Here is a 56555-nt window from a genome sequence, read left to right on the forward strand (position 1 = left end):
CATCTCCAAGGTGGCCCGCATGTTGTGGGAGGGAATGGGCTTCGGCTGGTGCGAGGTGTCCTATTCCGGGGTTGCCTATCCGCTGGTCGATGCCGGGTTGGCGCGGGCGGTGAGGCTCGGATACAAGCGCATCGTGGTGTTTCCCTACTTCCTGTTCACCGGGCGGTTGGTCAAGCGCATCCATGCCTGGGTTGACGCGGCGGCGGCGGCGCATCCTGAGATCGAGTTTCTCAAGGCCCCCTATTTGAACGACCACCCGTTGGTCATCCAGACCTTTCTGTCGCGGCTCCTCGAAATGGAAAGCGGCGACAATCTGATGAACTGCCAATTGTGCAAATACCGCGAACAGATCATCGGTCGCGAGGCGGAAGTGGGCATGCCACAGGCCGGGCATCATCACCATGTGCGCGGCATCGGCACCGACGACGAGGCCCATGATCATGCCCATGATCACGCCCATGGTCATGGTCACCATCATCATCATGACCATGAGCACTGAGTTCGATTATCTGCGCGATCCGGCAGCCATCTACGCCCGGTCCTTCGAGATGGCGCGGGCGGCCTGCGATCTGAGCGCCCTGCCCGACTCTTTGCATGGCTTGGTGCTGCGGCTGGTTCATGCCTGTGGGCGTCCGGAATTGATTGACGATCTGGCCTGGGGCGGCGATCCGGCGGCAGTTGGGCAAAGGGCATTGCACGACGGCGCGCCGATCCTGGTGGACGTGGAAATGGTCGCCCAGGGCATCACCCGGGCGCGATTGCCGCGCAACAATGCGGTGATTTGCCGGTTGAACGATCCACGGGTGCCCGGGTTGGCACAACAACGGAGCACGACACGGGCGGCGGCGGCGCTGGACCTGTGGGCGGAGGATTTGGGCGGTGCGGTGGTGGCCATCGGCAATGCGCCAACAGCCCTGTTCCGGTTGTTGGAGCAACTCAGCGAGGATGTGCACCGTCCGGCGGTGATTCTGGGTTTCCCGGTCGGCTTTGTCGGGGCCGCCGAATCCAAACAGGCTTTGATCGACCATGCGGGGGATATCCCGTTTGTCACCCTGCGCGGTCGCGCCGGAGGCTCCGCCCTGGCGGCGGCGGCGGTCAATGCCCTGGTCGGCGGGGCCGGGCAATGAACGCGCCCTGGCTGCATATCATCGGCATCGGCGACGACGGACTGGCCTCCCTGTCTCCGGCGGTCCGGGCGCTGGTGGACAATGCGGAACTGCTCGTCGGTGGGGCGCGGCATCTGTCTTTTGTTTCAGCGGCTTGTCCGATTCTCAACTGGGCTGACGGTTTTGATGAAACGCTGGAAAAAGTACTGGCGGCGCGCGGTCAACAGGTGGTGGTGCTGGCCTCTGGCGATCCCCAATGGTATGGCATCGGAGCCACCCTGAGCCGTCATTTGGACCCCGAGGAAATGGTCGTTCTGCCGCTGCCGGGGGCATTCAGTCTGGCCGCGGCCCGGCTGTGCTGGCCGCTGGCCGAGGTTGTCACCACAACCATTCACGGACGGCCCATCGAGGCTCTGCGCCGACATTTGGCCCCTGGGCGGCGGCTGCTGATCCTCAGTCAGGACGGGGAAAGTCCGGCCAAAGTGGCGAAACTGCTGACCGAGGACGGCTGGGGGCCGAGCGGCATGACGGTGCTTGAACATCTGGGCGGCGCGGCGGAAAACATCCGGCGGGGTACGGCCAAGACCTGGAAAGAGCGATGCTGTGCCAATCTCAATACCATTGCCGTGAGCTGCCATCCCGGCCCCCATGCCCGAATCCTGCCGCTCACGCCGGGGTTGCCGGACGACAGCTTCGAGCACGACGGCCAGTTGACCAAACGCGAGGTCCGCGCGGTGACGGTCGCTGCCCTGTCCCTGCAACCGGGGGAGAGCCTGTGGGACTTAGGCGCCGGGTCGGGATCGGTCGCCATCGAAGCCCTGCGCGCGGTGCCTGGCGCGCGGGCCTTGGCGGTGGAGCGCGATGCGGTTCGGGCGGCCCGCATTGCCCGCAACGCGCTGGCCCTGGGGGTGCCGGAAATATGCATCCTGCAAGGAAACATGCCTGAAATTCTGGCTGAAATCGAAACCTCCCCGGATGTGATCTTCGTCGGCGGCGGGGTTGGGCACGATGGGTTGTTGCAACAAGCCTGGGGCTATTTGAACAGGGGTGGGCGTCTGGTGGCCAACGGGGTGACCATCGCGGCAGAGCGGGCGTTGCTGGATTTTCAGGACGCAAATGGCGGGGACTTGGTGCGGCTGGCGGTCAGTCACCCCAAGGCTGTCGGCAGGCAGATGGTCTGGGAGTCCAAGGCCCCGGTTACCCAGCTGCGGGCGGTCAAGCCATGACCGGAACCCTTTATGGACTGGGCATCGGGCCGGGCGATCCGGATTTGATTACCCTCAAGGCGTTGAAGATCCTTCAGTCGGTGCCCGTGGTCGCGGTGGCGGCCCCGGAGCAGGGTGACTCATTGGCTCAGGCCATCGCTGCGCCGCACCTTCCGGCGGGTTGCACGCCGTTGACGTTGCGGGTTCCCCTGCGCCCGGGGGCGGATGCCGCGCCATACTATGACCGCCACGCGGACACCCTGGCCGGTCATTTGACGGCGGGACGGGACGTGGCCCTGCTATGTGTCGGCGATCCCTTTTTCTATGGCTCTTTTCTTTATATTTATCAGCGTCTTGTTGAGGGATTTCCGATCGAGGTCATTCCCGGGGTCACTTCGGTCACGGCTTGTGCCGCCGCCGCCGGAATGCCGCTGACATCTTATGATGAAACCCTGATCGTTGTTCCGGCAACCCTCGACGAGGAAATGCTGACGGCGCGGCTGGCCTCCTGCGACGCGGCGGCGGTGATGAAAGTGGGGCGGCATCTGGACAAGCTGCGCCGGGTACTCGATCATCTCAATCTGACCGACCAGGCCTGGTATGTGGAGCGGGCGGGGATGAACGACCAACGGGTTTGCCGCTTCGGGGAACTCACCACAGTCGAGGCTCCCTATTTTTCCATGGTGCTCATTCATCGCAAGGGAGGGGCGGGCCAATGACCGTGACCGCTGTCGTCGTTCTCGATCAAGGGGCCATGGGGTTGGCACGACAACTCTGTGCCGCCCTCCCCGGGGCGGTTTTGCATGGGCTGGAGGATCGGGTGCGCGGGGCCGATGTGCCGTTTTCCGGTGTGGCCGAGCATCTTCGGGGGCTGTTTGCCGAAGGGACACCGATTATCGCCTTTTGCGCGGCGGGCATTGTCATTCGTGCACTGGCCCCGCTGCTGAGTGACAAGCGTGATGAACCGCCGGTGCTGGCGGTGGCCCGCGACGGGGCCTCGGTGGTGCCGCTGCTTGGCGGCCATCACGGGGCCAACCGGCTGGCCGAACAGGTCGCGGCACTGTTGGATGGCCATGCGGCTTTGACCACGGCGGGGGATGCCGCCTTCGGGGTCGCCCTGGATGCGCCGCCCGCAGGTTGGAAGCTGGGCAATCCCGAGGCGGCCAAGCCGGTGATGGCGGCGCTGCTCAATGGACTGCCGGTGGGGTTGTTGCATGAAGCCGGAGAGGTGGGTTGGCTGGACCGCGTGCCGTTCGCCGAGACCGGCACCCATACGGTGCTTTGTACCGATAAGGCGGCGGCAGGCACGGCCACCGATTTGGTCCTGCATCCGCCCACATTGGCCCTGGGCGTCGGCTGTTCCCGCGATTGCCCGCCGGAAGAACTGGACGCCCTGGTCACCGAGACCCTGGCCCGCGCCGGATGGTCGGCAAAATCGGTGGCGCTGGTGGCGTCTCTGGATGTGAAAATGGATGAACCGGCGGTGCTGGCCCTGGCCCGACGGCTGGAGGTCCCGGCGCGCTTTTTTTCGGCGGCGGAACTGGAGGCCGAGACGGGGCGGCTGCTCAACCCGTCCGAGGTGGTCTTTGCCGAGGTGGGCTGTCACGGGGTGGCCGAAGGCGCGGCGCTGGCCGCCGTGGGAAGCCATGGCACATTAGTTGTTGAAAAAACCAAGACGGCAAACGCCACCTGCGCCCTGGCCCGGCTCGGCAGCGGCATTGCGGCGCATAATATTGGGCGGGCACGGGGGCGGTTGCGCATCGTCGGGATCGGGCCGGGGGCGGCATCCTGGCGTACCCCTGCCGCCACTCGGGCTATTATCGAGGCGACGGATCTGGTCGGCTATGGACTGTATCTGGATTTGTTGGGCGACCTGGTGGTCGGTCGGAACCGCCACGAATCGCCGCTGACCACCGAAGAACAGCGGGCGCGGCTGGCTTTGGATCTGGCCGCCGAGGGCCGCTCGGTGGCGCTGATCTGTTCCGGCGATGCAGGGATCTATGCCCTGGCGACGTTGGTCTATGAGCTGATGGCGCGCGAGGACCGGGACGCCTGGAACCGGCTCGATGTGGCCGTGGAACCGGGGATTTCCGCCCTACAGGCCGCCGCTGCCCGTATCGGCGCGCCGATCAATCACGATTTCTGCACCATCTCTTTGTCCGATCTGCTGACTCCCTGGCCGGATATCGAACGGCGGCTGCACGGGGCGGCTTCCGGCGACTTCGTGGTTGCCTTCTATAATCCGGTGTCGCAGCGCCGATGCACCCAACTGGCGGCGGCGCGGGATATCCTGCTGACTGGACGCCCCGCCACCACGCCGGTCGTGCTGGCCCGCAACCTGGGCCGCGAGGGGGAAGAGGTGCGGGTGATTACCCTGGGTGAATTGACGCCGGACCATGCGGACATGCTCACCTTGGTGCTGGTCGGGTCGTCCAATAGCCGTCATTGGCGCGGTCGGGTCTATACACCGCGCGGCTATGCCCGCAAAATGGATGCACAATAATTTTCAGGAGTCATAGATATGCGGGTTTTATATGTCCTTTTGGGTTTGCTGCTGACCTTCGCCGAGGCCCGGGCGCAGACTCCTACGGCGCAGGATATCCTGTTCGAGGAGGCGGAACGCCGCGCCATCGAGCATTTCTTCGGTGACAAGGCGCAGGCCGCCCGGGAGGTTCTGGAGACCACCCGCGCCGCCGTCCAGGGCACCCCGCCCGCCAAACGGTCCGACGACGATGATGATGATGACGAGGACGACCGCAAGGATGGAAAATGGGACAAGCACAAAGACAAGAAAGAGAAGAAAGATAAAAAAGAGAAGAAGCACGGCAAGAAGGATAGCCATGACAACGGCAAGGGAATGCCACCGGGTTTGGCCAAGCGCGACAATCTGCCGCCGGGATTGGCGAAACACATTGAAAAGCATGGCAAGCTTCCACCTGGCCTGGACAAGCGAGATTTGCCCGAGGCTCTGGAGGCTCAACTGCCGCCGCCACCGCCGGGCACCGAGCGTCAGGTTGTGGATAGCGACGTGGTGCTGATCGAGAAGGCCACCGGGGTCGTGCTCGACGTGCTCTATGACGTGGTGGTCCAGGGCGGAGTGAAGTAACGCCATGACCGTACATTTCATCGGCGCCGGGCCGGGGGCGCCGGACCTGATCACCGTGCGTGGCCTGCGGTTGATCCAGAGCTGCCCGGTCTGTCTCTATGCGGGATCTCTGGTTCCGGCAGAGGTTGTCGCGGCAACGCCGGACGGGGCGCGGGTGATTGACACGGCGGCCTTGACCCTGGACGAGATCATCGCAGAAATCCAGGCGGCGCATGCCGCAGGCCAGGATGTGGCGCGGGTGCATTCCGGCGATCCGTCGCTTTACGGAGCCATCGCCGAACAGATGCGGCGACTGGATGCTCTGGGCATTGCCTATGATATCTGCCCCGGGGTGTCGGCCTATGCGGCGGCGGCGGCAACCTTGAAAAAAGAACTGACCCTGCCCGGCATCGCCCAGACGATCATCCTCACCCGCACCGCGACCCGGTCGTCGGCCATGCCCGAGGGGGAGGACTTGGCTGAACTGGGCAAAAGCGGGGCCACCCTGGCCATTCATCTTTCGGTGACCAATCTGGCCAACGTGGTGCGCGACCTGATTCCCCATTACGGGGCCGATTGTCCGGCGGCAATGGTCTATCGCGCCTCCTGGCCCGACGAGCTGGTCATCGAGGCGACCCTGTCGACCCTGCGCCAGAAGGTCAAGGCGGCGGGCATCACCCGCACCGCCTTGATCCTGGTCGGTCCGGTGCTCGGCCCGCAGGCCTTCGAGGACAGCCGCCTCTATGCTGCCGATCATCACCATGTGCTGCGCCCGGCGCTGCCGGAATAACTACGCGGCGACCGGCAGGGTAAAGAAAAACGTGCTGCCGACCCCCGGTTCGCTGTCGACCCAAATGCGCCCCTCGTGGCGGTCGATGATGCGTTTGCAGACCGCCAGACCCAGGCCGGTACCCTGATATGCTTCGCGTTTATGCAGGCGTTGGAAGATGATGAAGATGCGCGTGAAGTATTGCGGTTCGATCCCGATGCCGTTGTCGCGCACCGAGAAAGTGGCCCATCCCTCGGCGACGGTGGCCTCGATTTGAATGTCCGGGGTGCGGTCGGGGGCGCGATATTTGATCGCGTTCTCGATCAGATTCTGCATCAGTTGAACGATTTGTTGTCGATCTCCGACGACTTCCGGCAACGTGCCAAAGGAAACACGGGCCTCCGTTTCCGTCAGAAAAACCTGAAGGTTATCGAGGGCTTCGCGCACCGCCTTTGTGGTGTCGAGGCGGGCAAAAACCTTGCCTTGGCTGTCCAGGCGGGAATATTGCAGCAGATCCTGGATCAGGGAATCCATCCGCTGGGCTCCGGCTACTGCAAAGCCGATGTACTCCTGAGCGGTCTGGTCGAGAGCATCTTGATATTTGAGGCTGAGAAGTTCCAGGAAGCTGCTGACGGAGCGCAGGGGTTCGCGCAAATCGTGGGAAGCCACATAGGCGAACTGTTGCAGGTCGGCGTTCGACAATTCCAGGGCCGTGGTCTTGTCGGCCAGAATCTGTTCCGCCCGCTTGCGTTCGGTGAGATCGAGCCCGAATGCCCAGTTCTGGTCGCCGAGGCTGACGAAGCCCCAGGAAATGGTTTTGAGGGAACCGTCCTTGCAGGTGACCCTGGTTTCGATAGGCTCGATGGCGCTCTGGGTCTCGATGGCATGGGCTGCTCGGCGTTGCCACTCGGTCATCAAATGGTTGCGATAGGCTTCGTCCGGATAGGCCAGCGGCCACCATTCGGCGACCGAGGGCACATCCTCCAGGGTATAGCCAAACAATTCGACGAACCGGTCGTTGATGTATTTGGCCCGTTGCTCGATGCCGACCGACATGTAGATGGCCAGGGGCGAGGTGTCGGTCATGGCGCGGAACAGGGACTCGCTGTCTTGCAGCGCCCGTTCTGCGTTTTTGCGGTCGGAAATATCAATGATGCTAACCGGAAGGCTGCGAAAACCCTCGGCGGTCTCGGGAATCTGGAATGAAATGATGGCCTCGATCGGGTGGCCATCCAGATGCCTCAATTGGACTTCGGCGCGGAAGCTTTTCTGATGCTCCCAAATGGCACAGAGTTCGTCGATGAACACAGCCAAAGCATTTTCACCAAACACCTGGTCGATGTGGGTGATGAAAAGCGCTCCCGATGTGGCGCCGAACAGTTTCAGGGTCGCCTCGTTGACGTGGGAGACCCGGACCAGGCAGACCAGGTGCCAGACCAGTTTTTCATCGTCGAGAAGGTGAGAGCGAAGGTCCCGAATGCCCTCCTGGCGCAATCTGTCCAGGGCCTCCAGCACCTCGGTGAGATCTTCGTTCCAGATGGAAATTTCAGAATTCTCGAACAGGCGCTTGAATCTTTCCTCGCTGGTTTTGACCACGTTGAAGGAATGCGCCAGCTGTCGGGTCATTTCCCCAAAAGAGCGGGACAGTTCTCCGATTTCATCCTGCCGTTTCAAATGCCAATGTTGGGTCAGATGCCCCCTGGCCACCGCATCGGCGGAGCGGGTCAGGGCCAAAATGGGACGGGTGATCCATTGGCCCAACAAGGCGGCGATGAGGGCCATGATTCCGATCGAGGCCGCAATCAGATAAAGGGTCTGGCGGTTGCCTTCTTCCACCGGCTTCATGAAGGCCTGTTCGGGTATGATCGTGGCGACCAGCCAGAACAACCCGTTTGGGTCCTCGAACGGCAGAATGTCGATGAAGTGCCGTTGCCCCTGGATCTCAAAATCCAGCGATTGGGGCTCCGATATGGCCCCCGGGTCCCCGAGTTGGGCGAAGATTTCACGCGCCCCGGCGGCGATTTCCGGCGTTGTGCTCTGGACTGCGGCCAATCGGGTCTTGTGCTTGCCATCGGTACTGACCCCGATGGGACTCTCTGTCGTCGAGGTCGCCACCAGCATCCCGGACTTTTCCATGATGAAGGTGTATCCGGGATGGTCGGTATGCAGGCTGGTCAGAAAGCGGCTGATGCCTGACAGAAAAATATCACCACCGACCACCCCCAGAAGCGTGCCATCCGACTGGCGCACGGCCAAGCTGGGAGAAATGGCCATATCCTGGCCGGTGAACAGGATATAGATGTCGCCCCAGGCTCCGGCGTTCTCTTTCGCCTTCAGGGCCGCCTTGTACCAGGGGCGGGTGCGGGCATCGAAATCGGGCAGCGACAGCAACAGCTTGCCCCGCTGTCCCTCGGTGTTGGCCTGGTATTTTTTGAACGGTCCGGCCGTAAAGTTGTCCGTGGCGATAACGTACAGGGACGGGGGGTCGCCTTCCATGCCGCCAACCGTCAGGCCGCCGTCCGTATTGCCGAAATAGATGCTGTTGAACGATCCATAGGTGATGTTCTGATGCAGGAAATGGCGTTCCAATTGATCCGGATTTTGCCGATCCAAAATGCCGTTCTTCAAGGCGCGGGCATTTTCTTGCAGTACGTCATGGGGCAGATTGAGGAAATGATGCAGATGACTGACCACATGGTCCAGCATTTCCCGGCGCAACTTGTCGGAAACCGTGTTGACGGCCGTTCTGGCATTGAAAAAGGAAAAATAGCCAACCAGAGACCCGGTCAATAGAATCACCAAAAGGGTTGGCAATATCAGGGCGGTTCGAATGGAGGGGGTGAAGATCCGGCGCATAATGTTTTGGTCTGTGGTCAAAAACCGATTCAGGGCAATCCGGCAGGGGTTTATGCCGCATGAGTGCCTCTTCAGTATACACCTCAACAAGAGAAAATGTCTCGCGGTCTGTCATGCAAATCCTGTAAGCTGTCCCATAAGATGGGAGACTACTTTTACGCGCCCTGCCCAATGGATAAAGGGAACGCCCTTAAATGAGCAAGACGATTACATATTACTGCGCGTTGATTTCGCCGTTCACCTACTTCGGACAGCCGCGAATCATGGCTCTGGGCCAACGCCCCGATGTGGAACTGGTCTACAGGCCCATTGATCTGCTCAAAATCTTTCCGGTCACCGGCACCCTGCCGCCAAGCAAGCGACATCCCTCCGTGCAGGCCTACCGCCTGACCGAGCTGAGGCGCTGGAGTGCTGAACTGAACCTGCCGTTGAATCTCAAGCCGAAGCATTTCCCGATCCCGACCGATCTGGCCGGGGCCATGGTCATCGCGGCGCGGGATCAGGGGGCCGACGTGGGGCCGCTGGTGATGGGGATGCTGCGCGGGGTCTGGGCCGAGGAGGCCGATCTGGCCGATGCCGCCACTCTGACCCGCATCGCCGAGGGTGCCGGATTGAATGGGGCGGCGCTGGCGGCGCAGGCGGCGACGCCCGAGGCCCAGGCCAAGTTCGCGGCCAGCACCGAAGAAGCGATGGCCGCCGGGGTATTCGGCTCGCCGACCCTGGTCATTGATGGGGAGATGTTCTGGGGCCAGGACCGCATCGCCCTGGCCGCCAAGAAATTGGGGTAATCAGCCCTGGTTGGTGAAACTGGGTTCGCAGTATTGACGGCGGGCTTTCAGCTTACGACAGAGATCTGATGAGGCGTTTTTGCTGGGCAGCGGTCCGGCTTTGAGCCGATAATAAATGCCCTTGCCTTGGCCCAGATTGACCTTGGTGATTTCCGGCTGCAAGCCTCCAAGCAGCGCGGAATTGGCCTTGCGGATTTGCTCCCAGCCCTTGCGCGCCGAGGCTTCGGAACGGTAGGAGGCGATATGCACCGCTGGCTGTGGGCCGCTCATGCCCATGGACATGCCGCCCTCCGCGTCGGACTGGGCCTTCAACGAGGCCGGGGGCTCCGGTTGCAGGCCATGTTCGATGGCGGCCCGTTCCTTGGCGTATTCATCGGAGGTGATCAGCTTTTCTTCTTGCAGCATTTCCAGTCGGCGCACCGCGTCGGCGGCCTTCATCAGGCCTTGGGGCGGGATCGCCGGCGCGGCGATGGCGACCGGCGATTCGGGCAGCAGGGCATCGAGAATCATCTGCCGTTCGGCGGCATGCTGGCCGACCGTCATGGCCCGCATTTCCAAGGCCCGTCCGATGGCCCGCAGACGACCGAGAATCTGATCGGTGGTCGGCACCGAACGATCAAGACCGGCGGCTGGTGGTGCCGCAGTCAGGGGCGTCAGGGCCCCCAGGTTGGCCTTGCGACGGGCCAGATATTCGTCGGGACTGATCAGGCCCTGATCCCGCAGGGCGCGCAGGGTTTCGAACCGCGATACGATATGGGCATCGGCATCGCTGGCCCCGACCATGGCGCCGCCCATCTCCATGCCCATGCTCTCGCCGGACGGCGACATGCCGGGCATCATGCTGGAGGTCATGGCGCTGCCCTGGGGTTCGCCGTCGAGGCCCGCCGCACCGCGTTCCATCTGGCCGACCACGCCGCCGCTTTGCAGCAGGCTCATGTTGACGCTGGCAATTTCCGATACCGGGCGGGTGGTGAAATTGTTCATCACCATCAACTGTTCGGTTTCCGGCGGGCGCAGGGCCAGCACTGCCTCGTACATGGCGCGGGCGCGGGTGACCTGCCCCGTGTGGTGATACAGGATGGCCCGACCCAACAGGGCGTGCACATCCTTCGGGTTGGCTTTGAGGGCCTTGTCGAAGTGGCTCTCGGCCAGCACGAAATTGCCCTTGGTCAGTTCGGCGATGCCCAACTCGGCCTCGACGTTGTCCTTTTTCAAGGGGCTGTTGGTCCAGAATTCCGGCTTCAGCATGCTTTGATCCGTCACCACGCCGCAGCTTGTGAGAATCACCGTCGTCGCCAGAACCGTCGCCGCATACCGGTATATCCGTTTCACCGCTTATCTCCCGTCGAGTCGTCGGGCATCACGCCCGGACAAATCCCGTTCATATCAAAAATACAATAGAATCCTGACGCCCGTTGGTAAAAAATGTCCTAAGAGGCCGAAACTTCTTCGATTATTCGTCTTCGTCCGGTTCCGAAGACGCTCCGAGCGCCGGTGGGGCAGGTGCCCGGACCGCGGCGATCTCGGCTCCGGGAAAGGTGTCGAGCATCGCCCGCACCATCGGATGTTCGGCCACCCGGGCCCGCAAATGAGCCGTTTCCGCGTCTTGTTGCTGGCGCAGGGTGGCCGCGCCGGGGTCCCGCTGGGACACGGTGACGGCCCAACGGCGCGACGTTTTCTCATCGAGAAAGCGCTTCAGCTTGTTGGCCAGATCCGCTGGCGCATGATCACCGGGGCGGAATTCCATGCGGCCCGGGGCGAAGGAGACCAGATGCACGTTGTTGATCAGATCGGCGTGCAGAATGGCCTCCCGTTCCGCCTCGGCCAGAGCCACCACCGCGTCATAGGTCTGCGGATCGGGCAACTCGGGGGAAAGGGTCGTTTCTGCTTGCGGGTCGCCCGCGACCAGGGCCAATGCAGCGCGCGGCGCAGTGGACGGGGCGCGCGACGGGGGGGCGCTCGATCCCATGGCGGACGGGGCGGGGGTGGGGGAGGATGTGCCGCCGCCGCCGCCACCGGGAGGGACTGTCCCGCCGCCGGCTGTCTTGAGGGCCTCTTCCGGGGTCGGCAGGGTTGAGGCATGCGCCAGCCGGATGAGGATCATTTCCGTCGCCTGAAAGGGCGAGGGCGCGGCGCGGGTTTCCTGAATCCCTTTGAGCAGCATTTGCCAGGCCCGGGCCAGGGTGGCGAGACCCAGGCCATCGGCCATTTCGCGGCCTCGGGTGCGCTCGATTTCAGAGACCGTGCTCCCCTCGGCGGCTTTCGGCACGACCTTGATGCGGGTCAGCCAATGAGTCAGGTCGAGCATGTCTTCGAGCACCACGGTCGGCTCGGCCCCGGATTTGTACTGGGTGTCAAGAATCCCCAAAGCCGCCGCCGGGTCGCCACGAAGCACGGCGGTCAGCAGATCGAAAGTGACCGCCCGGTCGGCCAGTCCCAGCATGTCGCGCACCTGGGCCTCGGACACGGTTCCCGCGCAATGGGCGATGGCCTGATCGAGCAGCGACAGACCATCGCGCACACTGCCGTCGGCAGCGCGGGCGATCAGGCCGAGGGCTGCGGGATCAATGGTCACCTTTTCGTTGTCGGCGATGGCGGCGAAATGGGTGATCAAGGTTTGCATTTCCACCCGGCGCAGGTCGAACCGCTGACAGCGCGACAGCACGGTCACCGGCACCTTGCGGATTTCGGTGGTGGCGAAAATAAACTTCACATGTTCGGGCGGTTCTTCCAGGGTCTTCAACAGGGCGTTGAAGGCGTTGCGGGAGAGCATATGCACTTCGTCGATGATGTAGATCTTGAAGCGCGCCGAAGTCGGGCGATAGGCTACCCCTTCGATGATTTCGCGGATGTCGTCCACCCCGGTGCGCGACGCGGCATCCATTTCCAACACGTCCACATGCCGGTCCTCGGCGATGGCGCGGCAGTTGGGGCAGACCCCGCAGGGGGTGATGGTGGCCCCACCCTTGCCGTCCGGGCCGATGCAGTTCAAGGCGCGGGCGATGATTCGAGCGGTGGTGGTCTTGCCGATGCCACGCACCCCGGTCAGGATGAAGGCATGGGCCAGACGTCCCGATTCAATGGCATTGGTGAGGGTGCGGACCAGCGCCTGCTGACCGATCAGACCGGAAAAATCCGTCGGTCGATACTTGCGCGCCAGCACCCGGTATTCACCGGCGGCAGGCTGTGGGGCGGCAGGGGGGGCGAGATCGCTCATCAAAGGCCCGTCTGGTTGGGGGGACGGCGGGCGGGATCGTTAAAGTGAGAGACTGGACAGCGACCCGATTCGAAACTCGTTACGGCTGCTTCCTTCCGGACCTGACCGGGTTGGCGAGAGAGTCGTCCACCGCCAGCCTCTCGCGGGCTATATAGCAAGCCGACCCTCCCCAAGGCAAGGATTCCCGAATTTATTCCGAAACCACGAAAACACCGGCGATCCCCCTGATGGACCCGGACCCGATTGAGAATTGTGACAGCACCGGCATGTACAGGCTGTCGGTCGCGTCATTGAAGCGATAGCGCCCGGCGGCCATGGGGACCACATGAATTTCCCGGGTTTCCTTGGGGGCCACGGAAAACGAGACCACTTTCAAGGGATCGGGCTCGTCGCTGCCGGTCAAACCGGTGGCGGCGGCATTCCTGAAAAAGTCCACGCCGCTCAGGGTGCGTGGAGATTCCTCGGTGTTGACCACGCGCAACAGGTAGGGTTGGCCCTTTTTCATGTACAGGAACGGCGGTTTCAGGCCGCTTTCGAGAAACAGGATTTCTCGGGTTTCGGCCTTTTGCCAATCGGCGGCGGCCAGGGCCTGGGTGGCTTGTTCCGTATAGGGAGGGGCGAAATCGTAACTGGCACCGAGGGAATTGACCAAATCCACCTCGGAGCAACCGAGCAGTCCAAAAACCGCCAGCACCGCCACACCACTTTTCAATGCTTCACGCATAACCCATTCCCCCTGTCCAATCACTGTACAAGTTATGCGGCTTTCCACCGTTGAACGCAATGGTCAAGGGGGCCGGGGCTTGGTTTCCGGGCCGGGATATGTCACCTTGCAGCCATGAACAACGCCCCTTTTCTTCCCCTGACCTACGACACCTTCGACCTGGATCGGGCCGCCACGGACCGCAAGTCAGCCGATTGGATCGCCGCGCGGCTGCATGCCCGGAGCAGTTTCCTGATTCCCGTCTGGCGCGACCATAATCTGATCCTGCCCGCCGACGCCCCGAGCCGCCCCAGCGCCGTCACCCTGACCGGCGACCATGCGCGGGGCACCCTGCATATGGCCCGCGATGTGACCTTCCTGGGGCAAAAGGACGGCCATGCCTGGTTTGCCGCCGATTTGTCGGACCATGAGCTGTTCGATCTGACGCCGCTGATGGGGCGAGCGGAATTCATGGATTTACGTTCCTGCGGGGCCTTCATGGACCCCTTCGAAGCGGGGCTGCTGGCCTATGCCCGGGGGATGCTGTACTGGCACCGCCGTCAGCGTCATTGCGGGGCCTGCGGCCATCTCACCGAAGCCCGGGAAGGCGGCCATGTGCGTTGCTGCACCAACCCGGACTGCGGCATCGAGCATTTTCCGCGCACCGATCCGGCGGTGCTGGTGCTGATTACCCGTTCGGGGCCGGATGGCGGGGCCTGTCTGTTGGCGCGACAACCCACCTGGCCCGCAAAAATGTATTCCTGTCTGGCCGGATTCCTCGAAATGGGCGAAAGCCTGGAAGCCTGCGCGCGACGCGAGGTGATGGAGGAAGTCGGCCTGGAAATCGAGGATGTGAACTATGTGCAGTCCCAGCCCTGGCCGTTTCCGGCCTCGTTGATGGTCGGCCTGACCGCCCGCGCCCGCACCGTGCGGCTGACCGTCGATCACAGCGAATTGGAATCCGCCCGCTGGGTCACCCGCCGCCAGTTCGACGACCTGAAGGCGCTGAACATCGCCCTCCCCCGCCGCGACACCATGGCCAGGCATCTGGTCGAGAGGTGGCTGTCGGAAACCTAATCCGCCGCCCCGTTCGCCATTTCCAGATATCGGTACGGATGGGCCGGGTAGACGCCGAGGATGGTGACTTCGTGGGAGAAGAACTGGAGTTCTTCCAGCGCCAGGCGCAGGGGGCGGTTTTCCGGGTGGCCTTCCACGTCGGCATAGAACTGGGTGGCGGCGAAGGAGCCGTTGAGCATGTAGCTTTCCAGCTTGGTCATGTTGATACCGTTGGTGGCGAAACCGCCGAGGCCCTTGAACAGCGCCGCCGGGACGTTGCGCACCCGAAAGACGAAGGTGGTGATGATCCGTCCGGCCTTGGGGTGGGGCACGATGGGCTCGCGAGCCAGGATCAGAAAGCGGGTGGTGTTGTGGGCGGCGTCTTCGATATCGGCGCGCAGGGAGACCAGCCCGTTCAGTTCCCCGGCCAACTCCGAGGCGATCACCGCCTGAGTCTTGTCGCCGGATCTGGCCAGTTCCGCCGCCGCGCCCGCCGTATCCACCCTGACCACCCGCTGCAAGCCCAACTCGCCGATCAGGTTGCGGCACTGGTTGAGGGCATGGACATGGGAATGCACATGGGTGATGTCTTCGAGGCGCGCCCCGGGGACGGCCAACAGGTGGTGATTCACCCGCTGGAAATGCTCGCCGATAATATGCAGCCCGGACTGCGGCATGATGTGGTGGATGTCGGCCACCCGCCCGGCCACCGAATTCTCGATCGGAATCATGCCCAGGTCCGCCTGCCCCCCGGCCACGGCGGCAAAGGCCTCCTCGAAGGACGGGCAGGGCAGGGTGGTCATCTCCGGGCGCACCGAACGGCAGGCCAGATCGGAATAGGCACCGGGTTCGCCCTGAAAGGCGATGGTCTTGCTGGGGTCGGTCATGGGTGTCTCAAAATGTTGCGGGCCCGTTCGAGGTCGGCGGGAGTATCGACGCCCAGCGGCACCGTGTCAACGCGCGCCGCATCAATGCGCAGGCCGTTTTCCAGCGCCCGGAGCTGCTCCAGTTTCTCGCGGGTTTCCAGCACCCCCGGCGGCAGGGCGACAAAGCGTTCCAGCGCCGCCCGGCGATAGGCATAGAGCCCGATATGGTGGTAATGGGGACCTTCCCCGGCCGGCACCGTGGCGCGGCTGAAATACAGCGCCCGTCCGATGTCGCGGCCCGGGGCGAAGGCGACCACCGCCTTGACCACATTGGGGTTGTGGCGCTCTTCCTCGTTCTGGATTTCACAGACCGCCGTCGCCAGATCCACCGCCTTATCGTCCAGTGGGGCGAAGGTGGCGCGGACAATCTGCGGGTCCAGGGTCGGCAGGTCCCCTTGCAGGTTGATCACGGCATCATGGCGGCCTTCCGGGTCGATCTTTTGCAAAGCCTCGAAAATGCGGTCGGAGCCCGACGGATGATCGGCCCGGGTGAGTACCGCCTGTCCGCCCGCCGCCTCGATGGCAGCAGCAATTTCCGGCTCGGCACAGGCCACCACCACCGGCCCGATGTCGGCCTCGCAGGCCCGCCGCCAGACATGGACGATCATCGGTTCGCCATGGATATCGGCCAACGGCTTGCCGGGCAGCCGGGTGGAGGCCAGGCGGGCCGGAATCAGGACAATGGGGGCGCTCGGTAAGGTCATGGGACAGAACTGTAGCCCTTTCTGACGTTGGGAGAAAAGAACTTTGCCGCCGCCCCATCCGGCAGGCTACCATAGACGCCAAAAGGAATCGCCGCAGGGGAAATCATGGAACATTTGAATGCCGATGTCTGTCCCGATGAGATGATTGATTTGGCCAGCCGGGCGGCGGATGCCGCCGGGGCCGTTATCATGGGCTTTTTTCGCCAGACATTTGCTGTGGAAAACAAGGCCGATACCAGCCCGGTCACCATCGCCGACCGCAAGGCGGAAATGGCGATCCGTCAACTGCTGGCCCAGGAAGTTCCCGATCATGGCATTCTCGGCGAGGAGCATGGGGCGCATAACCTGGAGGCGGAATATGTCTGGGTGCTCGATCCCATCGACGGTACCAAGGCCTTCATCTGCGGCCAGCCCACTTTCGGCACTTTGATCGCCCTGCTGCACCATGGCAAGCCGGTGCTCGGAGTGATCGACCATCCGGCCCTGGGCGAGCGCTGGATCGGGGCCTTTGGCCATGGCACCACCCTGAACGGTCGGCAGGTCCATGTGGGCCGTTGCACCAATCTTTCCGACGCCATTTTGTTTTCCACCGACCCGGAAATGTTTCCCGGCGACTTGGAGGGAATTTACCAGTCTCTGGCCCGGGAGGTGCGTCTGCGTCGGTTCGGGGTCGATTGCTATGCCTATGGCCTGCTGGCCAGCGGTCATATTGATCTGGTCTGCGAAGCGCAGTTGCAGCCCTACGACTATCTGGCCCCGACGGCGGTCATCGAAAATGCCGGGGGCGTCATCACCGATTGGCAAGGCCGTCCATTGGGACTGCACAGTAATGGTCGGGTGCTGGCCGCTGGAACCCCTGCGCTGCATCAACAGGCAATATCGGTCATTGCTACCTAAGGGTAATTTACATCCGACCGAAAAAGGACGATTTCTGGCTTTTTGAGCCCATCTGTTCTATCCTTGTCTTACAAAAAAAGAAATAAGATGGATGTGAAACTGGCCTTGGATACGGAACTGCTCAAGCAGGCCCTGAACGCCGTCACCAACTTGGTCTGTTTGTGTCAGAACGGTTCGATCACCTACATCAATCCTGCGGGCCTTCGGATTCTGGGGGCGACGGGGCCCGAACAGGTCATCGGACATACCCTGGCAGAGTTCGTGCCGCCCGAGTTCGGCCAATTGATGGTCACGGACTTGGCCGCCTTCATTGATGAACCCGACGGCACACCGCTGAAGATTTTCCCCCTGGATGGGCCGAGCCGGGAGGCGGTGCTGACCGTGCAGCCCCTGGCCGGGGTCGATAAGTCCTTCATCATCGAGTTGCGCGATATTTCCGATTTTCTGCGCGCCGCCCACGAGGCCCAACAACAGGAACAAAAACTGCGGCGGATTTTCGACTCGCTGGCCGATGGCATCGTCGCCATTGATGAAAAGGGCCTCGTTCACACCTTCAATCCCGCTGCCGAGCAGATGTTCGGCTATCAGTCGGTGGAGGTGATCGGCCGGTCCGTCGATATGTTCATTCCCGGCGACGTAAAGGGATTCCATAAATCGGCCATAGCGGAATATCGCAGGCGGCGACATTCCAACGTGGTCGACAACAGCCGCGACTTCGAGGCGAGGCGCAAGGACGGCAGCATTTTCACAGCAGAGATCCGGGTCACCGAGGTGGAGGAAGGGCGGCACCGCAATTTCATCGCCACCCTGCGCGATGTGACCGAGCGGCGGGCCAACGAGGACAAAATCCGCCAACTGGCCCATCACGACATTCTCACCGGCCTGCCGAACCGGGCCTTGCTGCAGGATCGCCTCAACCGGGCAGTCTCCCGCGCCAAGCGTCACGGCATCTATCTAGCCTTGATGTATGTGGATCTGGACAAGTTCAAGCCGATCAACGACCTGTTCGGCCATCAAGTGGGCGATGACGTACTGCGCGGCGTCGCTGAACGCCTGAGTCGCAGCGTGCGTACCACCGATACGGTGGCCCGGGTCGGTGGCGACGAATTCGTGGTGCTGATCGAACAGATGGCGGCACCGGAGGAAGCGGCGGCCATCGCCGAAAAGATCCTCACTCTGCTGCTCGCTCCCTTCAACATCAAGGGGGCCGACATCACCATCGGGGCCAGCATCGGCATCAGTCTGTTCCCGACCCATGGGGAGGACCCGGAGGCTTTGATGGAACAGGCCGATGAGGCCATGTACAAGGTCAAGGGAGCCGGTCGCAACGCTTTCGTGTTCAGCGAAAAGCCGACCGTGCCTTGATCCCGCCACGGGGAACGTTCATCATCCGCTGTCTTCGTTGCCTTGGGAGAAACCATTCATGCGTTTTGCCGCTCTATTCGCCGTCCTGATGCTGGCCTGGCCGGCCCAGGCCGCAGGCCCGGACTGGGTTCATGCCATTGCCATGCATGGCACGCCCCAATACGGACCCGATTTTCAGCATTTCGATTACGTGAATCCCGATGCCCCCAAGGGCGGGACGGTGACATTGGCGGAAATCGGCGGCTTCGATTCGCTCAACCCGTTCATCCCCAAGGGCGAGGCGGCAACCGCCTCCGGGAGTATCTATGACAGCCTGACCGTCGCCGCCCAGGACGAGGCCTTCACCCGCTACGGCCTGCTCGCCGAAGCCATGCGGATGCCCGAGGATCGCTCGTGGATCGAATTCCGGCTACGTCCGGAAGCCCGCTGGCACGACGGACAGCCGGTCACCGCCGAGGATGTCAAATGGACCTTCGAGACCCTGATCGCCAAGGGCAATCCCCATTACCGGTTCTATTACGCCGACGTTGCCAAGGTCTCGGTGCTCGACGCCCGCACGGTGCGCTTTGATTTCAAGCCGGGCGAAAATCGCGAACTGCCGCTGATCATCTCCGAACTGTCGATTCTGCCCAAGCACTATTGGGCCGACAAGGATTTCGAAAAAACCACTCTGGAGCCGCCTCTGGGCAGCGGTCCCTACCGCATCCAGGCGCTGGAGGCCAACCGTTCGGTGACCCTGGAGCGGGTGGCCGATTACTGGGGCCGTGATCTGCCGGTTAATCGCGGCCAGGACAATTTCGATGAAATCCGCTATGAATTCTATCGCGATACGCCGGTAGCGGTGGAAGCCTTCAAGGCCGGGGCCTTCGACTTCCGGGCCGAGAACTCTTCGGTGACCTGGGCCACGGCCTACGATATTCCAGAGGTCGAGAAAGGCTTGTTGCACAAGGTCACCATTCCGCACCGTCAGGCCCAGGGAATGCAGGGTTTTGCCTTCAATCTGCGCCGTCCGATTTTTCAGGACCCCCGGGTGCGGCAGGCGCTGGCCTATGCCTTCGATTTCGAATGGTCCAACAAGAACCTGTTTTATGGACAGTACACACGGACCCGGTCTTATTTCGACAATTCGGAGCTGGCCGCCACGGGAGTACCCTCGGCGGAAGAACTGGCCCTGCTGGAGCCCTTCCGGGGGCAGGTCCCTGATGAGGTTTTCACCACCGAGTACAATCCCCCGGCCACGGACGGCAGTGGCAAGATCCGTGAAAATTTGCGTCAGGCCGACAACCTGCTGAAGGAGGCCGGTTGGCAGATCAAGGGCAAGCAACGGGTCAATGCCGAGGGGACACCGATGGCCTTCGAGATCATGCTCAACAGCCCGCTGTTCGAGCGCATCGTGCTGCCCATGGCCAAGAACATGGAACGGCTTGGGGTGGAGGTCTCAGTGCGGCGGGTCGATTCCTCCCAATATCTGGAACGCTGGCGGCAGCGGGATTTCGACATGATCGTCCATTCGGTGGGACAATCCCTGTCGCCGGGCAATGAGCAGCGCAGCTATTGGGGCTCCACCGCCGCCGACCAGGACGGCAGCGGCAACATCATCGGTATCAAGAATCCTGCCATCGACGCGCTGATCGAAAAGGTCATCTCGGCCAAGGATCGGGAGAGTCTGGTCACCCGGGTGCGGGCGCTGGACCGGCTGTTGCAATGGGGCCATTACGTGATCCCCAACTGGCATACCCCCTATCAGCGGCTGCTCTATTGGGACAAGTTCGGCTTTCCGCCGCCCACCGAGTTGCGCGGGGCGCAGTTCAATGCCTGGTGGATCGACTCGGCCAAACAGGCGGCGCTGCAAAAAGCGCGGGGGAACTGACCGTTCATGGGGGCCTATCTTCTCCGCCGATTGCTGCTGATCGTGCCGACCCTGCTCGGCATCATGGTGATCAATTTTCTGGTCATCCAGGCGGTGCCTGGCGGGCCGGTGGAACAGATTCTGGCCGAATTGCAAGGGGTCGCCCAGGATACTACGGCGCGCATCAGCGGCGGCGGCAGCGAGGTGAGCGGCGGCGGACGTCCGCAAGCCCAAGCCGGGGGCCAAGGGAGCAGCAAGTATCGCGGGGCCGAAGGTCTGGACCCGGAATTCATCACTGATCTGGAAAAGCGGTTCGGCTTCGACAAGCCGTTGCACGAACGCTTTTTCATGATGATGGGCAACTACCTGCGGTTCGATTTCGGCGATAGCTTTTTCCGCGATCAATCGGTGATCAATCTGGTCATTCAGAAAATGCCGGTGTCCATTTCGCTGGGGCTCTGGACCACACTGCTGACCTATTTGATATCCATTCCCCTGGGTATCGCCAAGGCGGTGCGCGACGGGTCGCGGTTCGATGTCTATAGCTCCGGCTTGGTGATCGTCGGCAATGCGGTGCCGTCGTTCCTGTTCGCCCTGCTGTTGATCATCCTGTTCGCCGGGGGGCGCTATTACGACATCTTTCCCCTGCGCGGGCTGACCAGTCCCGGCTTCGACAGCTTGTCCACCTGGGGGCAGATCAAGGACTATCTGTGGCACATCACCCTGCCGGTGGCGGCGATGACCATCGGCGGCTTCGCCGGGCTGACTATGCTGACCAAGAATTCCTTTCTCGATCAGATCCACCAACAATATGTGATCACCGCGCGGGCCAAGGGGTTGACGGAACAACGGGTGCTCTATGGTCACGTCTTCCGCAATTCCATGCTGATTGTCATCGCTGGGTTTCCCTCGGCTTTCGTTTCCATCCTGTTTTCCAGCGCCCTGTTGATCGAGATTATTTTTTCCCTCGACGGTCTCGGTCTGCTCGGTTGGGACGCCATCCAGAAGCGGGATTATCCGGTGATTTTCGGCACCTTGTATTTCTTCACCCTGCTCGGGCTGCTGATGAATTTGATTGGCGACATGATGTATCACGTGGTCGATCCGCGCATCGACTTTGAGAAACGGGAGGCGTGATCCCGTGCTGCATCTCACCCCCCTGACCCGGCGACGACTGGCCAATTTCCGCGCCAACAAGCGGGGCTATTGGTCGCTATGGATCTTTTTGTTCTTTTTTGGGCTCAGTCTCGGGGCGGAATTGTTCGCTAATGATCGACCGCTGTTGATCCAGTTTGACGGCGCGTACTATTTCCCGATGCTGTTCGATTACCCTGAAACCACCTTTGGCGGCTTTCTGGAAACGCCGACCGAATATGCCGACCCGGAGGTGCAGGATATCATCGAAGCCGAGGGGTGGATTCTTTGGCCGCTGGTGCCCTTTTCCTATGACACGGTGAACTATCGCCTGGATGTGCCGGCCCCGGCGCCGCCCTCGGCCATGAACTGGCTGGGCACCGACGATCAGGGCCGCGACGTGGTGGCGCGGTTGATCTATGGCTTTCGCATTTCGGTGCTGTTCGGGTTGATCCTGACCATTGTCAGTTCGATCATCGGCATCGCGGCGGGGGCGGTGCAGGGCTATTTCGGCGGCCTGACCGATTTGCTGTTTCAGCGCTTTATCGAGATCTGGTCGGGGTTGCCGGTGCTTTATCTGTTGATCATTCTGGCTAGTGTGGTGGAGCCCAATTTCTGGTGGCTGCTCGGCCTGATGCTGCTGTTTTCCTGGATGAGTCTGGTTGGGGTGGTGCGGGCCGAGTTCCTGCGCGCCCGCAATCTGGATTATGTGCGCGCCGCCCGGGCGTTGGGGCTGTCCAACGGCAGGATCATGTTCCGGCACATTCTGCCCAATGCCATGGTCGCCACCCTGACCTTCCTGCCGTTCATTCTGTCCGGCTCGTTGATCACCCTGACATCGCTGGATTTCCTCGGCTATGGGCTCCCCGCCGGGTCGCCGTCGCTGGGGGAATTGCTGAATCAGGGTAAGAACTACCTGTTTGCCCCGTGGCTCGGTATGACCGCCTTTTTCGTCGTCGCCATCATGCTCAGTCTGTTGATCTTTATTGGGGAAGCGGTACGCGACGCCTTCGATCCGAGGAAAAATTTCCAATGACCGCATTGCTTGATATTCGCGACCTGCATGTGTCCTTCGGCCACGGGCCGCGCGAGGTGCGGGCGGTGCGCGGCGCATCGTTTCAGATCCAGCGCGGCGAAACGGTGGGGCTGGTCGGCGAGAGCGGCTCCGGCAAGTCGGTGACCGCCCTGTCGGTGCTGCAACTGCTGCCCTATCCGCTGGCCCATCATCCGGCGGGCTCCATCCTGTTTCAGGGTGAAGAACTGCTCGGGGCGGGACAGCGCAGGCTGCGGCAGATTCGCGGAAACCGCATCGCGATGATTTTTCAGGAACCCCTGACCAGCCTCAACCCCTTGCACAGCATCGAAAAACAAATCGCCGAAGTGTTGTTCGTGCACAAGGCCATGGGCGCGAAACAGGCCCGCGCCCGGGTCGAGGAACTGATGGAGTTGGTCGGGCTGAAGGAACAGATTTCCCGGCTGAAATCCCTGCCGCACGAATTTTCCGGCGGTCAGCAACAACGGGTGATGATCGCCATGGCCCTGGCCAACGAGCCGGACCTGCTCATTGCCGACGAGCCGACCACCGCTTTGGATGTCACGGTGCAGGCGCAAATCCTGAAGTTGCTCAAGGAGTTGCAGCAGAAACTGCATATGTCGTTGCTGCTGATTACCCATGATCTGGGCATCGTGCGCCACATGGCCGACCGGGTCTGTGTGATGACTGACGGCCAGTTGGTGGAACAGCAAGAGACCGAACAGTTGTTCCAACAACCGCAGCACCCCTATACCCGCCACCTGCTGGCCGCCGAGCCCAAGGGCCGTCCCGATGCGGCGCCCGTCACGGCCCCGGAAATCATGGCCACCCAAGATTTGAAGGTCTGGTTCCCGATCAAGAAGGGGCTGATTCGCCGCACGGTGGGTCATGTGAAGGCGGTGGATGGCATTTCCCTGAAGCTGCGCCGGGGGCATACCCTGGGCGTGGTGGGCGAGAGCGGTTCCGGCAAGACCACCCTGGGCCGCGCCCTGTTGCGGCTGGAACCCTCCGACGGCCCCATCGTGTTTCTCGGAGAACATCTGGACCGCCGCAGTTTTAAGCAGTTACGCCCCGTGCGCCGCCATATGCAGATGGTCTTTCAGGACCCCTTCGGCTCCCTGAGCCCGCGCCTGTCGGTTTTTCAGATCGTTGAGGAAGGGCTGTTGGTGCATCAACTCGGCGGCACTTACGAGGAGCGCCGCCAACGGGTCGCCGACACCCTGCAAGAGGTCGGCCTGGACCCCCAGACCATGGACCGCTACCCGCACGAGTTTTCCGGTGGTCAGCGCCAAAGGGTCTCCATCGCCCGTGCCCTGGTGCTCAAGCCGTCGTTCATCGTGCTGGACGAGCCGACCTCGGCTCTGGATATGTCGGTGCAGGCACAGGTGGTGGAGTTGCTGCGGCAACTGCAAAAGGACCACGATTTGACCTATCTGTTCATCAGTCACGACCTGCGGGTGGTCCGCGCCCTGGCCCATGACGTGTTGGTCATGCGCGCCGGTCGGGTGGTCGAACAAGGCCCCGCCGATCAGATCTTCGCCCAGCCCCGCGAAGCCTATACCAAGGCCCTGATGGCCGCCGCCTTCGAACTGCGGGCCGACGAGAGCGGCGTGGTCGGCATGTGACGTTGGGGGCGATCAAGCGACCCTAGGCGGTTTCCTTGCGTCACGAAATGGGCTATGGAACCCCATGATTCATGACATCCCACAGACGGAGAATTCGCCCCCATGAGCGTCAAGATCTATCACAATCCCCGCTGTTCCAAGTCCCGCACCACCCTCGGACTGATCGAGGAAAAGGGCATCGCGCCGGAAATCGTCTTGTATCTGGACACCCCGCCCAGCGCCGCCGAACTGAAATCCATCCTGGCCAAGCTGGGTAAGGGACCGCGCGATATCCTGCGGTCGAAGGAGGCCAAGGAAGAAGGCATCGACGGGCTCGATGGAGATGATCTGATTGCCGCCCTGGTGGCCCACCCCCGGGCCATCGAACGGCCCATCGTGGTTAATGGTGAGAAGGCCGCCCTGGGCCGTCCGCCGGAAAGCGTGCTGGGAATTTTGTAGGCGCTTTCGGCCTACGTCAGCAGGCTCCCCACCTGCACCACCACGAAGGCCAGGGTCCAGCCGACCAGCAACGAGAAGCCGAGGGAGAAAAAGGCCCAGTTCCAGCCCCCGGCTTCCCGCTTGATGGCGGCGAAGGTGGACATGCAGGGGCTGTAGAGCAGCAGGAATACCATGAGGGCGAAGGCGGTCACCGGCGTCATCGCGTTGGCCAGGGAGGCGCGCAAGCCTTCGGAGCCGGTCTCGCTGCCGTCGTTTTGTCCATAGAGCACCGCATAGCTGGCGACCACCATTTCCTTGGCGAAAAAGCCGGTGATGATCGACACGGTATCCTGCCAGCCGAAGCCGAGCGGGGCGAACACCGGGCTTACCGCCTGCCCCATGCGCCCCAGATAACTGTTTTCCACCCGCTCCCGCTCCTGTTCAAGGCGCAGGCTGGCAACGGCGGCGTCGCGCTCCGGTCCGGGCTCCTGGATCGCCTCGATGCGCGCCGTCTCGGCGTCGAAGTCGCGGCTCCCCTCCATGTCGCGGGGAAACGCCTGCAAGGCCCAGACGACAATTGAGCCGACCACGATCACCCCACCGACCATGCGCACGAAATCCCAGGCCTTGTCCCACATGTGATAGAGCACCGAGCCCAAGGTCGGCAGCCGGTAGGGCGGCAGTTCCATGATAAAAGACTCGGCTCCCCCCTTGATGACAAAACGACTGAGAAACACCGCCGCGCCCATGGCGGTGAAAATGCTGATCAGATACATGAGAAAAATGACCCGCCCGGCATGCTCGCCAAAAAACGCCCCGGACAGCAGGATGAAGGCGGGCAATCTCTGCGAACAGGACATGAAGGGATTGATCAGGATCGCCACCAACCGGGACTGTGGACTCTCGATGGTCCGCGAGGCCATCACCGCCGGGACATTGCAGCCAAAGCCCATGACCAGCGGAATGAAAGCTTTGCCATGCAGCCCGAACAGGTGCATGGCACGATCAACCAGAAATGAGGAACGGGCCAGGTAGCCGGTCTCACTGAACATGGCGATGAAGAAAAACAGGATCAGGATATAAGGCAGGAACACGATCACCGCCCCCATGCCGGTCACCACGCCGTCGATGATCAGGTCATGGACCAGACCGGCGGGCAGCAAGCCGCCGATGACCCCGGCGACCCAGGACACGCCGCCATCAATCCAGTCGGCGGGATAGTTGCCAAGGGTGAAGGTGGATTCGAACATCAGCCACATGAGAGCAAAAAAGATCGGCATGCCCAGCCAACGGTTCAGTAGCACCCGATCCAACCGCCGGGTCAGATCGGTGGCTTCGTCAATCGCCGGGTCGTGGGTGGACACCTCGCTCAGCAATCCATGAATGAACCCATAACGGGCCGAGGAAAACATGATCTCACAGTCTTCACCGTGATGACGGGCCAGATCGAACCGTTCGCGGCGCACCATTTCGATCAACAGATCGTGCTCGCCCTCCTGGCGCAGGATCTCGTCGTCGCCCTCCAGCAGCTTGATGCTCAACCAGCGGCTTTGCTCCTCTTCAAAGGCCCCCGGATGCAGGTCGCTGACCAGTTTCTGCACCCGGTCCAGGGCCGCCTCCAAATGGCTGTCGTAGGGCACCGCCTTGGGCTGGTCGTACAAATGGTGGGTGGCGACGTCGATCACCCGATCGAGCAGTTCCTCCACCCCGGCCCCGCTGGTGGCGACGGTCTCCACCGCGTGGCCGCCGAGAATGGATTCCAGGCCGGTCAGATCCAGTTGGATTCCCTTGCGGCGGGCCTCGTCGATCATGTTGAGGGCATACAGGCGCGGGCGGCCCATTTCGATCAATTGGGTGGTCAGGAACAGGTTGCGGGTCAGGTTTCCCGCATCCAGCACATTGAGAACGATATCCGGGCGCTGGTATTGAATGAAGTCGCGCCCAATCCGTTCCTCGGGAGATTGCGAGGTCAGAGAATAAATCCCCGGCAGATCCACCAGTCGAATTTGCCATCCCCGGTGCGCGATGACGCATTGTTTCACCTTCACCGTCACACGGGGATAATTTCCGACGTTTTCCTTGGTGCCGGTGATGGCATTGTAGAGCGAGGTCTTGCCGCAGTTGGGGTTGCCGACCAGGGCGACGGTGACCGACTTGGTTTGCGCCGGTTCCAGGCCCGCTTCGACGAGGACCTGATCTTTGGGGGACATTACCGGAACTCCTTGAGGTAATGGCTTTCGAACCAGCGCTTGGACCAATGGCCGAGCACCGACATGGGCAGCATCAAATTGCGCTTCGGGTCGCGATAGACCATGGTGCCCTTGTCGATGGAATCAACGATGCAGATCAGTTCCACCCGGAAGGTCTCCGCAGGGATCCCCCCGGCCAGTTCGGTGAGCAGATTGGCGACCGCCGCATGGGCCTGCAAATCGGCCATATGGGCCTGTTTGGGCATCCAGTCGGGGCCTTTGAAGGAGCCGCTGTCGCCAACCACATAGGTCTTCTCCCAGCCCTCCACCCGGCACTGCATATCGGCCCGCACCATGCCGCCCTCGGACAAAGGCAGGCCGCTGTCCTGGAGCCAGGCCGGGCCGGTCAGACCGGGCATGAACAAGATCATGTCGGCTTCCAGATCGCCGCCTTCGGTCATGATCTTGTTGGCTTCAAAGCCCTTCATCTTGTGGCCCAGATGGGTCTTCACGCCACGCTTGGCCATTTCCCGAAGCAGCTTGTCCACCGCCTTTTCGCCCATGCGGATGCCCGGCTTGGGGGCCGGGGAAAAAAACACTAGCTCGAACTTGTCACGGCATTTTTGTTGTCGCAGATAGGTGTCGATGCCGAACAGGAATTCAAACATCGGGCCGCCACGTACGCCGCTGGGCTCCTTCGGATTGCCGCCGAACCCCATGGCGATGGTGCCGCCGCCGCCGGCCATCATCTGATGCAGCCGATCATGGATCTGCTGCGCCTCGGCGACCCCGGAACAGGGCACGATGGCGTGTTCGATGCCCGGCAGCTTGCGGATGAAGCGCCCGCCGGAAGCAATGATCAGGCCGTCGTTGGAAACATCGCCCGTGTCGGTGCGCACCGTCCGGCCGCCGTCCGCCAGGCCGCTGACCGTGCCCTGATGGAAGTCGAGGCGGTTTTGCTTCAAGAAGTGATCCAGCCCGACGATCAGGTCTTCGCCCCGGCGCACCTTCGTCGGCACCCAGATCAGGCTGGGCGCATAGACGAACTGCCGTTGCGGCGCGATCAGGGTGATTTTTAAATCGGGCTGCTTGCGGCGCAGGCTGCGGGCCGCGGTCAGGCCGCCGAAACCGGCACCGATGATGCAGATATGAGTCATAATACGGGTGTCCTTTGCTGGGCAGTCCCCTACAGTCCTCTCATAAAGGCCGGACGGAGTTCCCGCAACCCCTGCCGCGCCGCGTGAAGCTCGTCCAGGAGCCGGTCCCGGTCGCGCGGCAGATTGCCGGCCAGGGCCAGCGCGTTGGAGGCATGGTTGGAGCGAAAGATCAGCGGGCGGGGCGGGGCGATTTGCGCGATCAGCCGTTGCTGCTCGGCCAGGATGCCATCGTCGTCTTGAAAGTCGAACGGTGCCCCATATTTGGCCCGGAAATCCGCCTCGGCCGCAGGCTCCAGGGTGAGTTGCAGAGTGGACAGGAAGGTCAGCGGCACCCCGTTGACCAGCGCCGCCGTGCCGTCCATATGGTCTTGCCAGCGGTCCCGTCCCCCCAGGCCGAGCACCACCGTCGCCGAGACTTTCAGCCCCGCTTTGTGGGCCCGGGTCAGACCTTCAGTCATGGCTTTCGGCGTCGAACCTTTGCGGATTCGTTTGAGAATATCCGGCGAACCGCTTTCGATTCCCACATAGATCAGGCTCAGACCGTTTTCCTTCAGGGTCCGCAGCTCGGTTTCGGACTTGCGCAGCAGATTGATTGGCGTCGCGTAGCTTGATACCCGGGTCAGTCCGGGCAGACGCTGTTTCAGGTGATCAAGCAGCGCCAACAGGTGATCCATGGGCAGCACCAGGGCATCCCCGTCGGCCAGAAACACCCGGGTTGCGTCGGGCCAATGGGCGGCCAACCGGTCGATCTGGGCCATGGTCTCGTCCAGGGGACGGGCAGAAAAACGCTTGCTTTTGTACATGGAGCAGAAGGTGCAGCCGTTGAACGAGCAGCCCAGGGTCGCCTGGACAATCAGGTTGTTGCCCTCGCTGGGCGGGCGGTACAGAGGCATATCATACATCGGTTCGCGCATTCCGTTTGACGGCGGACGGCATCATCTTAAACTCTCCCCATGATGAACCAAACCGATTCCACCGCCTCCGAAACGGACCGGCTGTTTCAGGCCGCCCTGGCCGCCCATCAGGGTCAGCGGCTGGAAGAAGCGGTGCGGCTGTATCATCAGGTGTTGCAGATCAATCCGGGGGCGGTGGATGCCCTGGGCAACATGGGGGCGGCCCTGCGCGCTCTGGGCAAATACGCCGCCGCCGCGGCCTGCCAGAAACGGGCCAGCCGCATGCTGCCCGGGCGCGCCTCCTTTCATTCCAATCTGGGCAATGCGTTGCGCGACCTGGACCGGCAGCCGGAAGCCCTGGCCGCCCATCGGGAAGCGGTGCGGCTCGATCCCAACAACGGCGGCACCTGGTACAATATGGGTCTGGTGTTGCAAGACCTGGGGGAACTGGACGAAGCCATCGCCTGCTTTGATCGAACCCTCCAATTGAATCCCAACGACGGCAAGTGTCAGTGGGATCGGGCGCTGGCCATCCTGCTGACCGGCGACCTGCGGCGCGGCTTCGAGGCCTATGAGGCGCGCTGGCGGCTTCCCGATACGCCCCGGCACGGTTTGCCCGACGACTTGTTGTGGCAGGGGCAGGCGTTATCGGGCAAGCACATCTTCTTGCATCAGGAGCAAGGTTTCGGGGACACTATACAGTTTATCCGCTATGTGTCCCGGCTCAAGGCGCAGGGGGCCGAGGTGACGTTGGCCTGTCACACCGCGTTGATCCGGCTGTTCTCGAATATGCCGGAAATTGATCACCTGTTGGCCAAGGGTGAGGTTCCGGCCGCTTACGATTATCATGCGCCGCTGCTGTCGCTGCCGCGAGTCTTCGGCACCACCCTCGACACCATCCCGGCCTCGGTGCCCTATCTGGTGCCGCCCGCCGTGGACGGCCTCGCCTTGCCGCCCCGGCTCCCGGGGGCGCGCCGGGTGGGCATCGTCTGGGGGGGTAGTCCGAGTCATCGCAATGATCGGCGGCGCAGTGTGGCCCTGGAACGGTTCATTGATCTGGCGGGACGGCCCGACGTGAGCCTGATCAGCCTGCAAAAAGGCGAGCGCGAGCGCGACCTGGCTCTGACCGGCGGCGGGGCGCTGATTGCCGCCATGGGGTCCCGATTGGAGGATTTCGCCGATACGGCGGCGCTGCTCGGGCAACTGGATCTGGTGATCACCGTCGATACCTCGGTGGCTCATCTGGCCGGGGCGCTGAATGTCCCGGCCTGGGTGCTGCTACCGTTCGCGCCGGACTGGCGCTGGATGCGCGGGCGGACGGACAGTCCCTGGTATCCCAGTCTGCGGCTGTTTCGCCAGCCCAGTCCGGGCGACTGGGACAGTCTGTTCGAGCAGCTCAATCGGGCCTTGGATGAGACCATATGACTGCCCTTTGAGCCCCACAGGCTGCGGCCAGGTCCTCGGCGGCGGCGGCGAGGTCGAATGCCGCGTCGAGCCGTACCAAGTGCGCCGCGCAACGGGTACAATCGCTACTGCCGAATCCGCGAATTGGGGTCCATGCGCCATGGGCCGACAGCAGCCGATCGACGATTCCGCATTCAGTGCCTTCGGGGAAAGCCGCCACCGCCCCCACCCGGGCCGTATTGGTCAGCCGATCAATATGCCAGTGCACAATCTTGGATGGTTTCACATGGCGGGCGCAGCGGGCCCGGATGCCGCCTGGACCGCGCGCACTGCCCGCATAGACATAACGCCCCGGTTCCAATGACTGATCTTTAGGCAGAAGCAGGGGTGTCGACAGGTCGATGAGCAAAGCATAGGCTCCAGGCGCGTCGGGCAGGGGAAAGATCTCAGGAGCCGTTGCGGGCATGGGCCGAACACCTTGGGCATTTGTTCAGATGCAAGAATGCGTTAAGCTTCTCCAGTTTATATATACCCTATTCTTCTGCAAAGAACTCGGAGCCCCATCGTGAGTGCCCTATCGTGAGTGAGGAACGTCCCCGCCGTCGCCCGTCCAGGCGCCGCAGCCGAGAGATCGTTCCCCTCGGCGAGCCGGAGACCGCACTGGCTCCCGAGGAGGAAGACTCTGCGCCGCCGCCGCCGCCTGCCAAGCCGTCGGGTTTCGCCGTCTTGCTGCAACAGCTTTTCGGCCCGCGCCAGAAGCCCAAGGGACCGACCCTCAAAATCTGTCTGGCCCCGCTCGGCAACGATCCGCAGGGGGCGCTAACCTACCGGCTTTCCGAATCATTGCGTCAGGGGGTGGCGTTGACCATCGTCACCCTCACCGCTCCCCTTGAGGTGCCGCTGGGCGATGATCCGGTGCGGGCGGTATCGGATGCCGCAGCCGCGGCCCGCAACCTGTTGGCCCGTGAAGGGGGAGATCTGTTGATCTGGGGGGCGGCGATCAAGGGTGGGGCCTTGCTCGACCTCTATCTGCTCCCCGCCGTGCCCGACAACAACGACCGCCCCGGTAACCCGGGGAGCTGCGGCCATATGGTGGTGCCCGCCGCGCCCGGCGAGGTGATCGGCGGATTGCTGCGCGCCCTGGTCATGGCGGCCGGCGCGGTGCGTCCCACCCCGGCCAGTCTGGTGACGCATAGGGCCATTGAAGCCACCCTGGAAGCCGTGCAATCGTCCGGCCAGCCGCCGCCCTACGATTTGGATGCGCGGCAGCGGGCCCTTTTGCAGGCCGGATTCGGACATGTGGCAACGCTGATCGGCTGGCAGTCCGGTCGCACAGAATGGTTGACCCGGGCGGAAGAAGCCCTGGCCGCCGCGCTGAAGGGCCTGGATGTGGAAAACACCCCGCTGGATTGGGCGCTGGTTCAGCATAGCCTGGGCAATCTGCTGCTGGTTCGGGCCGAGCGCGGCCTGACCGACGACGTGGTCGATACCCTGGAACAGGCGGCGCAGGCCATGGAGTCGGCCCTGCGCGTCTTTCAGCCCTCGACCTTTCCCGCCGAATGGGCGGCGCTGCAATATCGACTGGCGCAGATTCTGCACCGGTTGGATCGGGAAAGCAGCGATTCGGATCTGCTTAAGCGGGCCATCACCGCCTATCAGGCGACCCTGCGGGTCTATACCCGGGCCGCGCAGCCGCAGCGCTGGGCCGAAGTGCTCAACAGTCTGGCCCTGGCGGCGCAGGTGCTGGGCGAGGACCTGCGCAACCCTGAATTGCTGGACAAGGCCGTCCAGGCCTGCCGCTCGGCGCTGGAGGTGCGAACTCGGGACACCCATCCCACCGCCTGGGCCGCCACCCGGCACAACATGGCCTCGGCGCTGTTTTTGCTTGGGCGCGCCATCTCGGATCGGGCGGTGCTGGAAGAGGCCCAGGAAGCCTTCGCCGAAGTGGTGGATTATTACCGGGAACAGGGGGCCGACAAACCGGCCACCGTCGCCGCCCGCAATCTGGAGCGGGTCGAGAGCGCGCTGAAAACCACGTCGCCCCGGGGACGCGCCTACCTGCCGCCGCAACAGCCGGTGGACCCGGCGGCGGAAGATGGGGCCAGCGATCCCGAATCGCAGAGCTGACAGCTGCTCACAGCAGGCCGTCCAGTTCCAATTGCACGGCGAACGGCAGAACCGTGTTGGCGTTGAGTCGCGCCCCCACCAGCTGATCGGCGGAAAGTCCCTGGGTTTCACTCAAGTCCGCCCCGCGCAGATCCGCTCCGAAAAACGAGGTGCCGGTCAGGTTGGCCCGATACAGGCTGGCATTGACCAGAACCGAACGGTTGAGATTGGCCCCGGTCAAATCGGCGTTGTCCAGTTCCAGGCCGGTGAGGTCGATGCCTTGCAGATTCGCCCCCGCCAGATGCGCCCCATACAGGGTTCCCGGGGCCGGCGGATCAATGATCTGCTTGGCCAGCGGGCTGAGTTTCAAGGTTTCGTTGACCGAGGTATCGGAGTAATTCGCGCCGATTTTGCTTTGACGCACCACCGGCAAATCCTGAACGCCCGCCACCCGGAGCGACGTTCGGTCCAGGTAGGTCAAATATCCGTACAACTGCGGTATCAGGCTGACCATCGGATGGTCCCGCGGCGGTTGAAATGGCAGAGTCCATCATATCATCATTTCAACGGCGGGGCGAATCAGTGATTTCCCTCCCCTCGGGACTCGTGATGGGGCATCCTCCAGAATCATTCGACGCCGAAACCGATGGCGCATAAAATGCGTGACAATTTAAAGATTCTTCAATAGGTCATTGTTTTACAGCAAGTTATATCGTGTTGCAGAATGGCAACGCTGTTGCGGAAAAACTCGGGTTCCTCTGACCTATTCACATTTCTTGCTTGGTGACTGACGTCGTTAACGCTAGACTGAGCCAAATTTCGTTGAGGTTTGCCTAGGTAGGGGCGCGAGTGCGTAATTTCTAACGGCGGGGCCTCGTAACAACAGTCTACTTGATTGATGAGAGAGAGAGACGATGCAAAAAATGTTCAAGCGAGTTCTGTTGGCTGCGGCGGCTGTACCGCTTCTGGCCAGTGTGGCTGATAGGGAAGCGAGTGCGCAAGCGTTCACCACGACACTCTTCGCAACCTACTCCTGCTCCGATTCCACATACGGTACCAGCGGTACCTACTGGTCGGGCAATCCGTTGTACCCGAATCGTTCGTCCTATAACTCGGCTTGCTCTGCCAGCAACACCTCCAGTTCCTCGGGTTCCGTCGTGACCGCCGTGCAGACCCTGCGCGCCGCCACCGCGCAGACCGTCAGCCTGATCAGTGCGCGCATCGCCAGCCAGCGGCAGGCCATGGGCTCCCGTCCGGTGAGCGTCTCCTTGAACCAGGACGGTTCCAAGGGCGAGGTCGGCCTGTCCGGCGGCGACATGAACCGCGGCCTGGGCGTCTGGCTGCAAGGCTCCTACACCTCCGTCGAGGATGACAATACGGCGACCGCGTTTGACGGCAGCATCATGACCGGTCTGGTCGGCATCGACAAGAAGCTGGCCAACGACAAGCTGATGATCGGTCTGGCCGCCGGTTACGAAATGGGTGAATTCGACACCACCTTCAACACGGGTAATCTGGACAGCGATGGCTACATTGTCGCCCCGTACGTGTCCTATGCCATCAACGATGTCTTCAGCATCGACGCCACTGCCGGTTGGGCGCATGTCAGCTACGACATGGACCGCAAGGATCCGGTGACCTCCGAGAAGTTCACGGGTTCGACCGACGCTGACCGCTTCTTCGGGTCCGTGATGGGTAAGGCCACCAAGACCTTCAAGCAGAAGATCGAAGTCACCGGCAAGCTCGGCATGTCCTACACCACCGAAAAGCGTGATGCCTTCACCGAAACGGGCACCACCGGCACCACAGTTGCCGTTGCTTCTCAGAGCACGCACCTCGGCCAGGGCGTCCTGGGCGTCCGTCTGGGCTACAATGCGGGTAAAGTCACCCCCTACGTGGACCTGACCGGTGAATACGACTTCAACAAGTCCGCCGATCCGACCGTTGCCACCAACCAGACCAAGCCGAAGTACTCCGACTACGGTGGACGGGTGGCCCTGGGTGCGACCTTCAACCTGACCAATCGGTTGAGCGGTATGCTCGAAGGCAACTACGTCTTCCTGCGTGACAGCTACACCGAGTACGGCGGCGTCGCCAAGATCCGCCTGGACTTCTAAGAAGCTCTTGTCACCAAGACACACCAAACACGGAGCCAGGGCAATCGCCCTGGCTCTTTTCATTTGCGTGACGATTCCGTTGCTGACTCAGTGCGCCGGGGGACTGTTCGGGCAGGCCCGATCCGTTGTCGCGGAAGCTCAGAAAAGCGGATGGACTTCCCTTCACTTGTCGGCTCCGCCGTTCACCCTGTTCGCCATGCAGGGGCCGCGCGAGGGGCCGTCTCTCACCGTCTATCTAGAAGGTGATGGTCTGGCCTGGATCTCGCGCAGTCGCCCCTCTTCGGACCCCACGCCGGATGATCCCGTCGCGCTGCGCATGGCCCTGGCCGATCCTGAGGGAACAGTTCTATATTTGGCACGGCCCTGCCAGTATCTGGCCTCCGGCGCAGGCAATGCCTGTTCGACCCGCCACTGGACCTCGCACCGCTTTTCAGCGGAGGTTGTCGAAGCTTACGTAGCCGCCATCAATGCCTATGCCGAACAAAGAAATTTTCAATCGGTGCTGCTGGTCGGCTATTCCGGTGGCGGCGTGCTGGCCACTCTGGTCGCCCAACGCCTGCCATCGGTCAAGGGCTTGATCACCGCCGCCGCGCCGGTGGATCATCGAACCTGGACCCGTCATCACGATGTCAGCCTGCTCAGCGGGTCTGTTGACCCCATGGCCAAGATGAATAACCTGCGCAAGTTGCCGCAGGTCCATTTTGTGGGCACGGAGGATGAGATCGTCCCGGCCGTCGTCCAGCACGCCTTTCGGGCGCAAGTCGAAAAGATCGCCCCCGCCAAATTTTGGACTGTCGCCGGATTCAGCCATACCTGCTGTTGGGCCGAACAGTGGCCGACGCTGATCGCCAAGGCCCGTGCTCAAATCGGCAGGGCCGCGAAAGGACTCAGCGGTATTCGACCTTGAGGATTTCATAGGACTTGGTGCCGCCGGGCGAGGTCACTTCGACAGAATCCCCCAGACTCTTGCCGATCAGGCTGCGCGCCAGAGGAGCGGTGATGGAGAGCCGCCCCTTGTCCACATCGGCCTCATGGGCCCCGACGATCTGGAAACTCATTTCTTCGTCGGTATCTTCGTCTACCAAGTCAATATTGGCCCCGAATCGCACCACATCGCCGGAAAGCTTGGAGGGGTCGATGACGTCGGCACGGCTGGTAATGGCCTCCAACTCGGCAATTCGTCCCTCGATAAAACTCTGCCGTTCGCGGGCCGCGTGATATTCGGCGTTCTCCGACAGATCCCCGTGTTCGCGGGCCTCGGCTATGGCCTTGATGACGTCGGGACGCTCCACGCTCTTGAGCTGCTTGAGCTCCGCTTCCAGTCCTTCAAGTCCACCCCGGGTCATAGGGATCTTATCCATGGCTATCGCCTCCGGTCCGCATTGCTGTTCGAAAACCAAAAAAATACCCTCGCCCCCTCAAAACGAGAGCGCGATGGCAATCTGTGTTCATGCTCTTACTAGAACGTGCTGCTAAAATAAGCTTGTAGGGGAGCAACATCAAGGGGTGCTTCACGCATGGCGGCAATGGCATGTACGGCCGCTCTGGCCCCGGCAATGGTGGTGAAATGGGGCACGTTGAGAGTCAGCGCCGACCGGCGGATGCTGAAACTGTCCTTGATCGCCTGGGTGCCCTCGGTCGTATTGATGACCAGTTGTACATCGCCACTCTTGAGCGCATCAACACAATGGGGGCGACCTTCCTGAACCTTGTTGATGCCGGTGACGGTCAAGCCATGGCGGGTCAACAAAGCCGCCGTGCCGTGCGTGGCCATCAAGGAAAAGCCCATGCGCGCCAGATCCCGCGACAGATGCACCGCCGCTTCCTTGTCCTGATCGCGCACCGATACGAACACCGTGCCTTCCTGCGGCAACACCGACCCGGCCCCCAACTGGGCCTTGGCGAAGGCATGGGCAAAATCCTTGTCGATGCCCATCACTTCGCCGGTGGATTTCATTTCCGGACCCAAAATCACATCGACACCGGGGAAGCGAGCAAACGGGAACACCGCCTCCTTGACCGCGATATGCTTGAAGTTAGGACGTTCCGGTAAATTAAAACTGGCCAGCTTTTCTCCGGCCATGACCCGGGCGGCGATCTTGGCGATGGGCACACCGGTAGCCTTGGCGACAAACGGCACCGTGCGCGAGGCCCTGGGATTGACCTCCAGAATGAAGATCTCGCCATCCTTGACAGCGAATTGCACGTTCATCAGGCCGACCACGTTCAGGCCCTTGGACAGCAATTGAGTTTGACGGCGCAATTCCTCGATCACCGTATCCGGCAACGAGTGAGGCGGCAGGGAGCAGGCGGAATCGCCGGAATGGATGCCCGCCTCCTCGATATGTTGCATGATCCCGGCCACATAGATGGTTTCGCCGTCGCTGACCGCGTCCACATCCACCTCAATGGCGTCCTGCAAGTACTGATCGAGCAGAATCGGGGTCTCGGCATTGATCTCCACCGACACCAGTCCCTTGAGCTTTTCGATCATCAGGTGTTCGAAATAGGCGGCCAACCCCTCCGGCGAATGGACGATCTGCATGGCCCGTCCGCCCAACACATAGGACGGACGCACCACCACCGGGTAGCCCAGATCACCGGCCTTGATCATGGCTTCGTCGGCCGAGGCGGCAATGGCGTTATGGGGTTGCCGCAGCCCCAGTTTCTTGAGCAGGACCTGAAAGCGCTCGCGGTCTTCGGCCAGATCAATGGAATCCGGTGACGTGCCGAGGATGGGGATACCCGCTTCCAGTAGGGCCTGCGCCAGATTCAATGGAGTTTGCCCCCCCAACTGCACGATGACGCCGCGAAGATCGCCCCGGGATTGTTCGACCCGCAGCAATTCAACGCAATCTTCGGCGGTCAGCGGTTCGAAAAACAGCCGATCAGAAGTGTCGTAATCAGTGGAAACCGTTTCCGGGTTGCAGTTGACCATGATCGATTCATAGCCCGCGTCCTTCAACGCATAGGCCGCATGGACGCAGCAATAGTCGAATTCGATGCCCTGGCCGATGCGGTTCGGACCGCCGCCCAGGATCGCCACCTTGGCGCGATCGGACGGCGCCGATTCGCATTGCGGCAGGGTCACCCCATCACCGCGGTAACTGGAATACATATATGAAGTCTGGGAGGCAAATTCACCGGCGCAGGTATCGACCCGCTTGTAGACCGGGTGAACGTTCAAAGAGGTGCGGCGCGACGTGACCCAGGATGCGGGCTGTTCCACCAACTCGGCCAAACGAGCATCGGAAAAACCCATTTTCTTCAATCTGAGCAGGCCGGGAGCATCGCCGGGAATACCGTCGGCCTGGATCTCTTCTTCGGCATGGACGATTTCCTGAATGCGGGCCAGGAACCAGGGATCGTATTTGCAGGCGGCGCGGATTTCTTCCAGAGTCAGCCCAAACCGGAACGCCTGGGCAATGACCAGCAACCGATCCGGGCGAGCCGTCGCCAACGCGGCTCGAATGGTTTCCGGGGAGACGTCGCGCACTTCCTTGAGGCCAGTCAGCCCGGTCTCCATGGAGCGCAGGCCTTTTTGCAGCGATTCGGTAAAGGTCGCGCCGATGGCCATGGCTTCGCCGACGGACTTCATCGAGGTGCTCAGCAAGGCTTCGGTGCCGGGAAACTTCTCGAAGGTAAAACGCGGAATTTTGGTGACCACATAATCAATGGTCGGCTCGAAGGACGCCGGGGTCACCCCGGTGATATCGTTGTCCAGTTCGTCCAGGGTATAGCCGACGGCCAGCTTGGCCGCCACCTTAGCGATGGGAAATCCGGTGGCCTTGGAGGCCAGGGCCGAAGAGCGGGACACCCGGGGATTCATCTCGATGATGATCATCCGGCCATCGTCCGGATTGATGGCGAACTGCACGTTGGAGCCACCCGTATCGACGCCGATTTCACGCAGCACCGCCAGCGAGGCGTTGCGCATGATCTGATATTCCTTATCGGTCAGGGTCAGGGCCGGGGCGACGGTGATGGAATCCCCCGTATGGACGCCCATGGGGTCGACGTTCTCGATGGAACAGATGATGATGCAATTGTCCTTGCGGTCACGCACCACTTCCATCTCGAATTCTTTCCAGCCGATAATGGATTCCTCAACCAGACACTGATGGGTCGGCGAGGCGGCGAGACCGCTGGCAATGATATTGTCGTATTCTTCCCGATTGTAGGCCACACCGCCGCCGGAACCGCCCAGGGTATAGGCCGGACGAATGATCACCGGCAGACCGATTTTATCCAGGGCGTCGCGGGCCTCGCCCATATTGTGAACCAGAGCACTGACGGCGCTTTCCAGGCCAATGGCGGTCATTGCCTCGCGGAACCGTTGCCGATCTTCAGCTTTGTCGATGGCATCGGCATCGGCGCCAATCATTTCCACCCCGTGCCGCTCCAGCGCTCCCGACTTGAACAGCGACATGGCCGTATTGAGCGCCGTCTGGCCGCCCATGGTGGGCAGCAGGGCGTCGGGTTTTTCCTTGGCGATGATCCGTTCGACGATTTCCGGGGTAATCGGCTCCACATAGGTGGCGTCGGCCATGGCGGGATCGGTCATGATGGTTGCCGGGTTGGAGTTCACCAGGATGACCCGGTAGCCTTCCTCACGCAGGGCCTTGCAGGCCTGAGCGCCGGAATAGTCGAACTCGCAAGCCTGGCCGATCACAATCGGCCCGGCCCCAATGATGAGGATGGATTTGATGTCTGTACGTTTGGGCATGACGGCTCTTTTTTCATGTCACAAGGCGGCGGGGACTTATTACACCAGCCTCGCCCGCGAGAACACTTTTGTTTTCGCGGGCGGGTGACTTTCTGATCCGTATTCACCCGTCATGACCCTCATACACACCGCCATCAGCATTCTTGTGGCAAGCTTGACAGTTGGATTTCGGCCCACGCCATCCCACGGCGCGGTAATGGGTACTGACCCACATGGGCAGCTCGGTGATTCGCAAGAGTGTCTTGCCTTCCCGAATGCCGAACAGAAACCCACCATAGGGCGCGGGTGCGCCTGCATTTGCGACCAAATAAGTCTCGATCTCTTTCCGGGTCTGTTCGTCCAACGTGGCATCCTCACCGAAATGATTACCCAAGTCGGCCATAATGGCTTTCCATGATGGGGCGGGGAGCAAGCCCGGTTGGAATGCCAAGTGGCAAGCCCCGCATTCTTTTTTTGTAGCAGCGTTGGAGATTGTCGAAAAACTCATTATTCCATGGTCTGCGAAAGCTTGAGATATGAAGAGTACGGATAACAAGATGGTCGAAGGGATCCATTTCATAGTTTTTTATCCTTTTATTCGATAAGGCCCCTGCGGACTTAGTCGTCTTCGTAAACGCCACGGTCTGCGGCCCGGTGGCAAGCGATGCAGTTGGCTTTCGACCCCACTTCCTTGCGCTGCCACGCCGATGCCGGCACCTCTTTTTGATGCTCGCGCACCCATTTGGGCAGTTCGGTGATTCGCAGGGGAGTGTCCTGATCACGGACTCCGCGCAACATGCCGTCGCCCCAAAGACTCGTTTTGGCGGCATTGGCGACCAAATAACTTTCAATATCGCGCGCCGTGGCATCTGGCAATTTGGCATCTTCACCAAAATGATTGCCCAGATCGGCCATCAAAGCCGTCCAAGACCGAGCCGGTAGAAATCCGGGTTGAAACGCCATATGACAGGCCCCGCATTCCTTTTTTGTTGGCGCGTGGGTCACCGCACCATAATTCTCATCGGCCCGTGACGTTGTGGCAAAGGGAAGGCTGAGGGCCAAGGCAAAAAGAAGTTTTTTCATGGGAGTTCTCCTGGATTGAAATTGATTATTGGCCGATCATGTAAGTCAGAAAGTCGCCTTTTTCGGTTGCTGTGCATTCGCGACCCAGAACGGCCCGGCAATTGCGCCCAAACCATTTCTCGACCTTTTCCGGATCGGTGAAGCGGGTCGGAGTGCGCGACAAGGCGATGGGATCGATGGATTTTCCGGCCCGGGTCTGACCCACGGCGGTGGGGTCCTTGGTATGGCAGGTGGTGCAACTCGGAGTATCCGGTTTGCCGGTGTTGAACATGGCCTGGAACAGAGCCTCGCCGCGCGCTGCGGAGAACGCCTCGCCCGCCTGTTGGGCATACTGGTTCAGAAGGCTGTCCCGTCCGGCATCGGCCAGGGCAGGGGAGGCGGTCAAGAGGGCCAGGATAAACAGAGTCTTTTTCATGATTTTGTCTCCGGTATTTGGATCATGCGTAAGGTGAACAGTCCCTGAGCGGCGTCCTTGTGACAACTGCCGCAGTTGGTCTTGCCGCCGACCTTGGGGTCTTTGAAATCGGCGTCGCTCAGATCATGGTGAATGCGCGTCCATCGGCGGGTGCTGGTGATGCGCAAAGGGTCTTGGACATTGGGCTTGCGGAACAAATGAGCCGCCTTGGTGTCCCAATGTTCCGCCGCGCCTTGTTGCAAATAGTCTGAGATTTCCTGGGCCAGATCCGCGCTCAGGCTGGCGTCCTCGCCAAAATGATCGGACAGATTTGACATGACCTGATGCCAGGTTTCGGCGGGCAACAAACTGGGCGGAAAGGCATAATGGCAATCGCCGCATTCCTTGGCGTAACGACTGCCCGTGACATCTTTGGGCAGATAGTCCCCCGTCGGCGCGGCATTGCTTCGAACGCCCAGGAAAGCGGCCCCGGCGAGCAAGGCGATCAGCAGACCGGAACCGATCAGCGAGACAGCGGTGCGGGGTGCCCTCGGCGCGGGTTCCGTCCGCAAGATCTTGTGACCGGTGATCATGGCGCGCGGCAGATTTTCGCCGCTCAACAGGCTTTCCGCTGCGACTCCCAGCAAGTGTCCGGCAATCAGCACCATCAACAAGGTGGAGAGGACCTCATGCACTTCGGCCAGCTGATGTCCAAAGGCATAAGAGATCAATCCGGCCAGGGGACCCAGCTTCTCCACACCACCCAGTGCCGCGAGGCCACTGGCAATCTGGCCGAGGAGCAGCGCCAACAAGGCAAAGATCATCACCGCGCCGGCCGGATTGTGACCCACATGGGACGAGGGTTGGCGCAGCAACAAGGATCGGAAATGGGCCAGGGTAGCGGCGGGCGAAAACAAAAAGCTCTTGAAACGGCTATAGGGTGCACCGACAAAGCCCCAGAGCAGACGAAACACCACTAATGCCGCGACCGCATAGCCCAGCCCCACATGCAACGGCTGCATCCAGGCCGGAGCGAACAATCCGGTTCCCAGGGCACCGACGACGCTCAACACCAGCAACCAGTGAAACAGGCGAGTCGGTAAATCCCAGATCTTGGCATGGCGGGACGGCGTGGCGGGCATGGCGGTTGTCCTCGAGTCGTTGATTTGTTGAGCCCACTCTAGCCGGGTCAGGCTGTCGCGATCCTGAAGCGCGGTTTAAGCTCCCATTCAGCTTTGTTCAGGCAGACTGGATGCCTATTGAATGGGTGAGGCATAATGAATTCCAAGCACCTCGCAATGGCTCTGTTGATGTTCGCCTGTGCCGCCGGAGGCCGGTCGGCCTGGGCTGATGAGCCGGTGCCGATGTCGTTGCTGTTGGAAAAAGTGGCCAAGGAAATTCCTGGCCGGGTGCTCAAGGTCGAGCTCGAAGAAGATCACGACAGCCCGAGCGGTCAGAAGTACGAAGTGAAAATTCTGCGCGAGGACGGACGGGTGGTCGAAATGGAACTGGATGCGGTGAGCCTCGACGTGCTGGAGGTGGAGGAAGGCCATGACTGGTTCCATCGCAAAAAGGGCCACAAGTCTCACCAGGAGGACGATTGATGCGCCTGCTGGTGGTGGAGGACGATCCGGCCATGATGCGGCAACTTCGGTTGGCACTGGAGGGGGCGGGTTATGTGGTGGACACCGCCCTGGACGGCGAGGAAGGGCATTTTCTCGGGGATACGGAACCCTATGATGCGGTGGTGCTCGATCTGGGATTGCCCAAGCGCAGCGGCCTCAGCGTGTTGGAGCAATGGCGGCAGGATGGGCACGCTCTGCCGGTGCTGATCCTGTCGGCCCGCGACAGTTGGCGCGAAAAGGTCACCGGCCTGCGAAGTGGTGCCGATGACTACCTTGCAAAACCCTTTGAAATGGAAGAACTTCTCGCCCGAATCGAGGTGTTGGTCCGACGCGGTGCGGGACAGTCGCAGTCAATCCTGTCGTGCGGCGGGTTGCGACTGGACGCAGCGGCGGGGCGCATCACCTTGGACGCCGCCCCGCTGAGTCTGACCGCCTTGGAATATCGGTTGCTGGCCTATCTGATCCATCACGCGGAAAAGGTGATTTCCAAGACCGAACTGACCGAGCATATCTATGCCTATGACGGCGATCGGGATTCCAACACCATCGAGGTGTTGATCAATCGGCTGCGCAAGAAAATCGGCAATGCCTATGTGCACACCCATCGCGGTCGCGGCTACCAGTTGACAGCGCCTCATGATCCAGCGTGATTCCCTCGCCCTGCGGCTGGCTTTGTCCTCCACCGTGTGGATCGTGCTGACGCTGGCCGGGGTTGGCGTGGTTCTGGTCTATCTGTTCGAAAACCATATCCAATTGCGGTTCGAGCAGCAATTGTCCGATCATCTGGAGGAACTGGTGGCGGCGGCGGAGGTCGATGCCCAGGGCCGCCTGGTCCTCACATGGTCCCCCGCCGATCCCCGCTTCAATCGCCCCCATTCCGGCTGGTATTGGCGCATTCGAGGGCTGGACGATACGACGGATGGCAAAGCCTCCACCTCGCTGATGGGCGAGTCATTGCCGACCCCGGACCCCGGAGAGTTGCTGCGACAACATGTGCTTCATCTTCCGGGTCCGGATGCCCAGGAACTGTTTCTCTATGAACGGGCCATTGGCTTGCCACGGGCCACGCAACCCTATCTGTTTACCGTGGCCGGACCGGTCTCCGACGTGGAATCGGATGTTGCAAACTTCGCGCAACTCGTTGTGATCGTTCTGGTTTTTCTGGCTTTTTTTCTGACAGGTTTGGTCTGGTTCCAGATTGTTTTTGGGTTGCGCCCGCTGGGCCGCATCCAACGAAACCTGAGCCAGATCAGGGACGGCACGGCGCAGCACCTGCCCGAGGATTATCCTCGCGAATTGCGCCCCCTGGTCCGGGACTTGAACGATTTGTTGGACTATAACCGGTCCCTGCTGGCCCGCGCCCGCACCCAGGTGGGCAATTTAGCCCATGCGTTAAAAAACCCTCTGGCAGTTTTGACCAATGAGACCGCAGGCCTCGACGGTGAACAGGGCGAAATGTTGCAACGTCAGGTTTCGCAGGCGGTGGAGAACGTGAATCGCTACCTGCACCGGGCTCGGATTGCCGGATCGGCCAACATGCTGGGTGCATCCGCGTCATTGGATTCCGTGATTGAGGATCTGGTATATTCGTTCAATATTTTGTACCGGGCGCGCGGCGTCGTGATTCAGGTGAACGGACTCGATGGCATCGTGTTGCGGGTGGATCGGGAAGACCTGGAAGAAATGATTGGCAACCTGATGGATAACGCCTGCAAATGGGCGACCACGCAGGTTCGGGTGGCGGCCCGGAAGAATGAAGATGAGATCATCCTTTATGTGGACGATGACGGCCCAGGCATTCCCGAAGAGCAGCGTGCCGTTGCCCTGACGCGAGGTCAACGGCTTGATGAATCAGCCCAAGGCAGCGGGCTAGGATTGAGCATCGTGCGCGAGATCGCCGAACTTTATGGCGGTGCCTTGCGCCTCGACCGCGCGCCGCTCGGTGGCCTGCGGGCAGAACTTCGGTTGCCCTTTAAACCGGCTCAATGAGGATCAACCGGATATCATTGACGTTGGTGCCGGTTGGACCGCTGTTCAGTGACGCGCCCAGTTGTTCAAACAACCCATGACTATCATTGTTTTCAAGGTATTCATGGGGGTCCTGGCCCAGGGCACGGGCGTGATCGAGAATGTCCGGGCCGATCATCGCCCCGGCCGGTCCGCCGATGCCGTCCGAACCGTCGCTGTCGGCAGCCAGGGCATGAATGCCGGGCGCGCCGTCCAATGCCAGGGCCAGGGCCAACAGATATTCCCGGTTCGGCCCCCCCTGTCCCGCTCCGGCCAGAGTAACGGTCAGTTCGCCGCCAGACATCAGAAGCGTCGGGCGTGATATTTGTTGTTGCAACCGCAACGCCTGTAGGCCGTGACGCGCCCCCATTTCCCGCGCCTCGCCTGCCAGGGAATCGCCCAGGGATTGCACCGTCAGCCCGGCCTGGGCGGCGCGTGCCGCCAGCGCCGCCAGGGCATCGGCGGCCCGTGCGATGATCCGGTATTCGGTGTCGGCAAAACCGCTTTTGGGGGATTCCGCCTGCGGTTTTTGCAAGTGCGCCCAGACCGCCGCCGGAACGTCGATGGACCAATGGCGAAGGATGTTCCGGGCATCGTCAAGGGTTGTCGGATCAACCACTGTCGGACCGGAGGCGATGACCGCCGGGTCGTCGCCGATCACATCGGAAATGGCCAGGGTGAGCAGCCGGGCCGGATGAATGGCCTGAGCCAGACGGCCTCCCTTGATCGCCGAAAGATGTTTGCGCACGCAGTTGATCTGGTCGATGGGTGCCCCGCAGGCGAGCAGCGCCCGGGTGACCGCCTGCTTATGGGCCAGGGTCACTCCCGGCGCGGGCAGGGTGAGCAACGCCGAGCCGCCGCCCGACAACAGGCACAAGGTCAGATCGTCTTCAGTCAGTCTGCGGGCCAGTTCCAGCATTCGTCGCGCCGCCGCAGGCCCACGGTCATCGGGCACCGGATGGGCCGCCTCGACGATCTCGATGCGATCACAGGGCAGGCCGTGACCGTCGCGAGTCACCACCAGGCCGCTCAGGGGACCATCCCAATGATCTTCCAGGACCCGCGCCATTTGAGCCGAAGCCTTGCCCGCGCCAAGAATCAGGGTGCGTCCCCGGGGCGGATCGGGCAGATGTGCGGTCAGACAGCCCGAGGGCTGCACGGCGGCCACCGCAGCCTCGAACAAATGGCGAAGCAGAGTCAAAGGGTCATGGATCATCAGCGGATGATAGAAAATTAAATGCGTCCCGACTATACTCCGCCGTCCCATCTCTGTTGACCCACCGCGAGGCCGCCTTGCTTGCCGTCCTGGACCATCTGACCACGGGAATCCGGCCTTATTTGCTGCTGAGTCTCTGGTGTCTGCTGCTTTATGCGACGACCATCGCCGCCCTGCCACCGATGGACCGCGACGAGGCGCGTTTTGCCCAGGCCTCGGCTCAGATGCTGGAAACCGGCGACTATGTGCGCATTCGATTCCAAGATCAGGCGCGCAACAAGAAACCAGCCGGGATCTATTGGCTGCAAGCGGCGTCGGTGAATCTGCTCAGTTCGGTGGAGGCGCGGGCCATCTGGGCCTATCGGGTGCCCTCGGCGTTGGGAGCCTGGGTCGCCGTGCTGCTGACCTTCGCCACCGGGACCCGGTTGTTCGGTCATCGCACGGCACTGCTGGGGGCCTTGTCCCTGGGCGGCTGTCTGATGCTGTTTCTGGAAGCCCATCTGGCCAAGACCGACGCGGTGCTGCTGGCCTGCGTCCTGGCGGCGCAATTGGCCCTGTCGCGGATTTATCTGGATTTTTCCAATGGGGAACGGGCCGGGGCGGTTTGGCCCTTCTGGCTTTGGCTGGCACTGGGGTTGGGTTTTCTGATCAAGGGGCCGATCCCGCTGATGGTGGTCGTCCTGACGGCGCTCACCCTCTCGCTGGCCGACCGGGATGCCCAGTGGTTGAAGGGACTGCGCGCGGGATGGGGGGTGCCGCTGATGCTGGTCGTCGTGCTGCCCTGGTTCATCCTCGCCGGTCAGGCCTTCATCACCGACGCGGTGGGTCAGGACCTGCTGCCCAAGTTGATGGGCGGCCAGGAATCCCACGGGGCACCGCCGGGCTATTATCTGCTGTTGATGGTCGTGTTCCTGTTTCCGGCGTCGCTATATGTCTGGCCGACCCTGTTTCGCTCCTGGAAGGTCCGCCTGCATCCGGGGATACGCTTTTGCCTCGCTTGGCTGATTCCGGCCTGGATCGTCTTCGAGTTGATCCCGACCAAGCTGCCCCATTATGTGCTGCCGCTGTATCCGGCCCTCGCCCTGCTGGTCGCCCGAGCGGTGCTGACGACGGAACAAAGCGGCTGGGGAAGCCGAGTGGGACTGCTGATCTGGGCGCTGGTGCCGATGATCCTCGGCGGCGCGGCCCTCGCGTTGCCGATCACCCATGGGGGCGGGTTCGATCCGCTGGGACTGATTCCCGCCGGGCTGGCCCTGCTCTGTCTGGGACTCACTTTCCCACCCGCTTGGCGCGGCGATATCGCGCAAGCCTACGGGCGTGGCCTGCTCACCGGGGCGTTGTTATTGGTGGCGGTGATGGGGCTGACGCTGCCCCGGCTGACGGTGATGTTCGGCAGTCAGGCGGTGGCCGATATGTTGGCCGACGACCCCCGACCGCTGGCGGCGGCGGGCTATCACGAGCCGAGCCTCGTCTTTTTGTGCGGCACAGCCACCCGGCTGGTCGGCCCCGAGACGGCGGCGGGACACCTGTTGAGCGGCAGTGGTCCGGCCCTGGTCAATGATCGGGACTTGGCGCAGTTCGAGCAGGCCCTGGGTGAGCAACAACTTGCTCCCCTCTGGGAGGGGCGGTATTTCAATTATTCCCGCGGCCGTTGGGAAATCCTGTCGCTGTTCATGCCCCCGGAGCCCGAGCGATGAAGACCCTTTGGCGCCTTGCCCGCCGTGCCCCGCTGCGAATGTCCCTGCTGCTGCTGGGCGTGACCGCCGGGTTGAGCATTGCCTTGTGGGATCAGGATGTTGCCCACTTCTATAAGACTCAGGCCGATCCCGATCTGGTCGCTTTTCTGGCCTCCATCACTGATCTGGGCAAGCCGGAAGCCTGGTTCGTGCTCGCCGCTGTGGGACTTTTGATATCAAAATGGCGGCTATATTTCGTTGTCGAATCGGCAGCGCGGGCCTGGTGGACCAAGGTTGGCGACGCGGCGGCCTTTGTCGCCATGTCGCTGGCTTTGTCCGGAGTGCTGGTCAATCTGTTGAAACTGCTGTTCAGCCGCCACCGGCCAAGGGATTTGTTCGAGCAGGGTGTGAGCGGCTTCAACCTGTTCGGGTTCGACAGTGCTCTGCATTCCTTTCCGTCCGGCCATACCCAGGTCGCCGTGGCCCTGGCCGCCTGTTTGGTGGTGATCCTGCCGCGCTTCGATCATCTGTTCGTGGCCTTTGCCCTGCTGATCGGATTCACCCGCTTCGGCACTAGCGTGCATTACTTTTCAGATGTGTTGATCGGGGCCTGGGTCGGTCTGGTGGTGCCGGTCTGGCTGCTCCGGTCGGTCTATGCACGGCGTGGAATCGACCTTCGTTTCGGCCCCCGGGCAGGCTTGTTGGTGCGTCTTCGGGATCATCTGGATGGCTGGGCCGGAGTGACTTGTGCGGCGGCGGAATCGTCCTATACTGCGCGCCCGTCGGATCCCCGCAAGCAAGAGGAACAAGGCTGATGAGTGGTGACGTGAAAAAAGTGGTGCTGGCCTACTCGGGCGGCCTGGACACCTCCATTATTTTGCGCTGGCTGCAAGATGTCTATCAGTGCGAAGTGGTCACCTTCACCGCCGACCTGGGCCAGGGCGAGGAGCTGGAACCGGCCCGCGCCAAGGCCGAGATGATGGGGATCAAGGAGATCTATATCGAGGATCTGCGCGAGGAGTTCGTTCGCGACTACGTGTTTCCCATGTTCCGCGCCAATGCCCTGTACGAGGGCACCTATCTGCTCGGCACCTCCATCGCCCGGCCCTTGATCGCCAAGCGACAGATTGAAATTGCCCGTCAGGTGGGGGCCGATGCCGTCTGCCATGGGGCGACCGGCAAGGGCAACGATCAGGTGCGGTTCGAATTGGGCTATTACGCTCTGCAACCGGATATCAAGGTCATCGCCCCGTGGCGCGAATGGGACATGCAATCCCGTTCCGACTTGATTGCCTATGCGGAAAAGCATCAGATTCCGGTGCCCAAGGACAAGCGCGGCGAGTCTCCGTTTTCCCAGGATGCCAACCTGCTGCATATTTCCTCCGAAGGGAAAATTCTTGAAGACCCGTGGGACGAGCCCGACTTCGATCTGATTCTGTCGCGCATGGTCACCCCTTGGGACGCCCCCGACAAGCCGACCGAAATCACCATCGACTTCGAACAGGGCGACCCGGTAGCCATTGATGGGGAGCGGCTGTCTCCGGCCAACTTGCTGGCCCGCCTCAACGCACTGGGCGGGGCCAACGGCATCGGTTGTCAGGATATCGTCGAGAATCGCTTCGTCGGCATGAAGTCGCGTGGCGTATACGAGACCCCCGGCGGCACCATCTTGCTGCATACCCGGCGCGCCATGGAAAGTCTGTGCCTGGACCGGGGGGCCGCGCACCTCAAAGACGAAATGATGCCGCGCTATGCGGAGATGATCTACAACGGCTTCTGGTTCGCCCCGGAACGACTGATGCTGCAGGCGGCCATCGACCAGAGTCAGCAACGAGTCACCGGCACCGTGCGGGCCAAGCTCTACAAGGGCAACGTGATCGTCGTAGGACGGAAATCCCCCAACAGCCTCTACTCGGAGAAGATCGCCACCTTCGAAGCCGATCAGGGGATCTACAACCAGCGCGACGCGGAAGGCTTCATCAAGCTCAATGCCCTCCGGTTGCGACTGCAAAAAATGGCACACAAATAAGGGCTTATGGTTTTTGTACAAATGCCTATAAGTACAATAAAAAAGTGCCATTACGGCACATGAACATTATATCCTGTGTATATTAGGGGCTAGGAATATCCGCGTCTTTGTATGACGTGGGAAGTTGTGCTATACTCCCTAGCATTAAAGAGGCTTGTGCGAATTCCGCAAATCCGTGGGGAAAACTGGGACCCCCGAATTAATCGGAGCGGAGACGGCACATGAAAGCCCTGGAAACGACAGCACGACAATTTGCTGACCCGTTTTTATACTGGGAGGATGTTATGAACCGAACCGATTTGACGGTCGTCTCCGGAGGGCCTGCCCCTGATCGTGGTGGCGTGGAAATGCCGCTGGAGGAACTGCTGCGGGATGCCGCCATGCGCGCCCTGATGTCCAGCGACGGCGTACGCCAGGAAGAACTGGTGGCCTTGATGAACAACGTCCGCCACCGTCTCGCCCTCGCCGCCGCCGCCTGAAACAAATCGGTCGGGGACCTCAGGCGCTCGAACGTTTGATGACGTCCGCGTAGCGGGTCATGAGCTTCTGGCTGCGTTTCAGCACGAAGCGCGTGGCGTCCGGGTAGTCGGTGAAGCTGTAGGCGTCGCGCGCCACACGAATGAGATTTTCCCGCAACAGCGAGAGCGTCCACAGGCTGTGCGTGAACAGCGGCTTGCGCGGCACGGCGGCCTGATCCGGAAACAGCGCCAGCGCCCGCTCGAAGGCCCGGATGGTACCGTCGAATGCCACGGCGTGGCGGACCCCGTCCTTGGACAGGGACCCCAAATCCGCAGCCATGGCGGTGACCATGTGACTGCTCACCGGCTGGGCCAGACGGGCCGGAAAGGTTTGTTCGGGCTTCGCATGCTCCAATGTTTCCACCAGCGAGATGAACACATTGAGGCTCTGCTCCATATCGGCAAGCAGCGCCCGGGCCACCCGTCGCCGACGCGACTTGTTCTCGCTCCACCGCCACAGCGCGGCGGCCAGCAGCCCCGAGAGCACGGCAATAGCCGCGCCGGATGTCTGGCTCAATAGATCCAATTCAGGCATATGTTGCCTCCCCTATAACGGCTCTCCCTTGAGCATGCGCGGCAGATCGCCGACCAATCCCATGGCGTGGCGCATAAAAAACTTTTTCAGTGGCGGAATCCGATCGACCACCGCCAAACCCATGTCACGGGCCATTCGCAGCGGAGGTATATTGTTGGAAAACAAACGATTGAGCCCATCGGTCAGGGCCAGCATCATGGTGTTGTCGAAGCGCCGCCAACGGGCATAGGCGGCCAGCACGTCGGGGGCTCCGATATCCTGCCCCAGACGATGGGCATCCACCACCACCTCGGCCAGGGCGGCCACATCGCGCAGCCCCATATTAAGGCCCTGTCCGGCGATGGGGTGCATGCCATGGGCCGCGTCGGCAACCAGGGCGAGCCGCCGGTCGGTGTCGCGGTGGGCATATTGTAGCGATAACGGATAGGCGAAACGCGGCCCGGAAACCTCGATGTCGCCCATGAAATCGCCAAAGCGGCGGCGCAACTCCTGCAAAAACGCCGCATCATCCAAGGCCATGATCGCCGGAGCCAGTTTCTCGCGCTCGGTCCAGACGATAGACGAGCGATGGCCTTTCAGCGGCAGAATGGCGAAGGGGCCACTGGGCAGGAACCGTTCGTGGGCGATATTGCCATGCGGCTGTTCGTGGGTCACGGTGCAGACGATGCCGGTCTGGTGATAGGACCAACGGGTGAGGGGGATACCCGCCTCCTCGCGCACCCGCGAGCCGCGCCCGTCGGCTCCGACCAGCAACTTGGCGCGCACGGTCCGGCCATCGGGCAGGCTGGTGGTGACCCCCCCGGCGGTGCGCTCAATGGGTCCGGCTTCCGCCGGAGCCGCCCAGACCACCCGATCAAGGGTCGGCAACTTGCGGGCCAGGGCGTGGCGCAGGGTCTGGGTCTCGATCATGAACCCGAACGGCTCGTCGCCGATGGACTCATGGTCATAATGCAGAAACATCAGGGACTCCCCGTCGGTGACCCGGATATCGCCGATGGGATTGACCTCGTCGGCCATCAAGTCCCACAGATCGGCCCCGACCAGCAGCCGCTTGGCCGCCAGGGCAATGGCGAAAGCGCGCCCGTCATAGGTGGCGGTGAGGGCGGCCTTGGGGTTCTCCCGGTCGATGACGACGGATGACACCCCGCCCCGCGCCAGGGCGCAGGCCAAGGTGCCGCCCGCGAAGCCGCCGCCGACGATCAGAACATCGGTATCCAGAATATTTTCACGCGCCGCCGCTGCCGTCATGAGTTGGAAGTCCTTCTTGTCACCTGTCCCTGTCTCCCGTTTAGCAGATCTGCCCGCAATTTGTGCGCCTAAATAATAGGCATCGCATACTAAATAATCATTAACTGCTGTTCATCCCGGCGTCCCCTGCAAAGGATTATGCTTCATGGGGAAACAAACACCACCCATTTCAAGACTCTAAATCCTTTTTTCGAAGTTGGCACGAACATTGAATATAAGCCGGACGAGAGAGACGGCCATGCAGGTCGTTTCCACATGGTCCATCAGGAGGAGCCAGCGCAATGAAGCTGATTACCGCCGTTATCAAGCCCTTTAAGCTCGACGACGTGCGGGAATCCCTTTCCCAACTCGGGGTACAGGGGATGACCGTCACAGAGGTAAAGGGATTCGGCCGCCAAAAAGGGCAAACCGAAATCTACCGCGGCGCTGAATACGTCGTGAATTTCCTGCCCAAGGTGAAACTCGAAATCGTGGTCGCCGCCGACATGGCTGAGAAAGTCGTCGAGACCATTCAACAGACTGCCCGCACCGACAAAATCGGGGACGGCAAGATTTTCGTGGTCGACGTGGAAAAGACGGTCCGCATCCGGACCGGCGAAACCAATGGCGACGCCATCTAGGAGGATATGATCGATGTATTCCATTAAGCGATTGGCTGGTGTGCTGACCCTGGGCGTTCTCGCCCTGGGGATCAGCGCCGATCCGGCTCGAGCCGAGGTCTCTGGGGAGACTCAGTTCATCTTCAACAGTTTTTCATTCCTGGTCCACGGGTTCCTGGTGCTGTGGATGGCCGCCGGTTTCGCCATGCTCGAAGCCGGTCTGGTGCGCACCAAGAACACCGCCATGCAGTTGCTCAAGAACATCGGCCTGTTTTCCATCGCCGGCATTATGTTCTACCTGATGGGCTATAACCTTATGTATGACGGTGTCGACGGCGGGTTCATGGGTGGGATCTCCATCTGGGGCGCCGACGACAGCGCCGTGCTGGCCGAAGGGGCGGTGATCGAAGGTGGCTATGCGGCTTCGTCCGACTGGTTCTTCCAAATGGTCTTCGTCGCCACTGCGGCCTCAATCGTGTCCGGCACCTTGGCCGAACGGATCAAGCTGTGGCCGTTCATGATCTTCGTGGTCATTCTGACCGGCATCATCTACCCGATCCAGGGTTCCTGGGAATGGGGCGGCGGCTGGCTGAACACCGACTCCTTCATTGCCTCTTTCGGTAACGAGTTCAAGGACTTCGCCGGATCGACCCTGGTCCATTCCGTGGGCGGCTGGGCGGCCCTGGCTGGGGCCATCATCCTCGGCCCGCGTAAAGGCAAATTCGGCAAGGACGGCTCTGTGCATCCGATCCCAGGCTCCAATCTGCCGCTGGCCACGCTGGGCACCTTCATCCTGTGGCTTGGTTGGCTGGGCTTCAACGGCGGGTCGCAGCTCGCCATGGGCTCTGCTGCCGATGTGGTCGCCATTTCCAACATCTACGTCAACACCACCATGGCCTCGGCCGGTGGCGTGGTGGCCGCGATGATCCTGACCCAGGTGATCTACAAGAAGGTCGATCTGACCATGGCCCTCAACGGTGCCCTGGCCGGTCTGGTGTCCATCACCGCCGCGCCGGACGGCAGCTCCGTGATGCTGTCGATCCTGATCGGTGCCATCGGTGGTGCGCTGGTGGTCTTCACCGTGCCGTTGCTCGACAAGCTGAAGATCGACGACGTGGTTGGTGCCATCCCGGTACACTTGGTTGGCGGCATCTGGGGCACCATCGCGGTGGCCATCACCTACGGCAGTGAAGGCGCGTCCTTCATGGCGCAGTTGGTGGGTATCGTTTCCATCGGTGCCTTCGTTCTGGTGTCCTCGGCCATTGTCTGGTTCATCCTCAAGGTGACCATCGGTATCCGGGTCAGCGAAGAAGAGGAAGTGCTGGGTCTCGACAAGACCGAGCTGGGCCTGGAAGCCTATCCGGAATTTGGTTCCGGCTCCAAGGCCATCTAATCGAATTCCCGGCGCGGTTCCCCCTTTTTTGAACCGCGCCGGGTTGCTTCTTCGGAGAGGTCCTCCCTGTCTTTCTCCGAAGCTTGGGCCATCCGGCCCGAAATGACGACGACGATTACTCCCCTATCGCAACTTGACCGGGCGGTCCCACCGCCCGGTCTTTTTCGTTGCGGCGCGACGCCGAAAGCCCGATAAACAGCCCCATGATCAATCAGCGTCTCGATCTTTTGAACGACTATCCGTTCCAGCGTCTGCGTGACCTGCTGGACCCCCTGGGGCCGCCGCCGGGGGTTGCCCCGCTGGTCATGTCCATCGGTGAGCCGCAGCATCAGCCGCCGTCTTTTGTCGCCGAGGTCATTGCCGCCCACCAGGACCAGTGGAATCGCTATCCGCCGCCCAATGGCACGCCCGAATTGCGCCGCGCCATGGCCGACTGGCTGACCCGGCGGTTCGAATTGCCTGAAGAAATGATCGACGCGGAGCGCCATCTTTTGCCGCTGGCCGGGACCCGCGAAGGGCTGTTTCAGGCGGCGCTGCTCTGCGTGCCGCAAAAAAAGGCGCATGCCAGGCCGCCGGTGGTATTGATCCCCAATCCCTTCTATCAGGTCTATGCGGGGGCCGGGCTCATGGCCGGGGCGGAGACCGTCTGCCTGCCCGCCACCGATGCGACCGGCTTTCTGCCCGACCTCGATGCCCTGGATCCGGACCTGCTGACCCGCACCGCCCTGCTCTATCTCTGTTCACCGAGCAATCCACAGGGCGCCGTGGCCTCCATCGACTATCTGGAACAGGCCCTGGATTTGGCCCATGCCTACGATTTCGTGTTGGCAATGGACGAATGCTACGCCGACACCTACGACGCGGCCCCCCCGGCGTCGGTTTTGCAGGCCGGCGCGCGACTGGGCTATGGGCTGGGCAATCAGTTGGTGTTTCATTCCCTGTCCAAGCGTTCCAGCGCCCCCGGCCTGCGGTCGGGGTTCGTGGCCGGGGACCCGGACCTGATCACCCTGTTTGGACGCCTGCGCTCCTATGCCGGGGCCACCGTGCCGCTGCCGATCATGGCTGCCTCCGCTGCCCTGTGGGACGATGACGCCCATGTGGTCGAGAACCGGGCCCGGTATCGGCAGAAATTCGATGTGGCCGAACGGGTGCTGGGGGGGCGTTTCGGCTTCCGGCGACCAGCGGGCGGATTTTTTCTTTGGCTGGACGTGGGCGATGGCGAGGAAGCGGCGCGGAAGTTATGGCAACAGGCGGCCCTGCGGGTGTTGCCCGGGGCCTATCTGGCGCGCCCCGACGAAAACGGCGTCAATCCTGGACAGCCCTATATCCGCATGGCCCTGGTCCATGAGCCCGACGTGATCGAAGCCGCCTTGAGCCGCTTGGTCGAGGTGCTCCGTTAAGGTCTTGGTAAGCGCCTTCGTGGCAGGATTCGCATATGGCACGCACCAACACCCCCGTGGCACGACCGCCGCTGTTACCGGCGACCGCCGTGCAGTTTATACGCCGCCGCCTGATCGAAGGGGCGGGGCTGCTGGTCTGCGTTCTGGCGGTGCTGCTGGGGATCGCCCTGGCCAGTTTCTCGCCCGCCGATCCCTCCTTCAACAGTGCCGGATTCGGCCCCATCGGCAACCGCCTCGGCGCGCCTGGGGCGCTGATCGCCGATATGGCCTTGCAGGGACTGGGTTGGGCCGCCTGGGCCTGGGTGGTGGTTCCCTTCGTCTGGGGCCTGCGTATTTTGTTCAAACAGACCCAGAGTCATTGGGAAGGGCGGTTGGCTCTGTTGCTGACCGGCACCCTGTTTCTGTCGATCTCCCTGACTCTGTTGCCGATTCCAGATTTCTGGCCGTTGCGGGTCGGTCTGGGCGGTGTTGCCGGGGTTTTGGTCATTGACGGCCTGATGCCGCTGCTCGTCGCCGCCGGTTGGACCCTGGGTCCCTGGCCGATTGCCCTGCTCAGCACCGGTCCGGCCCTGGTTGCCTTGTTCCTGGCCCTGGGGATCAGCCGCGCCCAATGGCGGCGGGTCGGGGAACGGATGGTCGACGGGGCCTTGGTGATCGGGGCCTTGCTGCGCCCGCTGGGACGATACATGGGACGGCACGGTCAGGCGTGGCTGGAAGAGGGGCGTCAGGCCCTGCAAGCCCGACAAGCGGCCCGCATGGCGCGTCGGGAAGCAGCCACACCAGAAGCCTTGCCCCCCGAGGAACCCACGCCGGAGGTGGCGGCCCGTCCGCCCTCTGCCGAGGTACTGCTGCGCCGCCCGACCCCCAAGCAACCGGTGGCCGCCCCGGAGGTCGAAGAGCCCGACGTTCCGACCAAGAAAATCGCCGTCGATGCGCGCCAGAAAGAGCCCATCAAACCCCGCCAGGGCCGCCAGGGTTCGTTGAATCTGGGCGATACCCTGGAGTCCTTCGACCTGCCACCGCTCAACCTGCTGGCCCCGACCCCGGCCCCGACCCGCGACCCCGGCCTGGACAAGGAAGCCCTTGAAAATAATGCCAGATTGCTGGAAACGGTGCTGGAGGATTTCGGCGTGCGCGGCGAGATCGTCAAGGTGCGCCCCGGCCCGGTGGTCACCTTGTACGAACTGGAACCGGCACCGGGCACCAAGACCTCGCGGGTGGTCGGTCTGGCCGACGATATCGCCCGTTCCATGAGTGCCATTTCGGTGCGTATCGCGGTCATTCCCGGTCGCAGCGTCATCGGTATCGAACTGCCCAACGCGACCCGCGAGACGGTCTATCTGCGTGAAATGCTGGCCTCGGCGGATTTCGAGAAATCCTCGGCCAAAATGTCCCTGGCCCTGGCCATGGGCAAGGATATCGGCGGCACCCCGGTGACCGTCGATCTGGCCCGCATGCCGCATTTGCTGGTTGCGGGCACCACCGGCTCCGGCAAGTCGGTGTCGGTCAACACCATGATCCTGTCG

The 56555-nt window shown here is 61.9% G+C and carries 51 protein-coding genes and 1 other RNA gene (2 of these 52 only partly in view); 31 read left to right on the forward strand and 21 right to left on the reverse strand.

Features of this window, described 5'->3' with window-relative positions; translation table 11 throughout:
• The 7 genes in view from ACYQ1P_RS07410 to cobM are tightly spaced (at most 18 nt apart) and all read left to right on the forward strand, a layout consistent with a single transcriptional unit that may run on beyond the window.
• A protein-coding gene (locus ACYQ1P_RS07410) for a sirohydrochlorin chelatase (RefSeq protein ID WP_460019703.1) crosses the window boundary here: on the forward strand, positions 1-499 show its 3' portion. 455 nt of this gene lie to the left of the window's left edge; only the last 499 of its 954 coding nucleotides appear in the window; its start codon lies off the left edge, out of view; it ends in the stop codon at positions 497-499.
• Positions 447-1127: a precorrin-8X methylmutase gene (locus tag ACYQ1P_RS07415; protein WP_460019704.1), complete on the forward strand. Its 681-nt coding sequence runs from the start codon at positions 447-449 to the stop codon at positions 1125-1127. Before ACYQ1P_RS07410 ends, ACYQ1P_RS07415 begins: the two co-directional genes overlap by 53 nt.
• On the forward strand, positions 1124-2332 hold the full coding sequence (gene cbiE, locus ACYQ1P_RS07420; protein ID WP_460019705.1) for a precorrin-6y C5,15-methyltransferase (decarboxylating) subunit CbiE: 1209 nt from the start codon (positions 1124-1126) through the stop codon (positions 2330-2332). Before ACYQ1P_RS07415 ends, cbiE begins: the two co-directional genes overlap by 4 nt.
• On the forward strand, positions 2329-3030 hold the full coding sequence (gene cobI / locus ACYQ1P_RS07425) for a precorrin-2 C(20)-methyltransferase (protein ID WP_460019706.1): 702 nt from the start codon (positions 2329-2331) through the stop codon (positions 3028-3030). Before cbiE ends, cobI begins: the two co-directional genes overlap by 4 nt.
• Positions 3027-4814 (forward strand): precorrin-3B C(17)-methyltransferase, encoded by a 1788-nt coding sequence (gene cobJ, locus ACYQ1P_RS07430; protein ID WP_460019707.1) that lies wholly within the window; start codon positions 3027-3029, stop codon positions 4812-4814. The genes cobI and cobJ overlap by 4 nt, the downstream gene beginning before the upstream one ends.
• A gap of 18 nt (positions 4815-4832) precedes the next feature.
• The gene (locus ACYQ1P_RS07435) at positions 4833-5417 is read left to right on the forward strand and encodes a hypothetical protein (RefSeq protein WP_460019708.1); all 585 of its coding nucleotides are present in this window, start codon (positions 4833-4835) and stop codon (positions 5415-5417) included.
• A 4-nt stretch (positions 5418-5421) separates the two neighbouring features.
• Positions 5422-6186, forward strand: coding sequence for a precorrin-4 C(11)-methyltransferase (gene cobM, locus ACYQ1P_RS07440; RefSeq protein WP_460019709.1), 765 nt, complete (start codon positions 5422-5424; stop codon positions 6184-6186).
• Here the strand turns inward: cobM and ACYQ1P_RS07445 are convergent, their stop codons facing one another.
• Positions 6187-9021, reverse strand: a complete 2835-nt coding sequence (locus ACYQ1P_RS07445; protein WP_460019710.1) for an ATP-binding protein — start codon at positions 9019-9021, stop codon at positions 6187-6189.
• 194 nt (positions 9022-9215) lie between these two features.
• Between ACYQ1P_RS07445 and ACYQ1P_RS07450 the strand changes: the two genes are divergently transcribed.
• Entirely contained in the window at positions 9216-9809 is a 594-nt protein-coding gene (locus ACYQ1P_RS07450) for a 2-hydroxychromene-2-carboxylate isomerase (RefSeq protein ID WP_460019711.1), read from the forward strand.
• Here ACYQ1P_RS07450 and ACYQ1P_RS07455 read toward each other — a convergent pair whose 3' ends face one another.
• From ACYQ1P_RS07455 to ACYQ1P_RS07470, 4 genes are all read right to left on the reverse strand, one after another.
• The gene (locus tag ACYQ1P_RS07455) at positions 9810-11141 is read right to left on the reverse strand and encodes a tetratricopeptide repeat protein (protein WP_460019712.1); all 1332 of its coding nucleotides are present in this window, start codon (positions 11139-11141) and stop codon (positions 9810-9812) included.
• 121 nt (positions 11142-11262) lie between these two features.
• A complete protein-coding gene (locus tag ACYQ1P_RS07460) occupies positions 11263-13026 on the reverse strand; it encodes a DNA polymerase III subunit gamma/tau (protein ID WP_460019713.1) in 1764 nt (587 codons plus the stop codon).
• Positions 13027-13070: 44 nt separating this feature from the next.
• Positions 13071-13167: signal recognition particle sRNA small type (gene ffs, locus ACYQ1P_RS07465), an RNA gene on the reverse strand.
• A 49-nt stretch (positions 13168-13216) separates the two neighbouring features.
• Complete coding sequence (locus ACYQ1P_RS07470) at positions 13217-13750, reverse strand: hypothetical protein (protein WP_460019714.1); 534 nt, start codon at positions 13748-13750, stop codon at positions 13217-13219.
• Positions 13751-13864: 114 nt separating this feature from the next.
• On the opposite strand from ACYQ1P_RS07470, the gene nudC reads away from it, so the two are divergent.
• Positions 13865-14806 (forward strand): NAD(+) diphosphatase, encoded by a 942-nt coding sequence (nudC, locus tag ACYQ1P_RS07475; RefSeq protein ID WP_460019715.1) that lies wholly within the window; start codon positions 13865-13867, stop codon positions 14804-14806.
• Here the strand turns inward: nudC and ACYQ1P_RS07480 are convergent.
• Positions 14803-15672, reverse strand: coding sequence for a prephenate dehydratase (locus ACYQ1P_RS07480; protein ID WP_460019716.1), 870 nt, complete (start codon positions 15670-15672; stop codon positions 14803-14805). The two genes, nudC and ACYQ1P_RS07480, sit on opposite strands and share 4 nt — an antisense overlap.
• The gene (locus ACYQ1P_RS07485; RefSeq protein ID WP_460019717.1) at positions 15669-16415 is read right to left on the reverse strand and encodes a 3-deoxy-manno-octulosonate cytidylyltransferase; all 747 of its coding nucleotides are present in this window, start codon (positions 16413-16415) and stop codon (positions 15669-15671) included. Before ACYQ1P_RS07485 ends, ACYQ1P_RS07480 begins: the two co-directional genes overlap by 4 nt.
• Before the next feature lie 105 nt (positions 16416-16520).
• Here ACYQ1P_RS07485 and hisN point away from each other — a divergent pair, with 105 nt between their 5' ends.
• The 7 genes from hisN (at position 16521) to arsC (ending at position 24756) form a co-directional block, all read left to right on the forward strand.
• The gene (gene hisN, locus ACYQ1P_RS07490) at positions 16521-17312 is read left to right on the forward strand and encodes a histidinol-phosphatase (RefSeq protein WP_460019718.1); all 792 of its coding nucleotides are present in this window, start codon (positions 16521-16523) and stop codon (positions 17310-17312) included.
• Positions 17313-17399: 87 nt separating this feature from the next.
• Complete coding sequence (locus ACYQ1P_RS07495; protein WP_460019719.1) at positions 17400-18677, forward strand: diguanylate cyclase domain-containing protein; 1278 nt, start codon at positions 17400-17402, stop codon at positions 18675-18677.
• Positions 18678-18735: 58 nt separating this feature from the next.
• Positions 18736-20547, forward strand: coding sequence for an extracellular solute-binding protein (locus tag ACYQ1P_RS07500; RefSeq protein ID WP_460019720.1), 1812 nt, complete (start codon positions 18736-18738; stop codon positions 20545-20547).
• Between the two features lie 6 nt (positions 20548-20553).
• Positions 20554-21663: a microcin C ABC transporter permease YejB gene (locus tag ACYQ1P_RS07505; protein ID WP_460019721.1), complete on the forward strand. Its 1110-nt coding sequence runs from the start codon at positions 20554-20556 to the stop codon at positions 21661-21663.
• A gap of 7 nt (positions 21664-21670) precedes the next feature.
• Positions 21671-22696 (forward strand): ABC transporter permease, encoded by a 1026-nt coding sequence (locus ACYQ1P_RS07510; RefSeq protein ID WP_460020145.1) that lies wholly within the window; start codon positions 21671-21673, stop codon positions 22694-22696.
• Positions 22693-24318: an ABC transporter ATP-binding protein gene (locus tag ACYQ1P_RS07515; RefSeq protein WP_460019722.1), complete on the forward strand. Its 1626-nt coding sequence runs from the start codon at positions 22693-22695 to the stop codon at positions 24316-24318. The genes ACYQ1P_RS07510 and ACYQ1P_RS07515 overlap by 4 nt, the downstream gene beginning before the upstream one ends.
• A 102-nt stretch (positions 24319-24420) precedes the next feature.
• Complete coding sequence (gene arsC, locus ACYQ1P_RS07520) at positions 24421-24756, forward strand: arsenate reductase (glutaredoxin) (protein WP_460019723.1); 336 nt, start codon at positions 24421-24423, stop codon at positions 24754-24756.
• Between the two features lie 11 nt (positions 24757-24767).
• Here arsC and feoB read toward each other — a convergent pair whose 3' ends face one another.
• Genes feoB through ACYQ1P_RS07535 form a run of 3 tightly spaced genes read right to left on the reverse strand, consistent with a single transcriptional unit; the run spans position 24768 to position 28983 of the window.
• Entirely contained in the window at positions 24768-26945 is a 2178-nt protein-coding gene (feoB, locus tag ACYQ1P_RS07525; RefSeq protein ID WP_460019724.1) for a ferrous iron transport protein B, read from the reverse strand.
• Positions 26945-28081 (reverse strand): NAD(P)/FAD-dependent oxidoreductase, encoded by a 1137-nt coding sequence (locus tag ACYQ1P_RS07530; RefSeq protein ID WP_460019725.1) that lies wholly within the window; start codon positions 28079-28081, stop codon positions 26945-26947. The genes feoB and ACYQ1P_RS07530 overlap by 1 nt, the downstream gene beginning before the upstream one ends.
• A 29-nt stretch (positions 28082-28110) precedes the next feature.
• A complete protein-coding gene (locus ACYQ1P_RS07535) occupies positions 28111-28983 on the reverse strand; it encodes a radical SAM protein (protein ID WP_460019726.1) in 873 nt (290 codons plus the stop codon).
• A gap of 51 nt (positions 28984-29034) precedes the next feature.
• On the opposite strand from ACYQ1P_RS07535, the gene ACYQ1P_RS07540 reads away from it, so the two are divergent.
• Positions 29035-30399, forward strand: coding sequence for a tetratricopeptide repeat protein (locus ACYQ1P_RS07540; protein ID WP_460019727.1), 1365 nt, complete (start codon positions 29035-29037; stop codon positions 30397-30399).
• Here ACYQ1P_RS07540 and ACYQ1P_RS07545 read toward each other — a convergent pair.
• Positions 30371-30844: a GIY-YIG nuclease family protein gene (locus ACYQ1P_RS07545; protein WP_460019728.1), complete on the reverse strand. Its 474-nt coding sequence runs from the start codon at positions 30842-30844 to the stop codon at positions 30371-30373. The genes ACYQ1P_RS07540 and ACYQ1P_RS07545 overlap by 29 nt on opposite strands.
• A gap of 113 nt (positions 30845-30957) precedes the next feature.
• On the opposite strand from ACYQ1P_RS07545, the gene ACYQ1P_RS07550 reads away from it, so the two are divergent.
• Entirely contained in the window at positions 30958-32505 is a 1548-nt protein-coding gene (locus tag ACYQ1P_RS07550) for a hypothetical protein (protein ID WP_460019729.1), read from the forward strand.
• Between the two features lie 7 nt (positions 32506-32512).
• Here ACYQ1P_RS07550 and ACYQ1P_RS07555 read toward each other — a convergent pair whose 3' ends face one another.
• Positions 32513-32998 carry a pentapeptide repeat-containing protein gene (locus tag ACYQ1P_RS07555; RefSeq protein ID WP_460019730.1) on the reverse strand — a complete coding sequence of 162 codons (486 nt, stop codon included), beginning with the start codon at positions 32996-32998 and terminating at the stop codon, positions 32513-32515.
• A 643-nt stretch (positions 32999-33641) separates the two neighbouring features.
• On the opposite strand from ACYQ1P_RS07555, the gene ACYQ1P_RS07560 reads away from it, so the two are divergent.
• Positions 33642-34601 (forward strand): autotransporter outer membrane beta-barrel domain-containing protein, encoded by a 960-nt coding sequence (locus ACYQ1P_RS07560; protein WP_460019731.1) that lies wholly within the window; start codon positions 33642-33644, stop codon positions 34599-34601.
• Between the two features lie 166 nt (positions 34602-34767).
• Entirely contained in the window at positions 34768-35508 is a 741-nt protein-coding gene (locus tag ACYQ1P_RS07565; RefSeq protein WP_460019732.1) for an alpha/beta fold hydrolase, read from the forward strand.
• On the opposite strand, the gene greA is transcribed toward ACYQ1P_RS07565, so the two are convergent.
• The 6 genes from greA to ACYQ1P_RS07595 all read right to left on the reverse strand — a co-directional run bounded on the left by greA (position 35489) and on the right by ACYQ1P_RS07595 (position 41925).
• Positions 35489-35962, reverse strand: coding sequence for a transcription elongation factor GreA (gene greA / locus ACYQ1P_RS07570; protein ID WP_460019733.1), 474 nt, complete (start codon positions 35960-35962; stop codon positions 35489-35491). The genes ACYQ1P_RS07565 and greA overlap by 20 nt on opposite strands.
• Positions 35963-36060: 98 nt before the next feature.
• Entirely contained in the window at positions 36061-39327 is a 3267-nt protein-coding gene (carB, locus tag ACYQ1P_RS07575) for a carbamoyl-phosphate synthase large subunit (protein WP_460019734.1), read from the reverse strand.
• Positions 39328-39430: 103 nt separating this feature from the next.
• Positions 39431-39886, reverse strand: coding sequence for a cytochrome C (locus tag ACYQ1P_RS07580; protein WP_460019735.1), 456 nt, complete (start codon positions 39884-39886; stop codon positions 39431-39433).
• A 38-nt stretch (positions 39887-39924) separates the two neighbouring features.
• The gene (locus ACYQ1P_RS07585; RefSeq protein WP_460019736.1) at positions 39925-40389 is read right to left on the reverse strand and encodes a diheme cytochrome c; all 465 of its coding nucleotides are present in this window, start codon (positions 40387-40389) and stop codon (positions 39925-39927) included.
• 25 nt (positions 40390-40414) lie between these two features.
• Positions 40415-40804 carry a DUF1924 domain-containing protein gene (locus ACYQ1P_RS07590; RefSeq protein WP_460019737.1) on the reverse strand — a complete coding sequence of 130 codons (390 nt, stop codon included), beginning with the start codon at positions 40802-40804 and terminating at the stop codon, positions 40415-40417.
• Positions 40801-41925: a cytochrome b/b6 domain-containing protein gene (locus ACYQ1P_RS07595; RefSeq protein ID WP_460019738.1), complete on the reverse strand. Its 1125-nt coding sequence runs from the start codon at positions 41923-41925 to the stop codon at positions 40801-40803. The genes ACYQ1P_RS07590 and ACYQ1P_RS07595 overlap by 4 nt, the downstream gene beginning before the upstream one ends.
• Before the next feature lie 135 nt (positions 41926-42060).
• On the opposite strand from ACYQ1P_RS07595, the gene ACYQ1P_RS07600 reads away from it, so the two are divergent.
• Genes ACYQ1P_RS07600 through ACYQ1P_RS07610 form a run of 3 tightly spaced genes read left to right on the forward strand, consistent with a single transcriptional unit; the run spans position 42061 to position 44397 of the window.
• Complete coding sequence (locus ACYQ1P_RS07600) at positions 42061-42387, forward strand: PepSY domain-containing protein (RefSeq protein ID WP_460019739.1); 327 nt, start codon at positions 42061-42063, stop codon at positions 42385-42387.
• Entirely contained in the window at positions 42387-43058 is a 672-nt protein-coding gene (locus ACYQ1P_RS07605) for a response regulator transcription factor (protein ID WP_460019740.1), read from the forward strand. The genes ACYQ1P_RS07600 and ACYQ1P_RS07605 overlap by 1 nt, the downstream gene beginning before the upstream one ends.
• Positions 43045-44397, forward strand: a complete 1353-nt coding sequence (locus ACYQ1P_RS07610; protein ID WP_460019741.1) for an ATP-binding protein — start codon at positions 43045-43047, stop codon at positions 44395-44397. The genes ACYQ1P_RS07605 and ACYQ1P_RS07610 overlap by 14 nt, the downstream gene beginning before the upstream one ends.
• On the opposite strand, the gene ACYQ1P_RS07615 is transcribed toward ACYQ1P_RS07610, so the two are convergent.
• Positions 44381-45631: a glycerate kinase type-2 family protein gene (locus ACYQ1P_RS07615; RefSeq protein WP_460019742.1), complete on the reverse strand. Its 1251-nt coding sequence runs from the start codon at positions 45629-45631 to the stop codon at positions 44381-44383. The two genes, ACYQ1P_RS07610 and ACYQ1P_RS07615, sit on opposite strands and share 17 nt — an antisense overlap.
• Before the next feature lie 77 nt (positions 45632-45708).
• Between ACYQ1P_RS07615 and ACYQ1P_RS07620 the strand changes: the two genes are divergently transcribed.
• The 4 genes from ACYQ1P_RS07620 (at position 45709) to ACYQ1P_RS07635 (ending at position 49815) form a co-directional block, all read left to right on the forward strand.
• On the forward strand, positions 45709-47328 hold the full coding sequence (locus tag ACYQ1P_RS07620) for an ArnT family glycosyltransferase (protein WP_460019743.1): 1620 nt from the start codon (positions 45709-45711) through the stop codon (positions 47326-47328).
• Positions 47325-48122 carry a phosphatase PAP2 family protein gene (locus ACYQ1P_RS07625; protein WP_460019744.1) on the forward strand — a complete coding sequence of 266 codons (798 nt, stop codon included), beginning with the start codon at positions 47325-47327 and terminating at the stop codon, positions 48120-48122. Before ACYQ1P_RS07620 ends, ACYQ1P_RS07625 begins: the two co-directional genes overlap by 4 nt.
• On the forward strand, positions 48122-49336 hold the full coding sequence (locus ACYQ1P_RS07630; protein ID WP_460019745.1) for an argininosuccinate synthase: 1215 nt from the start codon (positions 48122-48124) through the stop codon (positions 49334-49336). The genes ACYQ1P_RS07625 and ACYQ1P_RS07630 overlap by 1 nt, the downstream gene beginning before the upstream one ends.
• Positions 49337-49620: 284 nt before the next feature.
• Positions 49621-49815, forward strand: a complete 195-nt coding sequence (locus ACYQ1P_RS07635; protein ID WP_460019746.1) for a hypothetical protein — start codon at positions 49621-49623, stop codon at positions 49813-49815.
• 19 nt (positions 49816-49834) lie between these two features.
• Here ACYQ1P_RS07635 and ACYQ1P_RS07640 read toward each other — a convergent pair whose 3' ends face one another.
• Both ACYQ1P_RS07640 and ACYQ1P_RS07645 read right to left on the reverse strand, forming a co-directional pair.
• Positions 49835-50389, reverse strand: a complete 555-nt coding sequence (locus tag ACYQ1P_RS07640; protein WP_460019747.1) for a hypothetical protein — start codon at positions 50387-50389, stop codon at positions 49835-49837.
• Positions 50390-50401: 12 nt separating this feature from the next.
• On the reverse strand, positions 50402-51637 hold the full coding sequence (locus tag ACYQ1P_RS07645; RefSeq protein WP_460019748.1) for a UbiH/UbiF/VisC/COQ6 family ubiquinone biosynthesis hydroxylase: 1236 nt from the start codon (positions 51635-51637) through the stop codon (positions 50402-50404).
• A gap of 281 nt (positions 51638-51918) precedes the next feature.
• On the opposite strand from ACYQ1P_RS07645, the gene ACYQ1P_RS07650 reads away from it, so the two are divergent.
• The 4 genes from ACYQ1P_RS07650 to ACYQ1P_RS07665 all read left to right on the forward strand — a co-directional run.
• Entirely contained in the window at positions 51919-52257 is a 339-nt protein-coding gene (locus ACYQ1P_RS07650) for a P-II family nitrogen regulator (protein WP_460019749.1), read from the forward strand.
• A gap of 13 nt (positions 52258-52270) precedes the next feature.
• Complete coding sequence (locus ACYQ1P_RS07655) at positions 52271-53629, forward strand: ammonium transporter family protein (RefSeq protein ID WP_460019750.1); 1359 nt, start codon at positions 52271-52273, stop codon at positions 53627-53629.
• Between the two features lie 203 nt (positions 53630-53832).
• Positions 53833-55029 (forward strand): aminotransferase class I/II-fold pyridoxal phosphate-dependent enzyme, encoded by a 1197-nt coding sequence (locus ACYQ1P_RS07660; RefSeq protein ID WP_460019751.1) that lies wholly within the window; start codon positions 53833-53835, stop codon positions 55027-55029.
• Positions 55030-55064: 35 nt separating this feature from the next.
• Positions 55065-56555 carry the 5' portion of a DNA translocase FtsK gene (locus tag ACYQ1P_RS07665; RefSeq protein ID WP_460019752.1) on the forward strand. The gene runs 1005 nt beyond the window's last position, so the window shows 1491 of its 2496 coding nt (coding positions 1-1491); it begins with the start codon at positions 55065-55067; its stop codon lies beyond the right edge, outside the window.

The organism is Magnetospira thiophila, from assembly GCF_054657015.1.

What these genes read in the sequence shown, in the direction of transcription:
- ACYQ1P_RS07480 (WP_460019716.1), bottom strand. Translation starts at nt 15,672, where the DNA reads ATGACCGACCCCAGCAAGACCATCGCCTTTCAGGGCGAACCCGGTGCC.
- ACYQ1P_RS07555 (WP_460019730.1), bottom strand. Translation starts at nt 32,998, where the DNA reads ATGGTCAGCCTGATACCGCAGTTGTACGGATATTTGACCTACCTGGAC.
- ACYQ1P_RS07505 (WP_460019721.1), top strand. Translation starts at nt 20,554, where the DNA reads ATGGGGGCCTATCTTCTCCGCCGATTGCTGCTGATCGTGCCGACCCTG.
- ACYQ1P_RS07530 (WP_460019725.1), bottom strand. Translation starts at nt 28,081, where the DNA reads ATGACTCATATCTGCATCATCGGTGCCGGTTTCGGCGGCCTGACCGCG.
- ACYQ1P_RS07605 (WP_460019740.1), top strand. Translation starts at nt 42,387, where the DNA reads ATGCGCCTGCTGGTGGTGGAGGACGATCCGGCCATGATGCGGCAACTT.
- cbiE (WP_460019705.1), top strand. Translation starts at nt 1,124, where the DNA reads ATGAACGCGCCCTGGCTGCATATCATCGGCATCGGCGACGACGGACTG.
- ACYQ1P_RS07435 (WP_460019708.1), top strand. Translation starts at nt 4,833, where the DNA reads ATGCGGGTTTTATATGTCCTTTTGGGTTTGCTGCTGACCTTCGCCGAG.
- ACYQ1P_RS07585 (WP_460019736.1), bottom strand. Translation starts at nt 40,389, where the DNA reads ATGAAAAAACTTCTTTTTGCCTTGGCCCTCAGCCTTCCCTTTGCCACA.
- nudC (WP_460019715.1), top strand. Translation starts at nt 13,865, where the DNA reads ATGAACAACGCCCCTTTTCTTCCCCTGACCTACGACACCTTCGACCTG.
- ACYQ1P_RS07645 (WP_460019748.1), bottom strand. Translation starts at nt 51,637, where the DNA reads ATGACGGCAGCGGCGGCGCGTGAAAATATTCTGGATACCGATGTTCTG.
- ACYQ1P_RS07615 (WP_460019742.1), bottom strand. Translation starts at nt 45,631, where the DNA reads ATGATCCATGACCCTTTGACTCTGCTTCGCCATTTGTTCGAGGCTGCG.
- arsC (WP_460019723.1), top strand. Translation starts at nt 24,421, where the DNA reads ATGAGCGTCAAGATCTATCACAATCCCCGCTGTTCCAAGTCCCGCACC.
- ACYQ1P_RS07500 (WP_460019720.1), top strand. Translation starts at nt 18,736, where the DNA reads ATGCGTTTTGCCGCTCTATTCGCCGTCCTGATGCTGGCCTGGCCGGCC.
- ACYQ1P_RS07660 (WP_460019751.1), top strand. Translation starts at nt 53,833, where the DNA reads ATGATCAATCAGCGTCTCGATCTTTTGAACGACTATCCGTTCCAGCGT.
- ACYQ1P_RS07540 (WP_460019727.1), top strand. Translation starts at nt 29,035, where the DNA reads ATGATGAACCAAACCGATTCCACCGCCTCCGAAACGGACCGGCTGTTT.
- feoB (WP_460019724.1), bottom strand. Translation starts at nt 26,945, where the DNA reads ATGTCCCCCAAAGATCAGGTCCTCGTCGAAGCGGGCCTGGAACCGGCG.
- ACYQ1P_RS07485 (WP_460019717.1), bottom strand. Translation starts at nt 16,415, where the DNA reads ATGACCTTACCGAGCGCCCCCATTGTCCTGATTCCGGCCCGCCTGGCC.
- ACYQ1P_RS07650 (WP_460019749.1), top strand. Translation starts at nt 51,919, where the DNA reads ATGAAGCTGATTACCGCCGTTATCAAGCCCTTTAAGCTCGACGACGTG.
- ACYQ1P_RS07610 (WP_460019741.1), top strand. Translation starts at nt 43,045, where the DNA reads ATGATCCAGCGTGATTCCCTCGCCCTGCGGCTGGCTTTGTCCTCCACC.
- cobI (WP_460019706.1), top strand. Translation starts at nt 2,329, where the DNA reads ATGACCGGAACCCTTTATGGACTGGGCATCGGGCCGGGCGATCCGGAT.
- ACYQ1P_RS07460 (WP_460019713.1), bottom strand. Translation starts at nt 13,026, where the DNA reads ATGAGCGATCTCGCCCCCCCTGCCGCCCCACAGCCTGCCGCCGGTGAA.
- ACYQ1P_RS07600 (WP_460019739.1), top strand. Translation starts at nt 42,061, where the DNA reads ATGAATTCCAAGCACCTCGCAATGGCTCTGTTGATGTTCGCCTGTGCC.
- hisN (WP_460019718.1), top strand. Translation starts at nt 16,521, where the DNA reads ATGGAACATTTGAATGCCGATGTCTGTCCCGATGAGATGATTGATTTG.
- ACYQ1P_RS07515 (WP_460019722.1), top strand. Translation starts at nt 22,693, where the DNA reads ATGACCGCATTGCTTGATATTCGCGACCTGCATGTGTCCTTCGGCCAC.
- ACYQ1P_RS07595 (WP_460019738.1), bottom strand. Translation starts at nt 41,925, where the DNA reads ATGCCCGCCACGCCGTCCCGCCATGCCAAGATCTGGGATTTACCGACT.
- ACYQ1P_RS07630 (WP_460019745.1), top strand. Translation starts at nt 48,122, where the DNA reads ATGAGTGGTGACGTGAAAAAAGTGGTGCTGGCCTACTCGGGCGGCCTG.
- cobJ (WP_460019707.1), top strand. Translation starts at nt 3,027, where the DNA reads ATGACCGTGACCGCTGTCGTCGTTCTCGATCAAGGGGCCATGGGGTTG.
- ACYQ1P_RS07470 (WP_460019714.1), bottom strand. Translation starts at nt 13,750, where the DNA reads ATGCGTGAAGCATTGAAAAGTGGTGTGGCGGTGCTGGCGGTTTTTGGA.
- ACYQ1P_RS07445 (WP_460019710.1), bottom strand. Translation starts at nt 9,021, where the DNA reads ATGCGCCGGATCTTCACCCCCTCCATTCGAACCGCCCTGATATTGCCA.
- ACYQ1P_RS07590 (WP_460019737.1), bottom strand. Translation starts at nt 40,804, where the DNA reads ATGAAAAAGACTCTGTTTATCCTGGCCCTCTTGACCGCCTCCCCTGCC.
- ACYQ1P_RS07635 (WP_460019746.1), top strand. Translation starts at nt 49,621, where the DNA reads ATGAACCGAACCGATTTGACGGTCGTCTCCGGAGGGCCTGCCCCTGAT.
- carB (WP_460019734.1), bottom strand. Translation starts at nt 39,327, where the DNA reads ATGCCCAAACGTACAGACATCAAATCCATCCTCATCATTGGGGCCGGG.
- ACYQ1P_RS07625 (WP_460019744.1), top strand. Translation starts at nt 47,325, where the DNA reads ATGAAGACCCTTTGGCGCCTTGCCCGCCGTGCCCCGCTGCGAATGTCC.
- ACYQ1P_RS07450 (WP_460019711.1), top strand. Translation starts at nt 9,216, where the DNA reads ATGAGCAAGACGATTACATATTACTGCGCGTTGATTTCGCCGTTCACC.
- ACYQ1P_RS07495 (WP_460019719.1), top strand. Translation starts at nt 17,400, where the DNA reads ATGGATGTGAAACTGGCCTTGGATACGGAACTGCTCAAGCAGGCCCTG.
- ACYQ1P_RS07640 (WP_460019747.1), bottom strand. Translation starts at nt 50,389, where the DNA reads ATGCCTGAATTGGATCTATTGAGCCAGACATCCGGCGCGGCTATTGCC.
- ACYQ1P_RS07545 (WP_460019728.1), bottom strand. Translation starts at nt 30,844, where the DNA reads ATGCCCGCAACGGCTCCTGAGATCTTTCCCCTGCCCGACGCGCCTGGA.
- ACYQ1P_RS07580 (WP_460019735.1), bottom strand. Translation starts at nt 39,886, where the DNA reads ATGAAATGGATCCCTTCGACCATCTTGTTATCCGTACTCTTCATATCT.
- ACYQ1P_RS07655 (WP_460019750.1), top strand. Translation starts at nt 52,271, where the DNA reads ATGTATTCCATTAAGCGATTGGCTGGTGTGCTGACCCTGGGCGTTCTC.
- greA (WP_460019733.1), bottom strand. Translation starts at nt 35,962, where the DNA reads ATGGATAAGATCCCTATGACCCGGGGTGGACTTGAAGGACTGGAAGCG.
- cobM (WP_460019709.1), top strand. Translation starts at nt 5,422, where the DNA reads ATGACCGTACATTTCATCGGCGCCGGGCCGGGGGCGCCGGACCTGATC.
- ACYQ1P_RS07535 (WP_460019726.1), bottom strand. Translation starts at nt 28,983, where the DNA reads ATGTATGATATGCCTCTGTACCGCCCGCCCAGCGAGGGCAACAACCTG.
- ACYQ1P_RS07415 (WP_460019704.1), top strand. Translation starts at nt 447, where the DNA reads ATGATCACGCCCATGGTCATGGTCACCATCATCATCATGACCATGAGC.